General features: G+C 71.9%; 50 protein-coding genes and 2 tRNA genes (1 of these 52 running past the window's edge). 38 read left to right on the forward strand and 14 right to left on the reverse strand.

Going from position 1 to position 57,206, the window contains the following annotated elements; genetic code table 11:
* Together ACGFYY_RS34285 and ACGFYY_RS34290 are read right to left on the reverse strand one after the other, a co-directional pair.
* On the reverse strand, positions 1-1,695 hold a 1,695-nt coding region (locus ACGFYY_RS34285), incomplete at its 3' end, for a UvrD-helicase domain-containing protein (RefSeq protein ID WP_393715457.1).
* Positions 1,692-6,377: a DEAD/DEAH box helicase gene (locus ACGFYY_RS34290; protein ID WP_393715459.1), complete on the reverse strand. Its 4,686-nt coding sequence runs from the start codon at positions 6,375-6,377 to the stop codon at positions 1,692-1,694. The genes ACGFYY_RS34290 and ACGFYY_RS34285, both read right to left, overlap by 4 nt.
* Positions 6,378-6,770: 393 nt before the next feature.
* Between ACGFYY_RS34290 and ACGFYY_RS34295 the strand changes: the two genes are divergently transcribed.
* From ACGFYY_RS34295 to ACGFYY_RS34305, 3 genes are read left to right on the forward strand one after another with little or no spacing between them, the layout of a single operon-like run.
* On the forward strand, positions 6,771-8,852 hold the full coding sequence (locus ACGFYY_RS34295) for a helix-turn-helix domain-containing protein (RefSeq protein ID WP_393715461.1): 2,082 nt from the start codon (positions 6,771-6,773) through the stop codon (positions 8,850-8,852).
* On the forward strand, positions 8,849-9,832 hold the full coding sequence (locus ACGFYY_RS34300; protein ID WP_393715463.1) for a hypothetical protein: 984 nt from the start codon (positions 8,849-8,851) through the stop codon (positions 9,830-9,832). The genes ACGFYY_RS34295 and ACGFYY_RS34300 overlap by 4 nt, the downstream gene beginning before the upstream one ends.
* A complete protein-coding gene (locus tag ACGFYY_RS34305) occupies positions 9,829-10,758 on the forward strand; it encodes a DUF6339 family protein (RefSeq protein WP_393715465.1) in 930 nt (309 codons plus the stop codon). Before ACGFYY_RS34300 ends, ACGFYY_RS34305 begins: the two co-directional genes overlap by 4 nt.
* Here ACGFYY_RS34305 and ACGFYY_RS34310 read toward each other — a convergent pair.
* The 4 genes from ACGFYY_RS34310 to ACGFYY_RS34325 all read right to left on the reverse strand — a co-directional run bounded on the left by ACGFYY_RS34310 (position 10,749) and on the right by ACGFYY_RS34325 (position 14,712).
* Positions 10,749-12,098, reverse strand: coding sequence for a DNA cytosine methyltransferase (locus tag ACGFYY_RS34310; protein ID WP_393715467.1), 1,350 nt, complete (start codon positions 12,096-12,098; stop codon positions 10,749-10,751). The genes ACGFYY_RS34305 and ACGFYY_RS34310 overlap by 10 nt on opposite strands.
* The gene (locus ACGFYY_RS34315; RefSeq protein ID WP_393715469.1) at positions 12,095-13,132 is read right to left on the reverse strand and encodes a DNA cytosine methyltransferase; all 1,038 of its coding nucleotides are present in this window, start codon (positions 13,130-13,132) and stop codon (positions 12,095-12,097) included. The genes ACGFYY_RS34310 and ACGFYY_RS34315 overlap by 4 nt, the downstream gene beginning before the upstream one ends.
* A 51-nt stretch (positions 13,133-13,183) precedes the next feature.
* A complete protein-coding gene (locus tag ACGFYY_RS34320) occupies positions 13,184-13,606 on the reverse strand; it encodes a very short patch repair endonuclease (RefSeq protein WP_393715471.1) in 423 nt (140 codons plus the stop codon).
* A 101-nt stretch (positions 13,607-13,707) separates the two neighbouring features.
* Positions 13,708-14,712 carry an SEC-C metal-binding domain-containing protein gene (locus ACGFYY_RS34325; protein ID WP_365264440.1) on the reverse strand — a complete coding sequence of 335 codons (1,005 nt, stop codon included), beginning with the start codon at positions 14,710-14,712 and terminating at the stop codon, positions 13,708-13,710.
* Between the two features lie 56 nt (positions 14,713-14,768).
* Here ACGFYY_RS34325 and ACGFYY_RS34330 point away from each other — a divergent pair, with 56 nt between their 5' ends.
* The 4 genes from ACGFYY_RS34330 (at position 14,769) to ACGFYY_RS34345 (ending at position 17,956) form a co-directional block, all read left to right on the forward strand.
* Positions 14,769-15,617, forward strand: a complete 849-nt coding sequence (locus tag ACGFYY_RS34330) for a class E sortase (RefSeq protein ID WP_393715473.1) — start codon at positions 14,769-14,771, stop codon at positions 15,615-15,617.
* A gap of 82 nt (positions 15,618-15,699) precedes the next feature.
* The gene (locus ACGFYY_RS34335; RefSeq protein ID WP_393715475.1) at positions 15,700-16,050 is read left to right on the forward strand and encodes a DUF6412 domain-containing protein; all 351 of its coding nucleotides are present in this window, start codon (positions 15,700-15,702) and stop codon (positions 16,048-16,050) included.
* Positions 16,051-16,164: 114 nt separating this feature from the next.
* Positions 16,165-16,941 (forward strand): YidC/Oxa1 family membrane protein insertase, encoded by a 777-nt coding sequence (locus ACGFYY_RS34340; protein ID WP_393715477.1) that lies wholly within the window; start codon positions 16,165-16,167, stop codon positions 16,939-16,941.
* Between the two features lie 157 nt (positions 16,942-17,098).
* The gene (locus ACGFYY_RS34345; protein WP_365264431.1) at positions 17,099-17,956 is read left to right on the forward strand and encodes a fumarylacetoacetate hydrolase family protein; all 858 of its coding nucleotides are present in this window, start codon (positions 17,099-17,101) and stop codon (positions 17,954-17,956) included.
* Between the two features lie 103 nt (positions 17,957-18,059).
* On the opposite strand, the gene ACGFYY_RS34350 is transcribed toward ACGFYY_RS34345, so the two are convergent.
* The gene (locus ACGFYY_RS34350; protein WP_393715480.1) at positions 18,060-19,190 is read right to left on the reverse strand and encodes a Gfo/Idh/MocA family oxidoreductase; all 1,131 of its coding nucleotides are present in this window, start codon (positions 19,188-19,190) and stop codon (positions 18,060-18,062) included.
* Positions 19,191-19,245: 55 nt separating this feature from the next.
* Between ACGFYY_RS34350 and ACGFYY_RS34355 the strand changes: the two genes are divergently transcribed.
* The 13 genes from ACGFYY_RS34355 (at position 19,246) to ACGFYY_RS34415 (ending at position 32,117) form a co-directional block, all read left to right on the forward strand.
* Complete coding sequence (locus tag ACGFYY_RS34355) at positions 19,246-20,343, forward strand: ROK family protein (RefSeq protein ID WP_393715482.1); 1,098 nt, start codon at positions 19,246-19,248, stop codon at positions 20,341-20,343.
* Between the two features lie 256 nt (positions 20,344-20,599).
* Positions 20,600-21,343: a hypothetical protein gene (locus ACGFYY_RS34360; protein ID WP_365264427.1), complete on the forward strand. Its 744-nt coding sequence runs from the start codon at positions 20,600-20,602 to the stop codon at positions 21,341-21,343.
* 102 nt (positions 21,344-21,445) lie between these two features.
* Complete coding sequence (locus ACGFYY_RS34365; protein WP_393715484.1) at positions 21,446-22,210, forward strand: GntR family transcriptional regulator; 765 nt, start codon at positions 21,446-21,448, stop codon at positions 22,208-22,210.
* Positions 22,211-22,358: 148 nt separating this feature from the next.
* Positions 22,359-23,486: a TIGR03364 family FAD-dependent oxidoreductase gene (locus ACGFYY_RS34370; RefSeq protein WP_393715486.1), complete on the forward strand. Its 1,128-nt coding sequence runs from the start codon at positions 22,359-22,361 to the stop codon at positions 23,484-23,486.
* A 5-nt stretch (positions 23,487-23,491) separates the two neighbouring features.
* Positions 23,492-24,256, forward strand: coding sequence for a phosphonatase-like hydrolase (locus tag ACGFYY_RS34375; protein ID WP_393715488.1), 765 nt, complete (start codon positions 23,492-23,494; stop codon positions 24,254-24,256).
* Positions 24,253-25,302, forward strand: a complete 1,050-nt coding sequence (locus ACGFYY_RS34380) for an ABC transporter ATP-binding protein (protein ID WP_393715490.1) — start codon at positions 24,253-24,255, stop codon at positions 25,300-25,302. The genes ACGFYY_RS34375 and ACGFYY_RS34380 overlap by 4 nt, the downstream gene beginning before the upstream one ends.
* Before the next feature lie 91 nt (positions 25,303-25,393).
* Positions 25,394-26,188 (forward strand): 2-aminoethylphosphonate ABC transporter permease subunit, encoded by a 795-nt coding sequence (locus ACGFYY_RS34385; RefSeq protein WP_393715492.1) that lies wholly within the window; start codon positions 25,394-25,396, stop codon positions 26,186-26,188.
* On the forward strand, positions 26,175-26,972 hold the full coding sequence (locus tag ACGFYY_RS34390) for an ABC transporter permease (protein ID WP_393715494.1): 798 nt from the start codon (positions 26,175-26,177) through the stop codon (positions 26,970-26,972). Before ACGFYY_RS34385 ends, ACGFYY_RS34390 begins: the two co-directional genes overlap by 14 nt.
* A gap of 89 nt (positions 26,973-27,061) precedes the next feature.
* Complete coding sequence (locus tag ACGFYY_RS34395; protein WP_393715496.1) at positions 27,062-28,138, forward strand: 2-aminoethylphosphonate ABC transporter substrate-binding protein; 1,077 nt, start codon at positions 27,062-27,064, stop codon at positions 28,136-28,138.
* Positions 28,139-28,283: 145 nt separating this feature from the next.
* Entirely contained in the window at positions 28,284-29,798 is a 1,515-nt protein-coding gene (locus ACGFYY_RS34400; protein WP_393715498.1) for an alkaline phosphatase family protein, read from the forward strand.
* Between the two features lie 113 nt (positions 29,799-29,911).
* Positions 29,912-30,691, forward strand: a complete 780-nt coding sequence (locus ACGFYY_RS34405; RefSeq protein WP_328963245.1) for an HAD-IIA family hydrolase — start codon at positions 29,912-29,914, stop codon at positions 30,689-30,691.
* 136 nt (positions 30,692-30,827) lie between these two features.
* Entirely contained in the window at positions 30,828-31,433 is a 606-nt protein-coding gene (locus tag ACGFYY_RS34410) for a hypothetical protein (RefSeq protein ID WP_393715500.1), read from the forward strand.
* Positions 31,434-31,448: 15 nt separating this feature from the next.
* Positions 31,449-32,117 (forward strand): class F sortase, encoded by a 669-nt coding sequence (locus tag ACGFYY_RS34415; RefSeq protein ID WP_393715502.1) that lies wholly within the window; start codon positions 31,449-31,451, stop codon positions 32,115-32,117.
* Between the two features lie 54 nt (positions 32,118-32,171).
* Here ACGFYY_RS34415 and ACGFYY_RS34420 read toward each other — a convergent pair.
* Positions 32,172-32,245, reverse strand: a tRNA-Lys gene (locus tag ACGFYY_RS34420).
* Between the two features lie 238 nt (positions 32,246-32,483).
* On the opposite strand from ACGFYY_RS34420, the gene ACGFYY_RS34425 reads away from it, so the two are divergent.
* The 4 genes from ACGFYY_RS34425 to ACGFYY_RS34440 all read left to right on the forward strand — a co-directional run bounded on the left by ACGFYY_RS34425 (position 32,484) and on the right by ACGFYY_RS34440 (position 38,201).
* On the forward strand, positions 32,484-33,824 hold the full coding sequence (locus tag ACGFYY_RS34425) for a peptidoglycan-binding protein (RefSeq protein ID WP_393715560.1): 1,341 nt from the start codon (positions 32,484-32,486) through the stop codon (positions 33,822-33,824).
* A gap of 11 nt (positions 33,825-33,835) precedes the next feature.
* The gene (locus tag ACGFYY_RS34430; RefSeq protein ID WP_393715504.1) at positions 33,836-35,662 is read left to right on the forward strand and encodes an SPFH domain-containing protein; all 1,827 of its coding nucleotides are present in this window, start codon (positions 33,836-33,838) and stop codon (positions 35,660-35,662) included.
* 212 nt (positions 35,663-35,874) lie between these two features.
* Entirely contained in the window at positions 35,875-36,468 is a 594-nt protein-coding gene (locus ACGFYY_RS34435; protein ID WP_393715562.1) for a lytic polysaccharide monooxygenase, read from the forward strand.
* Between the two features lie 26 nt (positions 36,469-36,494).
* Positions 36,495-38,201 carry an AMP-binding protein gene (locus ACGFYY_RS34440; RefSeq protein ID WP_393715506.1) on the forward strand — a complete coding sequence of 569 codons (1,707 nt, stop codon included), beginning with the start codon at positions 36,495-36,497 and terminating at the stop codon, positions 38,199-38,201.
* Between the two features lie 152 nt (positions 38,202-38,353).
* On the opposite strand, the gene ACGFYY_RS34445 is transcribed toward ACGFYY_RS34440, so the two are convergent.
* Positions 38,354-39,220, reverse strand: coding sequence for a helix-turn-helix domain-containing protein (locus tag ACGFYY_RS34445; RefSeq protein WP_393715508.1), 867 nt, complete (start codon positions 39,218-39,220; stop codon positions 38,354-38,356).
* Between the two features lie 192 nt (positions 39,221-39,412).
* On the opposite strand from ACGFYY_RS34445, the gene ACGFYY_RS34450 reads away from it, so the two are divergent.
* The 3 genes from ACGFYY_RS34450 to ACGFYY_RS34460 all read left to right on the forward strand — a co-directional run bounded on the left by ACGFYY_RS34450 (position 39,413) and on the right by ACGFYY_RS34460 (position 41,474).
* Positions 39,413-40,717 carry a sensor histidine kinase gene (locus tag ACGFYY_RS34450; RefSeq protein WP_393715510.1) on the forward strand — a complete coding sequence of 435 codons (1,305 nt, stop codon included), beginning with the start codon at positions 39,413-39,415 and terminating at the stop codon, positions 40,715-40,717.
* Positions 40,681-41,355, forward strand: coding sequence for a response regulator (locus tag ACGFYY_RS34455; protein ID WP_393715512.1), 675 nt, complete (start codon positions 40,681-40,683; stop codon positions 41,353-41,355). Before ACGFYY_RS34450 ends, ACGFYY_RS34455 begins: the two co-directional genes overlap by 37 nt.
* A 45-nt stretch (positions 41,356-41,400) precedes the next feature.
* Positions 41,401-41,474, forward strand: a tRNA-Lys gene (locus ACGFYY_RS34460).
* A 91-nt stretch (positions 41,475-41,565) separates the two neighbouring features.
* Here the strand turns inward: ACGFYY_RS34460 and ACGFYY_RS34465 are convergent.
* Positions 41,566-42,324 (reverse strand): IclR family transcriptional regulator, encoded by a 759-nt coding sequence (locus tag ACGFYY_RS34465; protein WP_030012142.1) that lies wholly within the window; start codon positions 42,322-42,324, stop codon positions 41,566-41,568.
* 250 nt (positions 42,325-42,574) lie between these two features.
* Here ACGFYY_RS34465 and ACGFYY_RS34470 point away from each other — a divergent pair, with 250 nt between their 5' ends.
* Together ACGFYY_RS34470 and ACGFYY_RS34475 are read left to right on the forward strand one after the other, a co-directional pair.
* Positions 42,575-43,717, forward strand: coding sequence for an LLM class flavin-dependent oxidoreductase (locus tag ACGFYY_RS34470; protein ID WP_393715514.1), 1,143 nt, complete (start codon positions 42,575-42,577; stop codon positions 43,715-43,717).
* Positions 43,718-43,972: 255 nt separating this feature from the next.
* On the forward strand, positions 43,973-45,682 hold the full coding sequence (locus tag ACGFYY_RS34475) for a glycosyl hydrolase family 18 protein (RefSeq protein ID WP_393715516.1): 1,710 nt from the start codon (positions 43,973-43,975) through the stop codon (positions 45,680-45,682).
* Between the two features lie 72 nt (positions 45,683-45,754).
* Here ACGFYY_RS34475 and ACGFYY_RS34480 read toward each other — a convergent pair whose 3' ends face one another.
* Positions 45,755-46,207: a MarR family winged helix-turn-helix transcriptional regulator gene (locus tag ACGFYY_RS34480; RefSeq protein WP_393715518.1), complete on the reverse strand. Its 453-nt coding sequence runs from the start codon at positions 46,205-46,207 to the stop codon at positions 45,755-45,757.
* A 72-nt stretch (positions 46,208-46,279) separates the two neighbouring features.
* On the opposite strand from ACGFYY_RS34480, the gene ACGFYY_RS34485 reads away from it, so the two are divergent.
* From ACGFYY_RS34485 to ACGFYY_RS34500, 4 genes are all read left to right on the forward strand, one after another.
* Complete coding sequence (locus ACGFYY_RS34485) at positions 46,280-46,699, forward strand: DUF1398 domain-containing protein (protein ID WP_393715520.1); 420 nt, start codon at positions 46,280-46,282, stop codon at positions 46,697-46,699.
* 91 nt (positions 46,700-46,790) lie between these two features.
* Positions 46,791-47,639 (forward strand): helix-turn-helix transcriptional regulator, encoded by an 849-nt coding sequence (locus tag ACGFYY_RS34490; RefSeq protein ID WP_393715522.1) that lies wholly within the window; start codon positions 46,791-46,793, stop codon positions 47,637-47,639.
* On the forward strand, positions 47,599-47,859 hold the full coding sequence (locus ACGFYY_RS34495) for a DUF397 domain-containing protein (protein WP_393715524.1): 261 nt from the start codon (positions 47,599-47,601) through the stop codon (positions 47,857-47,859). Before ACGFYY_RS34490 ends, ACGFYY_RS34495 begins: the two co-directional genes overlap by 41 nt.
* Before the next feature lie 5 nt (positions 47,860-47,864).
* Entirely contained in the window at positions 47,865-48,635 is a 771-nt protein-coding gene (locus ACGFYY_RS34500) for an alpha/beta fold hydrolase (RefSeq protein ID WP_393715526.1), read from the forward strand.
* A 24-nt stretch (positions 48,636-48,659) separates the two neighbouring features.
* Here the strand turns inward: ACGFYY_RS34500 and ACGFYY_RS34505 are convergent, their stop codons facing one another.
* Positions 48,660-49,646, reverse strand: a complete 987-nt coding sequence (locus ACGFYY_RS34505; RefSeq protein WP_393715528.1) for a helix-turn-helix domain-containing protein — start codon at positions 49,644-49,646, stop codon at positions 48,660-48,662.
* A gap of 266 nt (positions 49,647-49,912) precedes the next feature.
* On the opposite strand from ACGFYY_RS34505, the gene ACGFYY_RS34510 reads away from it, so the two are divergent.
* The 4 genes from ACGFYY_RS34510 (at position 49,913) to ACGFYY_RS34525 (ending at position 53,006) form a co-directional block, all read left to right on the forward strand.
* Positions 49,913-50,095: a hypothetical protein gene (locus ACGFYY_RS34510; protein WP_393715530.1), complete on the forward strand. Its 183-nt coding sequence runs from the start codon at positions 49,913-49,915 to the stop codon at positions 50,093-50,095.
* Between the two features lie 5 nt (positions 50,096-50,100).
* Positions 50,101-50,376: a hypothetical protein gene (locus tag ACGFYY_RS34515; protein ID WP_030771259.1), complete on the forward strand. Its 276-nt coding sequence runs from the start codon at positions 50,101-50,103 to the stop codon at positions 50,374-50,376.
* 20 nt (positions 50,377-50,396) lie between these two features.
* On the forward strand, positions 50,397-51,602 hold the full coding sequence (locus ACGFYY_RS34520) for a peptidase S1 and S6 (protein ID WP_393715532.1): 1,206 nt from the start codon (positions 50,397-50,399) through the stop codon (positions 51,600-51,602).
* 90 nt (positions 51,603-51,692) lie between these two features.
* Positions 51,693-53,006 (forward strand): tachylectin-related carbohydrate-binding protein, encoded by a 1,314-nt coding sequence (locus tag ACGFYY_RS34525; RefSeq protein WP_393715534.1) that lies wholly within the window; start codon positions 51,693-51,695, stop codon positions 53,004-53,006.
* 60 nt (positions 53,007-53,066) lie between these two features.
* On the opposite strand, the gene ACGFYY_RS34530 is transcribed toward ACGFYY_RS34525, so the two are convergent.
* Together ACGFYY_RS34530 and ACGFYY_RS34535 are read right to left on the reverse strand one after the other, a co-directional pair.
* Entirely contained in the window at positions 53,067-53,651 is a 585-nt protein-coding gene (locus ACGFYY_RS34530; RefSeq protein ID WP_393715536.1) for an ALF repeat-containing protein, read from the reverse strand.
* 136 nt (positions 53,652-53,787) lie between these two features.
* A complete protein-coding gene (locus tag ACGFYY_RS34535) occupies positions 53,788-55,659 on the reverse strand; it encodes a putative bifunctional diguanylate cyclase/phosphodiesterase (protein ID WP_393715538.1) in 1,872 nt (623 codons plus the stop codon).
* Positions 55,660-56,005: 346 nt separating this feature from the next.
* Between ACGFYY_RS34535 and ACGFYY_RS34540 the strand changes: the two genes are divergently transcribed.
* Positions 56,006-57,206: the 5' portion of a M6 family metalloprotease domain-containing protein gene (locus ACGFYY_RS34540; RefSeq protein WP_393715540.1), read on the forward strand. Its footprint extends 35 nt past the window's final position; only the first 1,201 of its 1,236 coding nucleotides appear in the window; it begins with the start codon at positions 56,006-56,008; the stop codon falls past the right edge of the window.

Raw genomic sequence — 57,206 nt, forward strand, 5'->3', positions numbered from 1 at the left:
GTCCGGGTTTTGCCTCTGGGGCGGGGGGGCGCGCGGGGGGGGGGGGCCGGCGGGCGCCCGGGGGGGGGGGGGGCCCGGGGGGGGCCCGGGCGCGCGCCCCCCCCCCCCCCCCCCCTCGACGGGGTCGCCGGCGCGCACTTCGTGCGCGAGGTAGTGCTGCAGGTCGACGGCGTCGTTCTCCTGGGAGCCGTCCGCGCCGGCCGGGGCCTCGCGTGACACGTCGCCGCCGATGACTTCGATGCCGTACCGCTGCCCCCGCTTGGTGCCTGTTCCGCCGCGGTACCAGCGGCCGGTCGCGTACGGGCCGTCGCCGTCCTTGCGGAGGAACGGGTCCCTGGGCAGTGTCAGGTGGAACAGGTCGTGGCGTGGTCGGGTCATGGCCACGTAGAGGGCGCGGGCCGCCGCGGCCGGATCGCTGTCCTTGGTGTCCGGGCCCGCGACGGGTCCGGGGTCGATGACGACGACCCGGTCGAACTCCAGCCCCTTGGCGCGGTGCACGGTGGAGACGACGACCCGTACCGGGCCCTGGGTGGTGAGTTCGTCCGGTATCCGGCCACCGGCGAGCGCCGTCTTCACCCGGTTCAGATCGATCCCCGACCGGTGCCCACGGCCGTCCAGCCGGACCAGGGCGAGCCACAGGACGTCGCGGGCCTCGCCGTCCGGGAGCGCCAGCTCGTCGGCGATGGTGTCGAACCTCGTCCTGGCCAGGGTGGATCCCTCGCAGCGGCGGTAGAGCAGGCTCAACCAGGTGGGCAGTACACGGTCCTGGGCGGAGCGCTGCACCCTGTGGGGCACGCCGGACGTCCACAGGGAGCGGGAGACGGCCAGGGCCTGACCGTTGGTGGTGCAGAGGATGGCGTTCGTGCCGTCGTACGCCCGCAGTGCGGAGGCGGCGAGTTCGCTGTCGAGCGGAGCGAACGGAAGGTTCGACACCAGCGCGGCGTGCAGCCGCGTGTGGACAGAGCGGTGGCCCTCCGCGGTCAGGTCGTCCTGCTGGAGGTGGGGGCCCAGGTGCAGGGCGGTGCGGGCGGAGTCGGTCGTGGCACGGAAGTTGCGGGTGAGTCGCAGCTCGCGCAGATCGGCGGGGAAGCTGTTGCGCAGCCAGGGGAAGAAGCTGTTGACCTCCGCGGCCCGTTGCGCCACCGGTACCTGGAAGCCGTAGAGGGACTGGGCGGGATCGCCCACGACGGTGAAACCGGCGTCCCGGTACTCGTCGAGCAGCGCCTCGATCATGCGGCTCCGCTCACCGACGAGGTCCTGCACCTCGTCGACGACGACATGCGCGAGGTCCTCGGTGAGGAAGTCGTCGAGCCAGCCCTCCCCGATCGCTTCGGTGGCGTTGCGGATGCGTTCGTCGAAGGGGACGGTGTGCCACTCGCCGGTGGGAGCGATCTCGGACAGGAAGGCGGTGGCCCAGCTGTCGAAGGTCTGTACCCGGACCCGGTCGGCGGCGACGGCGTGGCGCTGGATGCGTTGGCGCAGCTCGCGCACGGCGGCGTTGGAGAAGCTCAGTACGAGGATCTCGCCGGGCAGTACGTCGTCCCGCTCGACCAGGGCGTCGAGGCGCCGTACGAGGGTGTGGGTCTTGCCCGCGCCCGCCCCTGCCACGACCAGGCATTTGGCGTCCCAGGGGAGTTCGACGACGGCGCGCTGCTCGTCCGTGAGCGCGGGGGGCGCTCCCGGGGTCTTCGTCACTTGCGCTCCCAGAGGTGCTCGAACTCGGTGAAGGCGAGCTTGTGACCGTAGTTCTCGATGTTGTCGTCGACGTTGAGGATGAGGCAGGTGTCCTTGCCTCCGTTCGCGGGTCCGCGGAGCCCGCGACCGATCATCTGCTGGTAGACGTTGGGGCTGTAGGTGGGTCGTGAGACGACCACCACGCGGGTGGCGGGTGCGTCGAAGCCCTGGGTGAGGACGCCGTAGTTGGCCAGGACCCGGATCCTGCCGGCCCGGAAGGCGTCGACCCGCTTGCGGCGTGTGTCGGTGGGCGTCGCCGAATCGATGGACTCGGCCGAGACCCCCACGTCGTTCAGCTTGGCCGCGATCACCTTGGCGTGGGCCACGGAGGTGGCGAACAGCAGGACGGGCCAATCGGCGGGCAGCGAGGCGATCTCGTCGACGAGCATGCGGTTGCGTTCGTGGTCGAACGCGAGGCGGTCCTCGACCGTGGCGGGCAGCGCGCCGAAGGTGTCGACCTTGCTCAGTTCCGACGCGCTCATGGTCACCGTCGCGCCGCGCAGGACCCGCTGCTCGACCCTGGCCAGCACCTTCATGTCCTGCAGCTGGGGGTACGGGTCCGGGTCGAGCACGCCCTTGTCCAGTCGCGACCTGCCGTAGCGCTGGACGAGGCGCTGGGTCTCGTCCTCGTTCGTGCTGCGGAACGGGGTCGCGGTCAGGCCGACCAGCGGCCGCTCGGTCCGGTTGTTGCGCGAGATCCCGAGGAGTTCGAAGAGCCTGGTGTAGCGGCGGGAGAGGGAGGTGTGCGCCTCGTCGACGATCACGGCCGAGGCCTCGCGCAGCCAGGCGTACGCCTCGGTGTCCAGGTGCCGTTCCAGTTTCGCGTCGACGGCGACCACGAGGTGGACGGTGGAGCGGATGTCGGTGGCGGAGTTGGCCCCCCAGAGCCGGCTGATGGACAGCGCCTCGCGTTCGGCGCCGACCTTGGACCAGACGAACTTCCAGCTCTGTACGGCCTGCTCGCACAGTTCCTCGCTCTGCGCGATCCACAGGATCGGCCCGGTCGGCCGGCGGTGCTTGATGGCCCGGATCACCGCTTCGGCCGCGACCCGCGTCTTGCCGGAGCCCGTGGGCATGCACAGCATGGCGCGCTTGGGGTCGGGGTCGGTCAGCAGGTAGAAGAGGTTCTGGGCGAGCCGCTCCTGGTAGTCGTGCAGGCGGGGGAAGTCCACGGGACCCGTCACCTGCTCCATCGCGGGCGGGCTGACGGGCCGGGCGCCGGCGAACGCCTCCGGGAAGCCGAGGCGGTTGACGAACTGGCGTGCGGCGGTGTCGCCCCCGTAGCTGTTCGGGGCCTCGGCCCAGCGGGAGGCGATGGCCTTGGCGTAGTGGCGGAGGACGCCGTCCTTCTCCGAGTTGTAGGCCAGTTCCGCGATCCGCCGGCCGTCGGGCTCCCGCCCGGACACGTGGAGCTCGTCCTCCCACAGGCCCGGCGGAAGTCCCGTACGCAGGGCTTCCTCGCCGATCAGCAGCAGGAGCTTCTCGGTGACGCTCTCCGCGTGGACGACGCGCTGGAGCTTCTCGTTGGCCCGCTGCTGTTCCTGGAGCGCGATGACCTGCCGGCACTCGGCGCGGGACAGTCGCCAGCCGAACACCTTGGACGACTCGTGGAGGATCTCCAGCTCGTCCTCGGGGTGGCTGATCAGCGCGACCCGACCGTCGAGCGCGCTCTTCAGGGGGACGGGACGGTAGCTGTGCTCGGTGCGGATGATCTCTTCGAGTCGGGTGCAGGACTGGAACCAGGCGTCGGCGGTCGCGAGATCGGTGCGCAGGCGCAGGGAGGGGAAGCGGTTCAGGAGCAGCTCGGGTTCGGCTTCGGAAGCGTGACCCAGCTCCTTGGTGATCTTGTCGCCGGGGCTGCACATGTCCCAACGGGTCCGCAGCAGTTCGGCGTCCTCCGGGGAGTCGACGAGGAGCGCCGGGACGGATTCGCGCACCAGCCCGTCGTACTCCTCGCGGACGGAGGTCACCGCGATGTCCGCGTCCGGCCGGTGTCCCCATTGCGTGCCGATGCGGCAGCGGGTCTCGACGCCTTCCGGGAAGCCGGCGTCGGCCCGGGTGAGCAGGGTGTAGGCGTTCCCGAGGAACGCGTCGTCCTCGCTCACGGCGATCCGCTCGTGCACCTTGTTCCACACCCGCTGCGGCACCTTGTCGAGGGTGCCGGGCATTTCGAGGGCGTCGGCCTGGGCCGTGGAGAGGTGGGCCACGGGGAGGACGGAGGCGTAGCGGGACAGCTGCGGTCCCACGCACTCCCGCAGCGGGAGCAGTTCCCGGTCGGTACGGGCGTACCCGTGCCGGGTCACCATCCAGCGCAGCGGGGACGGCGCGGTCTCCTGGGTCCGGGTCTGCTTGCCGACCTGCCGGGTCCAGCTGCGGACCATGCCCCGGTCGGGCAGGGCGGCGACGAAGGCGGCCCGGCCCTCTTCGCTCAGGCGCGTCAGGAATCCGAGGGGGCCGGCGGGGGAGGCGCCCTGCATCCGCATGGTCGCCAGGTTCGGTCGGGCCGAGCTGGCCGGGAGGGTGGCGCAGTACGCCTTGTGCATGGCCTCCGCGTAGGACTCGAACCAGGGCTCGCCGGTCGGGTCCTGCTCGGTCTCCGGACCGGAGCGCGCGCCGAGGTCACGCAGGACGATCAGGTCGTCCCGGTGGAAGCGGGGGTCGATGGCGAGGGTCGCGTCGCGTGAGCCGTCGGCGGGGACCACCGGTCCGGGAAGCAGGCACGACTCGATGCTGCTGAAGGCGCCGGCGAGGGTCCGTACCTTGAGGACGCCCGTCGGATCCGGGACCCGCTCGTTCAGGATGCGGATCGACTGTCCCGCCCCGGCCCGGCGGGACAGCTTCCAGAACTCCTCCCACGAGGATTCGCCGTACCGGGCGAATCCCTGGTCCACCACGGCCTCGAAGCGGCCCAGGGCGTCCGCCTCGTGGATCCCGATGGTGTCCAGGTCGGCGGAGAGCTCGCGCACCGTGGCGATCTCGGGGTGGACGTAGACCATCTCGTTGGGGAGGGAGTCGTCCAGGACCCGGCGGAACACCGTGTTCGGGCGCGGGGCCACGAGGCCGTGCGCCTCGGTGAGGAGGATGCGGGCCTGTCGGGCGTCCGCGACGTACGGGCTGTTGCCGCGGATCATGGCCGCGAGGATCCGCAGCGCGCATGCGGACGCCGCGGGCGTGCCGTCGGTGACCAGGGCTTCGAGCCACTCCTGGACGGTCGCGCGTTCGTGGTGCGCGGCCTCCAGGATGTGCCCGAGCTTGCCTCGCCGGTCCCGGTCGGTGTCCACCGACCGGTGCACCCAGGCGGTGGGCCGGGTCGGGTGGGAGGCCCACAGGTCGAGCCATTCGGGCCGCAGCTCCTCCGGGTGGACGCGCAGGGCGGAGGGCTTGCGCAGCTCCCCGTCCTGGTCGGGGAGGGAGGGTCTCGCGGCCGCCTCGCGCCACACCCCTTGGATCACGTGACCGTCGGCCCAGTTGCGGCGCTCCTTGTAGCGGCCGGGCAGGTGGGCGAGGTGGCGGGCGGGGTCTTCGGGGTCCGTCAGGGCGGGCAGGGACGAGGCCACCAGACCGGCGGCGGCCCCCAGCAGCTCGTCGTTGAGCGGGGTGCCGTCGACCAGGTGCTGGCGGTCCTCGTTGGTCTTCCAGGCGGCGTTGAGTATGCCGCGCAGGGTCATCGGGTAGTGGGTGGGGAAGTAGGCCCAGAAGGAGCCGAGTTCGCGGCGGCTCTCGGGTACGGCCCAGGAGATGTCGATGACGGGTCGGTCGTGGAGTTCCCCGGAGGCCTCGCGGGTCTTGGCGCTGGGGGAGTAGGACACGGTGAAGACGCGCCAGGTCTCCCGCTCCGGTGCTCCGCCGTCGTCCGAGACGAGAAGCGTGTGGACGGTCCCTGCCCGTGTTCCGCTCAGGGAGCGGCGGAACGTCGAGTTCTCGCGCCGGTCCTCCAGGTCGATCGTCCCGACGTGCGGGGAGAAGAGCGGGAACTCCCGCGGGAACGCGCGCAGGTCCCGGCCCAGGCGCGCCGCGGCTCCGGGTAGCAGCGGGAGCCGGACGACCGTGACGGCCCCGTGGGAGAACAGGTCGTTCAGTACGTGGTCCTCGCGGAGTTCGCGCGCGAGGTCGAGCGGCCGGGCCATGCGCAGGACGGGGGTTTCCTTCGCCTGCGGGTGGACCTCGTGGATGAGTCGCGCCGACCATTCACGGTCGAATCCGAAGCTGCCCGTGACACTGAAGAACTGCGGGGTGTCGGTGATCGACAGGACGGACTTCACGCCCACGCCGAAGCGGCCGATCTGTCCTCCGCGCTTCTTGGAGACGCTCATGCGCAGAATGGTCTCGGCGCCGTCGGCGGAGAGCGGGTTTCCCTCGTTGGCGCAGTACAGATGGTTCTGCGTGAGGACGACGGCTACGCGGCCCGGCGTATCGCGATCCCGCAGTTCGTCCGCGCCGTTCTGCACGAGTTCGTACAACTGGCGATCTCCGTAGCCCCCTTGTTGAATTCGCCGTTCGCCGTTCGCGTCCTCGAGGATCCGGCCGGGATCGTTGCGATAGGTGCTGAGGCTGCGATCCGACTGGTCGAGGACGACGCGCAGCACGTCGGGCAGGGGGTCTGACTGCGCGGGGGAAGGCTGGAAGGGCACGAAGAAGCTCACTCTCCGGATATCGCAAATGTCGGCGCGGCGAATTCAAGGCGTGGGCGCGAGAGGGTGGGCGCGGGGTGGCGCGGGGGCGCGAGGCAGCCTTGATGAGGGCATGGCAAATAGCCTGTAGGCGCGCACCCCCCGGTGGTTCTCGCGGAATCCTCACCCGGCGAGTGATCGAAAGGGTCGCACGGGTGAAGGAGGTGGCACAAGGGCTTCGGTGGGCACTTCCGTCGGTCGGGTTGCCGGGAAACGCGCCGATTCCTCGGGGGACCGGCCCCGGGTGGCGGCCGAATCCGCACGATGGTTCGATCGGTAAATTTTGACACATTCTCTGCTGTCAAATGGTCAGTTGTATGATGCGCGAGGTCGTTCCCGCACGATGACATGGAGTGCTGACGGATCGTGGTCGACAACTATGGAGCCTGGCTGGGGCGTCAGTTGCAGCGACAGGGGATGACCCAGACGGAGCTCGCGGCCCAGGTGAACGTCACCCGCGCCGCCGTGTCCACGTGGGTGAGCGGCCGGGTGACGCCCAGACCCGACACCGTGAAGCTCATAGAGGAAGCACTCGGGGTCGTCCCCGGTGCCTCCCTGTCGATGGACGAGACCGTCGGGCACGAGCGGCTCACCTGGTACCACCGCCCCGCACACGTCGACGGCGGGCGCGAGTACGGCAACGCCGCCGCGTTCGCCTTCGACGCCGACCTCTCGGTCCTGGCACGCGAAGCGACCCAGAACAGCCTCGACGAGATCCTCGACACCGCTCGACCGGTACGCATCCGGCACGTCCTCCACGAGATCTCCGGGGAACGCCTCGACGCCTTCCGGCGGGTGATGCGGTGGGACGCGCTGCGCGAGCACTACGAGTCGGCCGCGAGCGCGGGCAACAAGGCCTCCCGCGCCCTGGCGCGGGCCCTGCGCGACATCGAGGACCGCGGGAGCCTCGTCCTCCTGCGCGTGGACGACTACAACGCGAACGGGTTGACCGGCGACGACTACGACGACGGCCGGTTCGCCGCGGTCGTCAGGCGCCAACTGGACAGCGTGAAGTCCAACGCCAGCGCCGGTGGATCCTTCGGCCTCGGCAAGGCGACCCTCTGGTCGGCCAGCTCCCTGGGCATGGTCCTCATCAACAGCACCCTGAGCCGGCCGCACGACGGGCACCACGAGCGGCGCCTCATCGGCCGGATCGACCTCCCCTGGCACACCGTCGGGGACCAGGCCTACGCCGGCCCCGCCTGGTTGGGCGAGGCCGACCCCGACCGGGACGGCGCGGCCCGATCCTGGTGGGCGGACGAGGCCACGGTCGAGGCACTGCACCTGAAGCGCGACGGTGACGAGCCCGGGACCTCCTTCCTCGTCGTCGGCGCCCATCAGGGCGACGACGAGGACGCCGACCTGGAAGCCCTGCACGAGAAGCTGTCGGCCGGGCTGGGGCGGAACTTCTGGGCCTCGATGATCTCCGCCCCGGGGTCCCGGCCCCTGGTCGAGGCGTCGGTCGTGGCCCTGCGCGACGGCGTCGAGGTCGTCGCCGAGCGGCGCGTGGTCCCGGACGAGTACGAGCCGGCCCGATCGCGAGCGCTGCGCGCCTTCCTCGAAGGGGCGACGGTCGATCGACTGACCGCACCCGAGCAGGTCGTCGAACGACGCGTCCGGCTCGACGTACCCCCGCTGCGCTCCCCGCAGACCGAGGCGGACGGCAAGCCGGCCCGGCACGAGGCCGTCCTGCTCGTCACCGCCGCCGAACCGGACGACCCGCGCCCCAACCAACTCGTCTGCATGCGCGGCAACCGCATGGTGGTGATGACGCAGACCATCAACCCCCCGCTCGGCGGAAACGCCTACCAGGCCCTGCTCCTCGCGGGCACGGCCGCCGGGGACTCCTCCGACGGTGCACGGGCCGCGGAACGCTTCCTGCGTACGGCCGAGCCGCCCGAGCACGACACCTGGAAGCGCACCGAGGACCTCGTCGTCACCTACGCGCGCGGCGTCGTACGCAGCATCGGCGAGTTCCGGTCCGCGATGCGCGAGGGGGTCCTGGCCGTCGTCGCCACCCGCGACGACGCCCCCGCCGCGGACGAGGTCATCCCGTCCGTCCTGCGCGAGGTGCTGCGCATCGACGCCCCCAAGGGCCCGCCCCGCAACGCGCGCAGCCACCCCCAGGTCGACGACGTCGACGGCCACGTCGACGACACCGGTGCGTGGCAGGTACGGGTCGAGGTCAATCTGCCCCCACAGACGGATCCGTGGACACTCGTCCCCGTCCTGCGCTTCGTCACCCGCTCGGGTCCCAAGCCCGTCGTGAAGTGGGCCCGACTGGTCGCCGAGCGCAACTGCGAGGTCACCGCCGAAGGTTCCCTGCTGTTCAAGGCGGGCGCCCGCACGGCCGTCTTCTGCGGGGAGAGCGACGTGCAGGACCACCCCGTACCCGCTCGGCACGCCCGCGTCGAGGTCGACGTGCAGCGCGCGAAGGAGTCGATGTGAAGCAGCTCGTCCCCTACCCGACCCTGCGCCGATCCGACGGACTCACCACGATCGAGGTGCGGGAGGGACGCGTCGACGAGGACGCCCTGCCGCTGGAACTCGTGAACCGGCAGGAACGCAGGGTCGCCGTGCACGGAGTCGGCTACGCCGACTGGTCCACCGCGCGACTCGGCGTCCGGATGCGGGTCCCCGCGGTGGCCGACGCCGAGGGCCGGGGCTGGCGGGACGTGCGGGCGGCGGTCACGGTCGCCAACCGGACCTCCCACGTGCGCTCGGTGACCTCGCTGCGCCAGGACGCCTCCGGCGACTGGGTCGGTGAGGTACGCGTCGACCGCGACGAACACCTGGGACGACTGCAACTCACCGGCATCGTCACCGCGACGGTCGACGGCGTGCCCGGCCGGCTCATCGGCTCGGCCGAGGAGGCCTGGACCGTGGACGTGGACTCCCGGAGTGCCCACCGGGAGCAGGACATCCGCATGACGGAGGTCGACTTCGGCTCCGACGAACATCCCCATCTCCACGACTTCCGGCACAACGAATGGGCGATCGACGCGAACGGCGCCGTACCCACCGTCTACGTGAACACCGCCCTCGAAGGAGTCGCGCGGCTGCTCGGCGCACCCGCGCGAGGAATGTCCCCCGCGGAGAGCGCCCTGCAGAAGGCGCTAGCCGCCAAGCTCGGCACGGATCTGTGGGTGACCCTGTTCCACAGCGCCGCGGACGAGGTCTTCGCCGAGGACGGCGAACCCCAATGGCCGGGCGGCTGGCGGGACAACGTCCTCAAGCGGATGCTGCCCGACGTGTGCCCCGACCTCTCCCCGTCCGACGCGCTACGGGAACTGCTGTCCCGCCGGGTCGGCGGCGCGGGCCGGGACCTGCACATGCGCGTACTCCACGCGGCCGGGCGACAGTCCCGGTCGGCACGCTCGCTGGGCGAGGCATTGCGGGACATCACGAAGGGGAGCACGAAGCAGTGAGCTGGGAATCCGTCTACGAAGGGGCGGCCGCCGCACCCGAGCGGCTCGCACTCCTTCCCGATGCCGTGGCGCGGCGGGAACTCGACGACGAGGTTCTGGGCGGCCGCAGCGCACTGCCCCACGAGAAGCTGGACCGCAGCTCACGCGCGTTCGAGGACGAAAGCGACCGGTGGCGCGCCCGACCCGTACGCGAGCTGTTCGACGCCGCCATGCGCCGGTTCGTCGAGGCGCGCCCCGGAGCCAGTGACGCCTGGCTCGCCCCCCGCCTGCACGCGACGCTGCGACTGACCCGCAGGGAAGCCGGCGACTCGGAACTCTGGAACCACCTCGCGCTGCGCGTCGCACCGGACTACGTCCTGTGGCGCTGGCTCGGGAGCGAGAACGAGAACGGCGGCGGCAGCGGTGGCGGGGGCGAGGCGCGGGTCAACCCGCGGCGCTTCACCGGACCCTTCCACGTCCAGGCCATGGCCCGGCTCTGGTGGGCCGCCGAGATGTACCGCGACGGGCGCAACTACGCGACGGCGGAGGCGGCCTGCGCCAACCAGGAGATGTTCAACTCCGCCCTGCGGCAAGACGTGTTCCTGCACCGGCCCACGGCCCAGACCGTCATCCGGATGCTGCGCGACGGCACGGTGACCAGCACCCGGGCGGCGAACGCGCTCATCAAGGCGGTCAACACCGCAGGGAGCACGATCCAGTACGAACTGGTCGCCCCCGACGAGCCGTTGGACACGAAGGCCCGGCGCCTGTGGATAGCGGACCTCACCTACGCCCCACCCGTCCCGCACGATTCCCTGCCGGACGGACCGGACGACGGGGAGGTGGACTTCTCCTCGGTCGCCCGGCTGCTCCCCCTCTTCCAGGAGCTGTTCACCACCGCGCCGATCCGTGGCCAGGAGGAGCCGGTGGAGAATCCCTACGCCTGAGCCGTGCCCGACGTCAGGTCCTCGGCCTGGTGGTGCTCGTCGAGGCCCGCCCCGGCCCGCAGGGCCTGGTAGACGTGCGCGGCGAGGGCCCGCGCCAGCGGCACCGGTACCGCGTTGCCGATCTGGCGCGCGATCTGGGACTTGCTTCCGCACCAGCGGAAGTCCTTCGGGAACCCCTGGATGCGTGACGCCTCGTAGTGGGTGATCGGGCGGTGGTCGACCGGGTGCAGGTACCGCCCCTTCTCCGGCTTGAAGAATTCGGTGCGGATCGTCACGGAGGGCTTCTCCCAGACGAGCCTGCCCATGACGTCACCCGAGCCGCTGTTGTGGCGGTTCCAGCTCTCGGTCGAGAGCGGGACCAGCTTCCCCTCCACGAGCGCCGGGGGCGCGTTCCGCAGCGCGTGGCGGTTCTGACCCGGTTCGATGGCCCGGTAGCGGGCCAGGGAGAGGCCGGTCGGCCGGCGGCCGATGTGCAGCGATTCACTCCGGAACGGTCCGGGGATCTTCTCGCGGAGCCGCACGACGAACTCCTTGTCGAGGACGCCCGTCTCCGTGACCTTCCGGGAAATGGTGACGGACGGGACGTTCTCGTCGTTCAGTTCCGGGAGGTCGTGCTGATTCGTCCGGTAGGGGATCGGGTCCTTCGTGCCGTCCAGGCATTCCTTGAGGGTCTGCCAGGCCTTCGGACCCTCGGTCGCGAAGAGGCCGACCTGGCCGGCCTTGCCGGCGCCCGCGTGCGTGGGGGCGGGGTAGGAGATGTGCCGCTTCCCCCGCACACCGATCACGATCGTCCGCTTCCGGAGTTGCGCGGCGCCGTAGTCGGCCGCGTTGAGGACCTGCGGATCCTCCAGCGTGTATCCGAGATCGAGAAAGGCGCTCTTCAGATCGGCGAGTTGGGTGGACGAATTGAAGCGCTCGACGTTCTCGATGATGAAGATACGCGGCTGCACCAATTCGACGATCTTGAAATATTCTTCCCAGAGGCGGTTGCGCGGATCGTCCGGATCGCCTTTGCCGAGTCCGGAAAAGCCCTGACAGGGCGGACCTCCCAGGATCACATCGGCGTGCAGCCCCTTCTCCCTGACGACGTCCACCCAATCCGCGATGTCGCCCAGGAAGAAGTGGTGGTCGCTTCCGGTGGTGTCGTCCGCCCATTTCTCGAAATTCGTGAAATAGGTCAGAGCGGCCGCGGGATCGATCTCGACCCCGGCAATGGGGGCGAAGGAATGCAGCCCGTCCTTCATGGTGTCCCGGGAGAACTCGAAGAAGCCCCGGGTGAAGCCGCCGCAGCCCGCGAAGAGGTCGACGACTTTGTAGGGGGGCTCGTTCTCGGAGTTCATGGCGCGAGTCTAGCCGGCGTCGGGCCGTCCGCGGGCCGGAGGGCGATCTCGGGCCGGAGGGCGAGCGCGAGCGCGAGCGCGCGACCGACCGCGGCTGCCACGGCAGGCGGGCACGCGTTGCCGATCTGGCGGTAGGAGGACGTCTTGCGGCCGGCGAGCACCCAGTCGGCGGGGAAGCCCTGCAGACACGTCACTTGAGGGACGGTGAGCTTGGGGAGCAGGTCGTCGGGGGCCGAGGCGTCCGGTACGTCGTCCCCGATCCCGCCCCCGTTCACGCCGAGGCGTTCCCACGCGCGCTTCGAGCCGGTCGGGCCGAGGTCCGGGCCGCCGCGCTTGTCCGAGCCGCCGACGATCGTCGGGGCGGGTTCGCAGGCACGCCGGGCCCACGCGGTCGCCCCGGGCCAGCCCCTACGGGCCATCGACCCGTACAGGACCGTGCCGACGCTCCGCGTGGGCAGACCGGACGGCTCCGGCCACGCGAACCGGCCGAACTCGGGATCCCGTAGCGCGACCAGGAAACCGTGCGGACGCTGCTGCGGAACACCGAAGTCGCCCGCGTCGAGCACACCCCACGAGGAGCGGTAGCCGACCTCCCGCAGGTTCTCCTCCACCCACCGCCGGGTCGGCGCGTACGCGTCGGCGAGCGCGAGACCGGGGATGTTCTCCACCAGGACGGCGCGGGGCAGGGCGGCCTGCGCCAACCAGATCGTGGCCTTCAGCAGGTAACGCTCCTCGTCCGCGTCCTTCCGCATGGTCGAGGCCGCCGACGGCAGCCGGGGCAGACCGGCCGCCAGGAGATCGACGCGGGTGTCTTCGGCGAACAGATCCGGGCGGTCGGACGGCAGGAAGTCGCGGAGGTCCTGCTCCAGCACGGTCCAGTCGGGGCGGTTGCCCCGCAGGGTGGCGCAGGAGTCGGGCTTCGTGTCCAAGAGCGCGATCGGGTCGAACCCGGCCGCCTCCAGGCCCAGCGTCAGACCGCCCGCGCCGGCACACAGCTCCAGAGAGGTGAGCCGGTCCGGCCCCGAGAGCGTCATGTCGTCCTGTCCGCGCCGGTCGGACGCATGTCGATCGTCGAGGAGGGCCGGTCAGCCGGTCGTCGTGCCGCGGCGGGCATCGATGACACGGGCCGCCACGGACTCCGGCGTCTCGTGCTCCCAGAACCGCAGCACGGTCCAGCCCGCCGCGGCGAGCAGCTCGCTCGTCTCGCGATCCCGGGCCATGTTCTTGTCGAGCTTCTCGCGCCACCACTGTGCGTTGGACTTCGGCTGCGTGGCGTGCTCGGGGCATCCGTGCCAGAAACACCCGTCGAGGAAGACGGCGACCTTGGCCCCGGGGAAGGCGATGTCGATCGTGCGGCGCGGCATGCCGGGTACCTTCACCTGGAGCCGGTAGCGCAGGCCCGCCGCGTGCAGCAGTCGGCGCACGGCCAGTTCGGGAGTGGTGTTCCGGCGTGCCTGGCGACTCATCCGGGCCGACACGGAAGGGGAGGAAGGCACGGCCGCGATCATGACGCTCTCCCTCCTCCTCCACTTTCCGTCCGCTGAAGCCGATGGTACGTAATCACCGGACCGGCGACATCGTGTGCCCGGCAAGATCCGGAAGAGACGGTCTAGCCGCCGGACACCTCGTGGCACTCCGTGTACGGCTTGCCCGAGCCGCACCAGCAGGACGCGGTGGGGGTCGGGGGCCAGGGGGTGGCCTTGCCGCGGGCCGCCAGGGTCGTGGCGTATTCGACGAGGAGGGACGGGGAGGCCGGGGAGGTCTTCTCCGAAGCCGCGAAGGCCTCGTAGGAGGGGACGCTCGCCGTGACGATGCCCAGGTTCGTGGTGCCGGAGGCGGCCAGGGCGCGCAGCGAGCTCTCGATGTCCCGCAGGTGGGCCTCGTGCGAGGGGTACTCGGAGGCCAGGGTCGGGTAGCTGGTCAGCAGCTCCGACAGTTCGCGCTGCGGCCAGTGCAGGATCGCCACCGGGAAGGGCCGGGAGAGGGCCGCGCGACGGTCGCCCAGCTCGGCGCGCAGGCGGGCGATCTCGGCGCGCAGCTCGGCGGGGTCGTCGGAGCCCAGGGCCCAGATGCGCTTGGGGTCGTGGAGCTCGTCGAGGGGGATCGGGCCGATGTGGCGGGTGTCCGCGACCATGTCCCAGTCGTCGTGCGGGCGCCCGAGGAGGCGGCGTACGCGGTGGCGGCCCGTGAGCAGGGCGGTGGTGGCCGGGGTCAACGGGTCGTCCTCCGCGATGAGGAGGGTGGCCGCTTCGGTGAAGCAGTCGTGCGAGGCCTCCAACTCGTCGTGGGCCTCCAGGGCTTCCGCGATGACCTCCCACGGTGCCGGTTCCTTGGGCGAGGCGGCGCGGATGCCCGAGATGAGGGCGCGGGCCTCGGCCTCGTGACCGTACTCCCACAGGTTCGCCGCCTGGAGGGCCTTGATCAGGTGGGGGTCGGACGGTGAGGAGGAGAGGAGTTGGTCGTACAGGGCACTCGCCCGGTCGCGTGCGTCGGCCAGTTCGAGGTGGGCCGCGGCCTGGAGGAGCAAGGGCTCCTGGTCCTCGGGGTAGCGGGTCGCCGTGCGGATGAGGCGCTCGGCTTCGGCGATGTGCTCGGCAGGCGTGTCGGGGCGCATGGTTCACACCGTACTGCCGCTGGTCAGTTGACGGGGGAGGACTTAAGGTGCCGCCCGTGCGAGATCGCGTACCTGTGGTGGTGCAGGGGAGCGGCCGGCGGGGGCGCCGGGCCGGTCTCGCGGGGGCGCTGTGGGCGGGCGCCGAGCTGATCGTCACCGTGGGGGTGGTGGTCCTGTTGCTGGTGGTGCATCAGGTGTGGTGGACCAATCGGCAGGCCGCGGCCGCCGCGCGGGAGCGGGTCCAGGCCCTGGAGCGGGCCTGGGACGAGGGTCCCGCCGACGGCTCCGGGGAGCGGGCGGCGGGGGCAGAGGCGGATTCCGGGGCCGGTTCCGGGGCCGGTTCCGGTTCCGGTGGTGGTTCGACCGTCGGGCCGGAGCCGAGCGGGTCGGCGGATCCCGGCGCGGCGCCCGCGGCGACCCGGGCCGCGCGACCCGCCGCCGGGGCCCCCGTACGGGACCGGGCCTACGCCGTGCTGCGCGTCCCGCGCCTCGGGCTCGTCGTCCCCGTCGCGCAGGGGGTCGACAAGCGGGCCGTCCTGGACAAGGGCTACGCCGGGCAGTACCCGGGGACCGCCGGTCCGGGGGAGCGGGGGAACTTCGCGCTGGCCGGGCACCGGAACACGCACGGCGAGCCGTTCCGGTACGTCAACCGGCTGCGGGCGGGCGACGAGCTGATCGTCGACCTGCGGGGGCGCCGGTACACGTACGTGGTCGGGAAGGTCCTGGGCGAGACCACCGCACGGGACACCGGGGTGATCGCGCCCGTGCCCCGCAGCGTGGTGAAACCGGACCAGGGGTACAGCGAGCCCGGGGCCTACATCACGCTCACCACCTGCACGCCCGAGTACAGCTCGAAGTACCGGCTGGTGGTCTGGGGGACGCTCCGGTCGTCCGAGCCGTCCTGACCGACCGGGTTGTCGGCGGGCCCGGTTACCATCGTTGTCGTACGGGAGTTCGTGCGCGGGAGTGGAGAAGGGGGAGGTCCGTATGGCTCGGCAACGACGCGATGGCGACCTGCTGTCCTTCACCCTGTTCGCGCGGACCTCGCGGGCCCTTGCCGTACTGCTCCCGCTCCTGCTGCTCGGGGGACTCCTCGGGTTGTTCGCCGGGGAGGGCGGGCTGGGCGCCGTCGTGGTCGCCCTCGCGGCCACGGTCGCCGTGGGCACCGAGGCGCTCGCCGCCGCCGCGCGGCTCGTGCGGCCCGTGCCGCCGCACCGCATACGCACCGCGATCCGTGATCGCGAGCAGCGCACGGCCTTCCTGCCGCAGCGTGATCCCGATGCCTCGGGCCGGTCGCGGCCCCGGGCGCCCGGCCGTCTCCTCCCGACGGCCGCGTAGGGGCGCGCAGTACTTCTCGCCTTCTGCTGACTGATCACTGTTGTCGCCCCTCGCGGGTCGTCACGCCGAAATGCATCTCTTTCGACGTTCGACGAGACCCTTCGGAGGGCCCGCGTGTCCGTTTTCACCCATCTTGTTGCTGAGCTGGGCCGGCTTCTGGAGCCGGTACTGGCGCAGTCCGCGACCGCTGCCGCGATCGTGCTGTTCACCGTGCTCGTACGGCTCGCGCTGCACCCGCTGAGCCGGGCCGCCTTCCGCGGCGCGACGCCGGCGGCGGGGTGCCTGCCCTTGCTGCTGCAGCTGCCGGTGTTCTTCGTGATGTACCAGGCGTTCTCCTCCGCCGAGGTGGGCGGGAAGACGAACGAGCTGCTCGGGCACCGGCTCTTCGCCGCGCCGCTGGGCGCGCGGTGGACCGAGGCGATGGGCGAGGGCGGCCCCTTCGGGGCGCAGGGGCTGGTGTTCCTCGGACTGTTCGCGGCGATCGCGGTGGTGGCCGCGTGGAGTGCGGTGCGGGGACGGCGTTCGGCCGCCGCGGTCGCGGCGGCCGCTGCCGCCTCCACGGCCGGCCCGAAGAAGCCGGCCGGCCGTGGCGCGCCGCAGGGCAGGGCCGGGGTGAAGGGAGCCGGGGCCAAGGCGGGAGCCGGGGCCAAGGCGGGGGTCGGGGTCATGGCCGAGGTGAGCGCCGAGCAGCAGGAGGTCATGCGCAAGCTGGGCGGCGTACTGCCCCTGCTCTCGTTCGGGACGCTGATCACGGCCGCCGTGGTGCCACTGGCCGCCGGGCTCTACCTGCTGACCACCACCGCGTGGTCGGTGGCGGAGCGCGCCTGGCTCCAGTACCGCAAGGAGCGGGCGGAGCGGGCGGTGGAGGAGCGGCTGGAGCAGGCGGCGTAGCGGGCGGCCGATGGAGGCGGGCGTTCCAGTCCGTGAACAGGGTCTTGCGGATTGGATGGGCATCTTGGAGGATCGACCAATCCTCCGATGGCCGCAACCCATCGGCCGGCCCTGGGCGCGCCCTGGGCCGACCACCCACGACCACGGGAGAATGCCCATGAAGCTGCTGCGTGTCGGACCCGCGGGGTCGGAGCGCCCCGCGCTGCTCGATCGGGACGGGACCCTGCGTGACCTGTCCGGCCTGATCACGGATGTGGACGGCGGTCTGCTGGCCGACGACTCCGTACTGAGCCGGGTACAGGACGCGGCCGCGTCCGGCGAGCTTCCGGTCCTGGACGCCGAAGGTCTGCGCGTCGGCGCCCCGGTCGGCCGGATCGGCAAGGTCGTGGGCATCGGCCTGAACTACTTCGGCCACGCCGCCGAGATCGGCGCGGAGCCCCCGGCCGAGCCGATCCTGTTCCTGAAAGCCGCGGACACCGTGGTCGGCCCCGACGACACCGTGCTGATCCCGCGCGGCAGCGTGAAGACCGACTGGGAGGCGGAGCTCGGCGTCGTCATCGGCAGCACCGCCCGCTACCTGGACTCCGCCGTGCAGGGCCTCGCGCACGTCGGCGGCTACGTCCTGGTCAACGACGTGTCGGAGCGCGAGTTCCAGATCGAGCGCGGCGGCACCTGGGACAAGGGCAAGAACTGCGAGACCTTCACCCCGATCGGCCCCTGGCTGCTGACCGCCGACGAGGTCCCGAACCCGCAGGTCCTGGACGTCAAGCTGTGGGTCAACGGTGAGCTCAAGCAGGACGGCAACACCTCGGACCAGATCTTCCCGGTCGGCGAGGTCGTCCGGTACCTGAGCCACTTCATGACGCTGTACCCCGGTGACGTCATCGTCACCGGTACGCCCGCCGGTGTGGCCATGGGCCAACCGGAGCCGAAGCCGTACCTGCGGGCCGGCGACGTCGTCGAGGTGGAGATCGAGGGTCTCGGCCGGCAGCGCCAGGAGTTCAAGGGCGCGTAGCGGGACGTCCGGTCGGATCCGGGAGGGGCGGGGTCGCATCGGCGGCCCCGCCCCTTCGGCGTCCGCGCTCGACCCCGGTCCGCCGTCCCGTCGCCCGGCGGCTTCAGCCGGACGCGGACCCCGTGGCGGGAATCTCCACGACCACGCCCTCCTCGGACGATCGGCGGGCCGCCTCCAGCACGTCGAGGCACTGCGCGGCCTCCAGCGCCGTCACGGGCGCGGGCCCGCCCGTGCGCAGCGCGGCGGCCACCGCCGCGTAGTACGCCGGGTAGTCGCCCTGCTCGGTCGGGACCGGGATGCCGCCGCCGGTCAGCGGGGACTCGCCGGAGCCGAGCCGCCCCCACAGGTGCGGGGGCTCCTCGCCCCAGGGCAGGTCCCCGCCGGGCCGCAGTCCGTCCCGCAGGGCGCCCTCCTGCGGGTCGAGGCCGTACTTCACGTAGCCGGCCCGGGAGCCCAGGACGCGCAGCCGCGGTCCGAGCTGGGCGGTGGTCGCGCTGACGTAGAGGTGGGAGCGGACCCCGTTCGCGTGCGTGAGCGCGAGGAAGGTGTCGTCGTCGGTCTCGGCGCCCGGGCGGCGCACGTCGGTCTCGGCGTAGACCCGTACGGCCGGGCCGAACAGGACCAGCGCCTGGTCCACGACGTGGCTGCCGAGGTCGTAGAGCAGGCCGCCGATCTCCTCCGGGGCGCCCGACTCGCGCCAGCCACCCTTCAGCTGCGGGCGCCAGCGCTCGAACCGGGACTCGAAGCGCTGGACCTCGCCGAGCTCGCCGTCGGCGATGAGGCGGCGCAGGGTCAGGAAGTCGTTGTCCCAGCGGCGGTTCTGGAACACGGACAGGAAGGTGCCGCTGCGGTCCGCGAGGGCGGCGAGCGCGCGGGCCTCGGCGGCGGTGGCGGCGATCGGCTTGTCCACGACCACCGGGATGCCGGCTTCGAGGGCGGTGGTGGCGAGCGGGACGTGCGTCCGGTTGGGGGAGGCGATCACGACCAGGTCGAGGTCCCGGCCCCACAGCTCGGCGGCGGTGGCGGCGATGTGCACGTCGGGGAATTCCGTGCGGGCCTGGGCCTGCCGGGCCGGGTCGGAGGTGACGACGGTGTCGAGGGTGAGTCCGTCGGTGGCGGCCACGAGGGGGGCGTGGAAGACGGAACCGGCGAGTCCGTAGCCGATGACGCCGACGCGGAGCGGGGTGGGAGAGGTGGAAGGGGCGGGGGAGTCAGGGGTGGCGGGGGTGCTCATGGCTCCACTTTGGCAACAGTGTTGCCGAAGTGCAAGGAAGGTGGACAATGGGCATGTGAACAGCGGGAGCGGTGACGGGCGCGGCGGGGTGAACCTGCCGACGCTGCGCGGGTACAACGAGGCGCTGATGCTGGATCTGCTGCGCGGCGCAGGTCCGGAGGGCTTGGGCCGCGCCGAACTCGCGGCCCGTGCGGGGCTCACCCCACAGGCCGTCAGCAAGATCACGGCCCGGCTCGGTGCGGACGGGCTGATCGCGGAGGCCGGGCGTGCCGCGTCCACCGGCGGCAAGCCACGCACCCTGCTCCGGCTGGTGCCGGAGGCGAGGCACGCGGTCGGCGTGCACCTGGACCGCGACGAACTCCGGGCGGTACGGGTCGACCTGGCGGGCCACGTCGTCTCCGAGGACCGTGGCCCCCTGGACTTCGCGGTCGGCCCGGACGCCGTGCTGGACGCGGTCGTACGGGCGGTCGAGCGGGTCCGTGAACCGGCCGGGCCGCCGCTGCTGGGCGTGGGGGTGGCCGCGCCGGGGCCGCTCGACCACCGGTCCGGGGTGATGGGCCGGGTGACCGGGTTCCCCGAGTGGGAGGGCTTCCGGATGCGGGAGCTGCTGGAGGCGCGGCTGGGGGTGCCGGTGCTGGTGGACAAGGACACGAACGCGGGCGTCGCCGCCGAGGGGTCCGGGCGGTCCGGTGGCTCCGGGCCCGGGACCTCCGTGTACCTGCATGTGGCCACCGGGCTCGGTGCGGGGCTCTGGCTCGGCGGTGGGATCTACCGGGGTACCCGCTCGGCGGCGGGGGAGTTCGGGCACCAGGTGATCAGCCTGGACGGCCCGCCGTGTCCCTGCGGGGCGCGGGGATGTGCGGAGGTGCTGTGCCTGGGGGCCGTGGCCCGGGGTGATCTCGCCGAGGCGGCGCGGGTCCTGGGCGTGGGCGCGGCCAACCTGGTCGCGCTGCTGGACGTGGACCGGGTACTGCTGGGCGGGCGGGTGGTGGCGGCGGCCCCGGGGATCTTCCTGAGCGGGGTCCGGGAGGTGCTGGTGGAGCGGGCGGCGGTGCCGGCCGCCATGCCGGTGGTCGCTCTCGCGCGGGTGGGGGTGGCCGAGGGGGCGGCGGAGCTGGCCCTCGGGCCGACGTTCGGGCGACGGGCCGGGTGAACCGTCGCCGGGGGCGCTGCCCCCTCGGGCCCCCGGGCCCCCGCGCCTCGAGCGCCGTCGGCGGGGCTGACGGAGGCGCCGCAGGGCTGGAAGAGGGGGCGGGGTTGACCCCGTGTGTCATTCGGGCGTAAACCGGAACGACTCAGGCGTGGCTCCCGATGAGGGATCGCGCGGGGGTGGCAGGGTGCGGGCAGGCCGGGGTGATCGTCACCTCGTCCGATCATCGTCCCGTCCGGCGAGCACGCGAAGGTCTTCCATGCGACTACGCAAAGCCCTTGCCCTCACCGCCGCCCTCTCCGCCGCCCTGGTCGCCACCACCGCGTCCACCGCCGGAGCCGACATCGGTGCGGGCGGCGGACGCCCCGCACCCGCGCTTCCCTCGCGCGCGCAGGCCACCTGCGGCGACGGGAAGAGCACCGCCTTCCCCATCGGGGCGCGGATCCGCGGCGGCCCGGCCGTCTACCGCACCGGTGCCGGGCCGCAGACCTGGTACCTGGACCTGACCAACACCACCGACTCCGAGTGCACGGCCATCCATCCGATCGTCGTCTTCACGGACAAGGCCCACACCCTGCGCCCCGCCCACCTGCGCATGGAGTTCGACGCCCTGGGCAGCACCTTCCCCGTCAGCCTGGAGCACAGCGACCGCGACGAGATCATCGCCGTCTTCGACGGCGGCGACGCCTTCCCCGGCTTCACCGTCGGCCCCGGCGGCTCCATGACCGTCAAGGTGGGGCTCTCCTTCGCCCCCGACGCGCCCGTCGGTGAGGTCGTCGCCGACGCCGCGCTCGTCCAGCGCAAGGGCGACGACGGCGACTGGATCGGCGAGGCGGGCGGCTACCGGTTCTCCGTCGAGGGCCCGGAGGATCCCGTCGAGGCCGGCTCCCTCGCCCACACCGGCCCGCGCGAGTGGGTCTACGGCACGGGCGCCGTGGCCGCGCTCGCCACCGGTGGCGGACTGCTCCTGGGGGCCCGCCGCCTCCGCCGTTCCGCACGCTGAACCACGCCGTCCGACCTCGTGTACGGCGGCCGCGGACCGGTCGCGGACCCGCCCGTGCCCCCGTCGCCGCGCGCCGCCGACCGCCCCGCATAGAGTCCCACCGTGGAAGAAGAGATCCAGCGGCACCGCCCCGGCTCACCCGTGCGTTCCGGCATTCCGGAGCACGGCCGGATCCCCAAGTACTACGCCGTCAAGGCCCGGATCGCCGAGCTCCTCGACGTGCTCGGCGAGGGCGGCACCCTGCCCACCGAGCGCGATCTCGCCGAGCGGTACGAGGTGTCCCGCGAGACCGTGCGCCAGGCCCTGCGCGAGCTGCTGCTGGAAGGCCGGCTGCGCCGCTCCGGCCGCGGGACCGTCGTCGCCGGCCCCAAGCTGGAGCAGCCGCTCTCCCTCGCCAGCTACACCGAGGGCGTACGCCGCCAGGGCCGCCGTCCGGGCCGGCACCTCATCGGGCTGGAGCAGTTCCCCTGCCCGCCCGACCTCGCGCCCGGCATCGGCGCCGAGCCCGGCGAGCCCGTCTGGCATCTGGAGCGGGTCCTGCTCGCCGACGACGAGCGCGTCGGCCTGGAGAGCACGTACCTCCGCGTGGCCCGAGCCCCCCGCCTGAACAGCGATTTCCAGCCCGACTCCTCCTTCTACGGGTATCTCCGCGACAGCCTCGGCATCTCCTTCGGCGAGGCCGACGAGAAGCTGGAGACGGTCCTGGCTACCCCGCGCGAGGCCCTGCTGATCGGCACCCCGCCCGCGCTTCCGATGCTGCTGATCCACCGCTTCTCGCGGGACCAGGAGGGCAGGCCGCTGGAGCGGGTGCGTTCGCTCTATCGTGGGGATCGGTTCAGCTTCACGACCCGCCTGCACGCCGAATAGCTCGGGAGGAATCATCCGGTACAGGGAAAATCAGGACGCACTCGCATCACAAAAAGATAACGGGTCTAGTCCAAGTGTCGGGGGTTGTTCACCGGCCCGTCGCCGGACGGATCCTCCCGGGCCACGGACCCGACCCACCGTTGGCGGCGTGAAAGTCATAGTCGTCGGAGGCGGCGTGGTCGGCACCATGCACGCCTGGCAAGCAGTCGAACGCGGCCACGAGGTCGTCCAGATCGAGCGAGAAGCGGAGGCCCGTGGCGCGTCCCTGCGCAATTTCGGCCAGATCTGGGTCAGCGGACGGGCCGGGGGAGAGGAGCTCGACACCGCCCTACGGGCCCGCGAGCTCTGGGAGCGCATCGGCGCCGAGGTGCCCGGCCTGGGCTTCCGCGCCAACGGCTCCCTCACCCCCGTCCGCACCCGCCGCGAACTCGCGGTCGCCGAGGCGGCCCTGGCCCGCCCGGACGCCGCCGCCCGCGGCTACCAGCTGCTCACCGCGGCCGAGGCCCGGGAGATCAACCCGGCCCTGCGCGGCGCGTTCGAGGCCGCCCTGTGGTGCGAACGGGACGCCGCCGTCGAGCCGCGCACCGCGCAGCTCCACCTCCGCGAGGCCCTGCGCGCCCGCGCTGCCGGCCGCTACACCTTCCTCGCCGGCCGCGAGGTCCGCGAGGTCGTCGGTCACGGCGCCGTCCGCGACGACCACGGCGACGTCCACCGCGGCGACGCCGTCGTCCTCGCCACCGGTGCCTGGCTGTCCGGCCTGGTCCGCGAACTGGCCCCCGACCTGCCGGTGCGGCGCGTCCGTCTCCAGATGATGCAGACCGACCCGCTCGGCGAACCGCTGACCACCTCGGTCGCGGACGCCGACAGCTTCCGCTACTACCCGGCCTACCGGTCCCCCGCGCTCGACACCCTCAACGCCGAGCAGGAGCAGGCGCCGATCGCCGCCGAGCACAAGATGCAACTACTGATGGTCCAGCGCCGCGACGGCGGACTGACCATCGGCGACACCCACGAGTACGAGCACCCCTTCGCCTTCGACACCCTCGAAGACCCCTACGAGCACGTCACCGCCGTGGTCGAGTCCCTCCTCGGCCGCCCCCTGCCGAGGATCCGGCACCGCTGGGCGGGCGTGTACGCGCAGTGCACCGACACCACCCGCGTCGTCCACCGCCAACAGGTGGCCGACGGTGTCTGGCTGGTGACCGGACCCGGCGGGCGTGGCATGACCTGCTCGCCCGCCATAGCCGAAACCACCGCGAACGAACTGGGCTGGTAAGTCAGATGAGCAACGCCGACACGAACACCGACACGAACACCGACACGAACGCCGACACGAACGCCGACACCGACGTCACCGACCCCGGCCGCCACCAGCTGGTCGTCCTCGACATGGCCGGCACCACCGTCGCCGACGGCGGCCTCGTCGAGCGCGCCTTCGAGCAGGCCGCCGAGCGGCTCGGCGTCGAACCCGGCACCCCCGACCACGCCGAGAAGCTCCGGTACGTCCTCGACACCATGGGCGAGTCCAAGATCTCGGTCTTCCGCCACCTCTTCGGTACGGAGGAACTGGCCCACCGCGCCAACTCCGCCTTCGAAGAGGCATACGGCGCCCTCGTCGACGGCGGCCTCGTCACCCCGCTCCCCGGCGCCCGCGCCGCGATCGAGCGGCTCCGCGCCGACGGCCGCACCGTCGTCCTCACCACCGGATTCGCCCGGGTCACCCAGGACGCCATCCTCGACGCCCTCGGCTGGCAGGACCTCGCCGACCTCACCCTCTGCCCCGCCGACGCGGGCGGCCGCGGGCGCCCGTACCCGGACATGGTGCTGACCGCGTTCCTGCGCACCGGCGCCGTGGCCGACGTGGGCGACGTCGTGGTCGCGGGTGACACCGCCTACGACATGCTCAGCGGCCGCCGCGCCGGCGCCGGGATCGTGGCGGGCGTCCTCACCGGCGCCCACGACCGCACGGCACTCACCCGGCACGGCGCGACCCATGTCCTGGCCTCCGTCGCCGAACTCCCCGCCCTCCTCGGGGAGTCGCCGTGAGCGGTATCCGCTTCGACGCGGTCAGCGTCGCCTACGGCGGCAACACCGTCCTGGACTCCCTCGACCTGACCGTCGAACCGGGCGAGGTGATGGCCCTGCTCGGCCCCTCCGGCTCGGGCAAGACCACCGCCCTGCGCGCCGTCGCCGGCTTCGTACGGCCCCTCGCGGGCCGGGTACTGATCGGCGGTCGGGACGTCACCGCGCTCCCGCCGCACAAGCGCGGCATCGGCATGGTCGTCCAGCAGTACGCGCTCTTCCCGCACATGCGGGTCGCGGACAACGTCGCCTTCGGCCTCAAGGCCCAGAAGGCCCCGAAGGCCGAGATCCCGGGGCGGGTCACCGAGGCGCTGGAGATGACCGGCATGGCGGCGTACGCCGAGCGCTACCCGCGCGAGCTCTCCGGCGGCCAGCAGCAGCGCGTGGCCATCGCCCGCGCCCTCGCCATCCGCCCCGGGGTGCTCCTGCTCGACGAGCCGCTGTCGGCCCTCGACGCGCAGCTGCGCTCCGGAATGCTCGCCGAACTGGCCCGCCTGCACCGCGAACTGCCCGACGTATCGATTCTGTACGTCACCCACGACCAGGTGGAGGCGCTCACCCTGGCCGACCGGATCGCCGTCATGGACAAGGCCCGGCTGCGGGACTGCGGGACCCCGCAGGAGCTGTACCGGGCCCCGCGCACCGAGTTCACCGCGTCGTTCGTCGGCAACGCGAACCTGCTGCCGGTGACGGTGGCCGAGCGCGGCGCGGTCTTCGAGGGCCGGGCCCTGACCCTCGACCGCGGGCGGGCGGAGCCGGGCGCCACGGCCACGCTGTGCGTACGGCCGCACCTGCTCGGGCTCGGCGCCGGCCCCAACGCGCTGAGCGGCACCCTCGCCGAGGTCCAGTGGCGCGGCTCGACGCACCGGCTGTACGTGGACGTCGCCGGCCACCGCGTGAAGGCGGACCTCCCCGAGCTGCGGGAGACACCCGCGCCGGGGGACCGGGTCACGCTGCACTTCGAGCCGCGGGACGCCGTGCTGCTGGCCGCAGGTGTGACCCGTGCCTGACGTTTCGCGGCGGGCCGCGCCCCCGCGGGGCTCCGCCCCGGACCCCGCGCCTCGAACGCCGGCGGGGCTGAAGTGTGCGGGGGTGTGGGTGATGCCGCCCGTCGTCGTGCTCGGGCTCGTGTTCCTGTATCCGCTCGGGCTGGTCGTCCAGCAGTCGTTCAGCCCCGAGAACGGCGGCGGCGCCTTCGACGCGTACGCCTCCGTCTTCGCCTCGCAGAGCTTCCACGAGGCCCTCGGGACCACCGTCCGGCTGGCCGTCGGCGCGACCGTCGGTTGCCTCGTACTCGGCTTCGTGCTCGCGCTGATCATCGCCTTCGTGCCCTTCCCCGGGGCCCGCGCCGTCGCCAAGTTCATCGACGTCTTCCTCTCCTTCCCCTCCTTCCTCATCACCCTCGCCCTCCTCTTCGTCTACGGAACGGTCGGCATGGCCAACGGCCTCGTCACCGACCTCACCGGAGCCGCCGAGGGGCCCTTCCACTTCCTCACCACCCCCTGGGGCGTCCTGCTCGCGGAGATCACGTACTTCACGCCCTTCGTGATGCGTCCGCTGCTCGCGGCCTTCTCCCAGCTGGACACCGCCCAGCTGGAGGTCGCCGCCGGCCTCGGCGCCCGGCCCGCCCGGATCGTCCGGCGGGTGATCCTGCCCGAGGCCCTCCCGGCCCTCGCCGCCGGTGGCAGCCTCGTCCTCGTGATGTGCCTGAACGAGTTCGGGATCGTCCTGTTCACCGGCGCCAAGGACGTCACGACGCTCCCGATGCTCATCTACGGCAAGGCCGTCCTCGAATCCGACTACGCGGCCGCCTGCGTGGTCGCCGTCGTCAACATCGCGCTGTCCGTCGGCCTGTTCGGCCTCTACCGGACGGTGGGCAAGCGTGCTGGTGCATAGCAAGAGCGGTCGCTGGGCCGCCTGGGGCCTCTTCGGCCTCCTCTTCCTGCCGCTGTTCGCCCTGCCCCTGCTCGTCGTGGTCGCGGCCTCCTTCGCCACCCACTGGTCCGGGGCCTTCCCGTCCGGACCGACCACCGAGAACTACGCGGCCGCCGTGCGCGGCGAATCCCTCCAGGCCCTCACCACCAGCCTGATCACGGCCCTCGCCGCCAGCCTCCTCGCGCTCACCGTCGGGACCTGGGCCGCGCTGGCCGCGGCCGGCCTGCGCAAGCGGGCGAAGCGGCTCCTGGACGCGCTGTTCATGCTGCCCGTCGCCGTGCCGTCGGTGGTCGTCGGCCTCGCCGTGCTGGTCGCCTTCAGCCGGCCGCCGGTCCTGCTCAACGGCACCAGCTCGATCGTCGTCCTGGCGCACACGATCCTTGTCACGGCCTTCGCCCACCAGTCGGTCTCGGCGGCGATCGTACGGCTCGACCCCGCGTACGAGCAGGCGGCCGCCTCCCTGGGCGCCCGCCCCGCGTACGTGCTGTGGCGGGTCAGGCTCCCTCTCCTGCTGCCGTCCCTCACGGCCGCGGCCGGCCTCTGCTTCGCCCTGTCCATGGGCGAGTTGAGCGCCACGATGATGCTCTACCCGCCGGACTGGATGCCCCTGCCCGTACGCGTCTTCACCGCCACCGACCGCGGTTCGCTCTACAGCGGCTCCGCCGTCGCCGTGGTCCTGATGGCCACCACCCTGCTGGTCCTCCTGGCCGTCTCCCGCGTCCGCACCAGGGCCTCCTACCGCTGAACCCCGTAGGAACCTCGTAGGAACCCTGTAGCCCGTAGGGCCCCGCCCCTCCCACCCCCGTCGACTCCCTTTCCCCGTAAGGAAGTTCCATGACCGGCAAGAGACTCCTCCGCATCGCCACCGTCGTCACCGGCGGCCTCGCCCTCACCTCCTCCCTCACCGCCTGCGGTGGCGGCTCCTCCGCCGCCGACTCGAAGGCCGGCGAGAAGATCGTCACCGTCTACAGCGCCGACGGCCTCAAGAGCGAGAAGGGCGACGGCTGGTACGACAAGGTCTTCGCCGACTTCACGAAGAAGACCGGCATCGAGGTCAAGTTCGTCGAGGGCGGCTCCGGCGAGATGGTGCAGCGCGCCGTCCGTGAGAAGACCAACACCCAGGCCGACGTGCTGATCACCCTGCCGCCCTTCATCCAACAGGCCGACGGCAAGGGCCTGCTCCAGTCCTACCGGCCGCAGGGCTCCGACAAGGTCAACGGCGCGGACAAGGCCGCCGACGGCAAGTGGACCGCGGTCGTGAACAACTACTTCGGCTTCGTCTACAACAAGAAGGAGCTCACCGAGGCCCCCACGACCTGGGAGGAGCTGCTGGACGCCAAGTACAAGGGCAAGCTGCAGTACTCCACCCCGGGCGTCGCGGGCGACGGCACCGCCGTGCTCATCAAGGCGATGCACGACTTCGGCGGCAAGGAACCGGCGATGGAGTTCCTGAAGAAGCTCCAGGCCAACAACGTCGGCCCGTCCTCCTCCACCAGCAAGCTGGCGCCCAAGACCGACAAGGGCGAGCTGCTCGTCGCCAACGGTGACGTGCAGATGAACTTCGCGCAGTCCAAGTCCATGCCGAACCTGGGCATCTGGTTCCCGGCCAAGGAAGGCGGCAGGCCCACCAGCTTCGCCCTGCCCTACGCGGCCGGCCTGGTCGACAAGGCACCGCACACCGAGAACGGCCGGAAGTTGCTCGACTTCCTGCTCAGCGAGGAGGCCCAGCAGCAGGTCAGCGGGGTCGGCGGCGGCTTCCCGGCGCGCACCGACGTCAAGCCCACCGACGCCAACGCCGTCGAACTCACCCGGCTCATGACGGGCGTGGAGATCTTCGAGCCGAACTGGGCCGACATCGACAAGAACCTCACCGACCACGTCGACGCGTGGAAGTCGGCAACCGGAAGCTGACCGGTTACTCCCTGGCCACCCCCGACCGGCAGAGTGACCCTCGTATAACGGGTCTGGACCGAAGCCTGCACCTTCGGTCCGGACCCGGAACCCACCGAAACGCCCCCCGCTCCTTTCGCCGCTCACTTGCTCCCAGGAGGAGTACGTGTCCCCAGTCCTGCCCGGACGTCGTGCCGTCGTCGCGACCGCCATCACCTCCGCCCTGATCGCCGCCGCCCTCGCGGCCACCCCCGCCGCCGCGGCGGCCAACACCGACAAGGTCCTCGTCATCGGTATCGACGGCGCGGTCCTCGACCGCGTCAAGGTCGCCGACGCACCCCACCTGAACGGCCTGATGGCCCAGGGGCTGACCGCCCGCAGCACCCTCTACGCCGGCCCGATGGCAGCCACCTCCTCGGGCCCCGGTTGGTCCACCATCGCCACCGGGGTCTGGCCCGACAAGCACGGGGTGAAGGACAACTCCTTCATCGGCGAGAACTACGCCGCCCACCCCGACTTCCTGACCCGCATCGAGAACGCGAGGCCGGCGCTCAACACCTACGCGGCCGCCGACTGGGAGCCCATCACCTCCACCGACCAGAACGGCCCGATCTTCTCCTCGAAGGTCGACAAGCGACTCTCCCTCAAGGGCGACCGCGACGGCTACCGCACCGAGGACCCGAAGATCGCGGCGGCCGCCGCCGCCGAGCTGCAGGGCCAGAACCCGGACGCCGCCTTCGTCTACCTCGGCGAGATCGACGCGGCCGGCCACTCCTACGGGGCGGCCTCCCAGCAGTACCTCGACACCGTCGCCCGCGTCGACGCCCTGGTCGGCCGGCTCCTCACCGCCGTCAGGAACCGCCCGACGTACGCCCAGGAGAACTGGAAGATCCTGGTCACCACCGACCACGGCCACACCGACTCCGGCGGCCACGGCGGCTCGACCGTCCAGGAGCGCGGCACCTTCGTCATCGCCAAGGGCCCCGGCATCCCGGCCGGCTCCGTCCGCTCCGACGTCCGGCTGGTCGACGTCGCCGCCACCGCGCTCGCCCAGGTCGGCGTCAGCGGCGCCGGTCTCGACGGCGTCCCGCTGAACGCCCCGGACACCGACCCGTTCGACACCCTGCGCCCGAACCTCCAGGCCCGGGTGGACGAGACGGGCATCCCGGCCGGGGTGAAGGGCTTCACGCACACCCCGCCCGCCGGCTGGTCCGTCGACAACTCCAGGATGGGTGCGGGCGGTGTCACCGAGTGGGCCGGCTGGGCGTTCGCGACCGACGAGTTCTGGAGCCGGTCGCAGCGCGACCAGTGGCGCGAGCTGAACGTCCGCTCGCGTGACGTCTTCGCCGTCGCCGACTCCGACGAGTGGGACGACAAGACCCACACCGGCACCTTCGACTCCACCCTCGTCACCCCCAAGTGGGCGGTCAGCGGCGGCAGTACGCGGAATCTGACCTTCCAGACGCACTACCGGCACGAGGCCGGCCAGACCGCCCAGGTCCTGGTCTCCTACAACGGCGCCGCCCCGACCGTGGTGAAGACCTACACCGCCGACGCCGTCGCCAAGGCCGAGTCCCTCGCCCTCCAGGTCCCGTCCGGCGCCACCGACGTCCAGGTCCGCTTCCGCTACAGCGGCACCAACAACTGGTTCTGGACCGTCGACGACGTCCGCCTGAACTGACCGCTTCCCGCGCTCCGGGTCCGGGCCGTGGACGCCAGGGACGTCCACGGCCCGGCCCCGATAGGGTGGTACAGACCAGAGGTCGCAGGTCACCGAGAGCGGAGAACAGTCCAGTGGCAGAGCGCAAGCCGATCGAATCCTGGCTCACCGACATGGACGGGGTCCTCATCCACGAGGGCACCCCGATCCCCGGCGCCGATGCCTTCATCAAGCGGCTGCGCGAGTCCGGCAAGCCCTTCCTGGTGCTCACCAACAACTCGATCTACACCCCGCGCGACCTCCAGGCCCGCCTGAGCCGCATGGGGCTGCAGGTCCCCGTCGAGAACATCTGGACCTCGGCGCTGGCCACCGCGAAGTTCCTCGACGACCAGCGTCCGGGCGGCACGGCCTACGTCATCGGCGAGGCGGGCCTGACCACCGCCCTCCACGACATCGGCTACATCCTGACCGACCACGAGCCCGACTACGTGGTCCTGGGCGAGACCCGGACGTACAGCTTCGAGGCGATGACCAAGGCGGTCCGCCTGATCAACGCGGGCGCGCGCTTCATCTGCACCAACCCCGACGAGACCGGCCCCTCCACCGAGGGCCCGCTCCCGGCCACCGGCGCCGTCGCCGCGCTGATCACCAAGGCGACCGGCAAGAAGCCGTACTTCGCCGGCAAGCCGAACCCGCTGATGATGCGTACCGGCCTGAACGCGATCGGCGCCCACTCGGAGACCAGCGCGATGATCGGCGACCGGATGGACACCGACGTGCTGGCCGGCCTGGAGGCGGGTATGCAGACCTTCCTCGTCCTCACCGGCCTGACCACCGAGCAGGACACCGAGAAGTTCCCCTTCCGCCCGACCAGGACGGTCGCCTCGATCGCGGACCTGGTCGACCTGATCTGAGTCGATCCCGGGTACGGCCTACGGCGTACGGCCGAACGGCCTTACCGCGTTCGGGGCGTACGGCTGACACGTACGGCGCCGCTCCGGATGCGCGACGGCGCGCCGCGCGTGAATCTCCTTGTCGAGGAGGTTCACCATGCGCAGTGTTCCGATCGCTGTCCGCGCCACCGCGATGGCCGTCACTCTGGCGGCGTTCTCGGTGGTGACCGCGCCGATCGCCCTCGCGGGCGAAGAGGACCGCGGTGACCGCGGCGACCGCGGCGACCGCGGCAGCGTCACGGTCGACCCGAATCCGGCTCACCCCGGAGCGCAGGTCAAGCTGCGCGTCCAGGGCTGTGACGGGAACCGCGGAGCGGCCAAGTCCGCCGCCTTCGTGTCGGACGTCGACCTCTACGGCCGGGACGGTGGCCGCAGCCCGCTCTACGGCGACGCGATGGTCAGCTCGCACGTCTCGCCCGGCTGGCACTCCGTCCGGGTGATGTGCGACGGCCACGAGAAGTTCAGCGGCTCGATCCAGATCTCCCAGTACCGCCCGTCCCACCACCCCAGTCCCGTCTGGCCGGTCCACGCGGGCGGCGGCGGCATGGCGGCCGAGCTCGCGGCGCAGCCGGTCAAGAAGGCTCACGGCGCCGACGGCCCGGGGCTGCCGCACACGGTGATCGGCGCCGTCCTCGCCGCGGTCGCCACCCTGGCCGTCGCGGGCCGGGCGCTGGCCCTGCGCCGCCGCCGTAGTGGTGAGTGAGGCCGGTGCGGGCCGGTGAGTGAGGACAAGGCCTCGACGGGCGGCCGGCTGCTGACCTTCGCCGCTTGGGCGGTGCTGGTGCTGGGCCTGTGGCTGTGGGGCCGCCAGCTCACCGTGGCGCCGGCCGCGCCCGCCGGCCAGGCCGGCGGGACGGTGGGTCCGGGGCTGCCGGCCGCGCACGCGCCGCTCGCCGCGGCCCCGCCCCAGCGCGTCGACGTGCCCTCCATAGGCATCCAGGCCCCGGTGATCTCCCGGGACCTGGACAAGGACGGGGCGATCGAGCCGCCCCCGTACGAGCAGCCGGGCACGGTGGGCTGGTGGGGGCGCGGGACCCAGCCGGGGGCGGCCGGGACGGCGCTGATGGTGGGGCACGTGGACACCCGCTCCAAGCCCGCGGTCTTCTACGGGCTGAGCTCCGCACAGCCGGGCGACAAGGTGCGGGTGGTGCGGACGGACGGTTCGGTCGCCGAGTTCACGGTCGAGGACGTACGGGTCTACGAGCGCGAGGCCTTCGACGCGCACAAGGCCTACGGTCAGCGGGTCCGGGGCCGCGCGGAGCTGAGGCTGGTGACCTGCGGGGGCACGTACGACAAGGTGGCCAAGGAGTACACGGCCAACGTGGTGGTCTCCGCCTACCTGACGGGCGTCGGAGCCCGCCCGGGCGCACCGGGCACCGCGGCCTGAGCGGAAACGAGGAAGCCCCTCGCAGCTTTCGCTGCGAGGGGCTTCCTCCGTCTGTGCGCCGCCAGGGACTCGAACCCCGGACCCGCTGATTAAGAGTCAGCTGCTCTAACCAACTGAGCTAGCGGCGCTTGCTGACAGGGAAAACTCTACCCCACCCTCAGGGGTGCCCGTGACCAGCCACGCCCGCCTTGTCCGATTAACCCATGTTTGACGGGTTTATCGTGCACCATATGTCTGCGCGTGCCGTATCTGATGCTTTATCAGGTGCGGCTCCGGTCTGCCAGTGGACGAGTGGACCGGTGGACAGTGGACGAGCAGGGGAGTGGACGGAACCGCATGAGGATGCAGCCTCCGACGCATGTGCAGATGAAGATGCCCGGTTTCGAGGAGTACGAGCCCGCGGGCGACTGTGTGTGCCGGGGCTGCGCCCAGCGCCGCCGCGCCCTCGCCCGCGCGCGGGCCATACCGCTCCGGGACGGGGGGCACCCGGCCGCACGCGGCGCCCGCCGGGCGCTGGTGCTGGCCACCGCCGCGGGAGTGGTCCTGGGTGGCGGCGGCGTCACCGCGGCGGCCGTGACCAGCCCGCCGCCGGGGCCGGCGGCCTGGGACGATCCGAGTTCCCCGCAGGGCGCACGGACCCCGCTGCACGGCCCCAAGGGCGGGCCGGTGGGCAAGCCCGGCGCTCCGGCCCAGCCCGGCGCGGTGCGGCGGATCGACCGCGCGACGATCATCAACCGGGCGAAGCTGTGGCTGGACGCACAGGTCCCGTACAGCATGTCCGAGTACTGGACCGACGGGTACCGGCAGGACTGCTCGGGCTACGTCTCCATGGTCTGGAACCTGGGGTCGAACGAATGGACCGGCAGCCTCGACAAGTTCGCCACCAAGATCACCAAGGATGAGCTGCTGCCGGGCGACATGCTCCTCTTCCACAACCCGGCGGACCCCAACAACGGCTCGCACGTGGTCATCTTCGGCGGTTGGGTCGACTCGACGCGCACGCACTACGTCGCCTACGAGCAGACGCGCCCGAACACGCGGAAGCTGGCCACGCCCTACGGGTACTGGGCCAACGCGACGAAGTACGTCCCGTACCGGTTCAACGGCGTGCCGGGCGGCATCCTCCCGGAAACCCCCGGCGCCCAGCCGCCCGCGGGCTCCAAGCCGGGGGACGCGACGGTGTTCCCGGGCGCGGACAAGTTCGGCCCCGGCGCCACCAACGATCACGTGGCCCAGCTCGGCCGGATGCTGATCGAGCGCGGCGCGTACCGGTTCTACCCCAAGGGGGTGGCCGACCGGACGTGGAGCGACCACGACAAGCTCGCCACCGCCGCCTTCCAGCGCGCACAGGGCTGGACGGGCGCGGACGCCGACGGCATCCCCGGCACGCACACCTGGAAGCTGCTCGTCGAGAAGCAGGGCAAGAACATCCCGCCGACGGTGGCGGGCGCGCCCGGACCGGGCGGGGTACGGGCCTACCCGGGCGCCGCGGTGTTCCGCCCGGGCCGGTCGCACGAGGCCATCAGGGCCCTCGGCCGTCAGCTGGTGAAGAAGGGCTTCGGCACGTACTACACGACCGGTCCGGGCCCGCTCTGGAGCGAGGCCGACCGCCGCAACGTCGAGGCCTTCCAGCGCGCGCAGGGCTGGACCGGCGCTTCGGCCAACGGCTACCCGGGCCCGGAAACCTGGCGCCGGCTGTTCGCATGACGGAGGTAACGATGTTCCCCACGCGCACCACCTCGACGACGGGCACCCTCCGCGTGCCGCCGGCCACCCCGGTGGCGGTCCGGGCGGCGGATCTTGCCCCCGCGCCCGCCCCCGCGCCCGCCCCCGCAGTCCTGCCGGTCGCTCACCCCGGGTGGGCCGCGGAGTCGACGCCCGTTCCGGAGCCCGCGCCGGAGCCCGCGTACGCGGCCGTGGCCGCGGCCGTCGCCGCGCCCCGTGAGGCCGCCGCCCCGGAACACGCCGTCGCCGCCGAGACCTCCTTCGGCTGGGCCGCGGCGCAGGCCGCCCGCCCGACGCCCGAGCCGCCGCACGGCTGGGAGGTGCCGGCGGCCCGGGCGCACCCGTACGACGAGGGGGACCGGAGCCCCGCCGCCCCGTCGGCCGTCGCGGGCCTGGACATCCCGCACCCGCAGGAGGCGGAGGCCCCCGCCGGGGTGGCCACCCTGCGCCTGCGGACCGCCGAGGTCGAAACCGGGCCCGAGGCCGAGCCCGGGCCCGAGGCCGAGCCCGGGCCCGAGCCCGAGGCCGAGCCCGAGGCGGTGGTCGAGGCGCCGGTCGAGCCCGAAGCCGAACTCGATCCCGAGCCGGATTTCGCACCCGAAGCCGAACCCGAACCCGAGCACGAGTTCGAGCCCGACCCCGGGTACGCTCCCGAACCCGCGGACGCGCCGCAGCACTCCGGCATCCCCGGCCCCGGACCGGTCGAGATCGTCGCCCGGGCGGTGGCCCGCGGCCTGGACGAGGGGGGCGCCGCGCCGGACCTCCCGTACCCCGGAGCCCACCGGGGCACCTCCGTCACCGAGGTGCCGGTGCACCTCCCGTTCCGCGGTACGCGGCAGCTGCCGGTGACACCCGCACCCGTACCGGCGGTCGCCGCGCCCGCCGCCCGCGCCCCGCGCCCCGCCCCCGGTCGCCGGGTCCCGCGCGGCGACGACCGGCTCCGCGAGCACCGCGGCCCGGTGCTGCCCGGCTGGGTCGGCGTGGCCGTCGGCGGGCTCGCCCTCGCCGGCTGCGCGGCCGTGCTCTGGCGCGCCGGGGTCGTCCCCGCCCCCTTCGTGGCCGCCTTCGGCGCGGCCCCCCGTGCCTACCACGGCCTGCGCGCCACCCACTGGCCGCCGCTCGCCTTCCTCGGCATCGTCGCCCTCGTGTCGCTCGGCGGACTCGGCCGGGCCCGCGCCGGCCACGCCTGGGTGCTCACCCTCTTCGGCCGCTACCGCGGCACGGTCCGGCGTACCGGCCTGACCTGGGTGAGTCCGCTGCTCCTGCGCCGCAGGGTCGACGTACGCCTGCGCCACTGGCGCAGCGACCCGATGCCCGCCGTGGACTCGGGCGGCCTCGCCCTCCAGGTCGTCGTCCAGGTCGTCTGGCAGGTCAGGGACACCGCACGGGCCACCCTGGCCGTCGAGGACCACACGGAGTACCTCGCCGAGCAGGTCGAGTCGGCGATGGCCCGCGTGCTGTCGCAATTGCCCGCCGACGCCTTCCACGAGGACGCCCCGACCCTGCGCGACGCCGAGGCCGTCGGTGACGCGCTGACCCGGATGCTGGCGGCCGAGACCGAGGCCGTCGGGATCGAGGTGTTCTCGGCCCAGCCGACCCGGATCGAGTACGCGCCCGAGGTGGCCGAAGCCATGCGCCGCCGCCGGGTCGCGGCGATCGACGCCAAGCACCGGGACACCGTGCTGACGTCGGTCGTGGACGCCGTCGACGACACCGTCCACCGGCTGACCTCGCGCGGTCTGGTCGAGCTCGACGACTACGAGCGCAAGGCGCTGGTGAAGGACCTCACGGTCGCCTTCTACACGGGTCGCTCCGAGTAGGGCGGTGGCGTAGGGGGGTCCGGCGGGGCCGGGAGCGCGCGGGAGAACGGGTGGCCGGAAGGTGACGGACCACCCGTTCTCCCATTGGTATGGACATGGCCAACTCTCGTCAATAATCTGGGACTTGGTCTAGACCTGATCCCCGCGCGCGCGCTCTCACCGAACTCCCCCCACGTTCAAGGAGCATCATGCGTCCCATCCGCATGCCCGAAATCCCCAGGCGGGCCGGCGTCGCCGCGCTCGGCCTCGGCCTCGTCGCAGGCATCACCCTCGCCACCGCCCCGGCCGCCAGCAGCCACGGCTACACCGACACCCCGATCAGCCGCCAGAAGCTCTGCGCCAACAGGGCCGTCTCCGACTGCGGCGCGATCCAGTGGGAGCCGCAGAGCGTCGAGGGCTTCAAGGGGTTCCCGGCCGCCGGCCCCGCCGACGGCAAGATATGTTCCGGCGGACTCTCGCAGTTCTCCGAGCTCGACAACCCGCGCGGCGGCGCCTGGCCCACCACCAAGGTGACCAGCGGGCAGAGCTACTCCTTCCGGTGGCAGTTCACCGCCAACCACTCCACCACCGACTTCAAGTACTACGTCACCAAGAACGGCTGGACCGGCACCAAGGCCCTCACTCGCGCCGACCTCGAACCCCAGCCTTTCCTCGCCGTCGCCTACAACGGCGCCCGCCCCTCCATGACCACCGTCCACCAGGGCGCCATGCCGAGCGGAAAGACCGGCCGGCACCTGATCCTGGCCGTCTGGACCGTCAACGACACCCCGATGGCCTTCTACGCCTGCTCCGACGTTCAGTTCTGACGGAACGTCAGCTACCCTCCGGCGGCATGCGGACGACGACAGCACCCGACACCGTCGCGGAGCTCATGGCGCGCCGATGGGGCGACCACCGGCCCGGGCTGATGTACGAGGACGAGGCCGGACGGCACGTCCTCACCCACCACCGGACCGCCCAGGAGGCCGCCGCACGCGCCGCGCTGCTCGTCGACCTCATGCCCTCGGGGGCCGAGCCGCACCTCGGCATCCTGCTCGACAACACCCCCGAGTTCCCGTTCTGGCTCGGCGCGGCGGCCCTCGCCGGGGCCGCCGTCGCCGGGATCAACCCCACCCGACGCGGCCCCGAACTGGCCCGCGACATCCTGCACACCGACTGCCGGATCCTGATCACCGAGCGCGCCCACCTGCCGCTGCTGCGCGGCCTCGACCTGCCCGGCGTCCGCGTCCTGGTCACCGGCACCGAGGAGTACGAGGCCCTGCTCGCCCCCTACACCACCGCCGAACCCGGCGAAGCCCACCTACGGCCCCCCGCACCCGACTCCCGCCTCCTCCTCTACTTCACCTCCGGCTCCACCGGCGCCCCCAAGGCCGCCATCTGCACCCAGGGCCGGCTCGCGGCCGCCGGAGCCGCGCTGGCCCACCGGTTCACCGTCACCCCGGACGACGTCCACTACATCTGCATGCCGCTCTTCCACGGCAACGCCGTCATCGCCGACTGGCTGCCGGCGCTGGTCGGCGGAGCTCCGGTGGCGCTGCGCCGCCGCTTCTCGGCCTCCGCGTTCCTGGACGACGTACGGGCGTACGGGGCCACGTACTTCACCTACGTCGGGCGGGCGATCCAGTACCTCCTGGCCACCGGACCCCGCCCCGACGACCGCGCCCACACCCTGCGGCTCGGCTTCGGCACCGAGGCCGGGGCGGTGGACGCGGCCCGCTTCGCCGAACGCTTCGGGGTCCGGCTGGTGGAGGGCTACGGCGCCACCGAGGGCGGCGCCTCCGTCCAGCGCACCCCGGACACCCCGCCGGGCGCCCTGGGCCGGGCCGGCGCGGGCGACGAGCTGGCCGTGATCGACCCGGCGACGGGCACGGAATGCCCGCCCGCGGTCCTCGACCCGGACGGCCGCCTGCTCAACGGCTCGGCGGCGATCGGTGAACTGGTCAACCGCGGCCGCAGCCTCTTCGAGGGCTACTGGCGCAACCCGGAGGCGGAGGCCGACCGCACCCGCGACGGCTGGTACTGGACGGGGGACCTCTTCTTCCGCGACGCGGCGGGCTTCCTCTACTTCGCCGGCCGCACCGACGACCGGCTCCGCGTCGACAGCGAGAACCTCGCCGCGGCGGTGATCGAGAACATCCTGGCCCGCTGGACGGACGCGGCTGCGGTCGCCGTCTACGCCGTCCCGGACGAGGTCGCCGGCGACCAGGTCATGGCGGCCCTCGCCCTCCGGGACGGCGCGCCCTTCGACCCGGACGCCTTCGCCGCCTTCCTCTCCCGCCAACCGGACCTGGGCACGAAGATGGCCCCGCGCTACGTCCGCGTCGTCGCGGCCATGCCGACCACGGCGACGAACAAGATCCACCGGGTCTCCCTCCGCCAGGAGGGCTTCCACTGCCCGGACCCGGTCTGGCACCGCTCCCCGACCGGGGCCGGGGACTACCGCCGCCTGGACGAGGCCGCCCTGACCGCCCTCCTCGCGGACTACGAGGCCCAGGGCCGCTCCGACCTGCTGCGCCGGCCGGGCACACCGCACCCGTGAGCGGGCCCTGACCCCGTCGGGGGCCAAGCCGTCTCTTCCGGATCGTGCCGGGCCTACGACGCCCGGCACCGCGCCTCGCCGCGTCGTCGGGCCCGGCACCGGACGCCGCGGGCCCGACCGGCAAGAACGGAAGGGCGGACTCGGTCGGGAGCTCAGTCGCCGGCCCGCACCACCGGGATCCACAGCTCCGCGTCCGCGTGCGTGCCGTCCGGCGACACCCGCGTCCGCGAGAGCGACGGACCCGGGCGGCTCCGGTACGGGTTCGACGGGAACCACTGCGTGTACACGTCCCGCCACAGGTGCTGGACCGCCGACGGGAACTCACCCGAGGACTCGAACACCGCCCACGTCCCCGGCTCGACGTCGAGGCTCTCCGAAGCCCCCGGTACGTCCTCGTCGCTCAGCACCCCGTGGAAGTAGTCCAGTTCGGTGCCTTCCGCGTCCTGCGCGGCGTGGTTGCCGACCACGGCCAGCACACCGCCCGGCTCCCCGGACCCGGCAGCCTCCCACCGCCCCAGCGTCTCCTTGCCGATGCCTTTGACGAACTCGACGATGGCCGGGTTCATCCCCTCGTAGACCAGCGGGACCCGCGTCCCCCTGCCCACGAGCCTGAACCCGTCCTTCTCCACCACCCGATAGCGCATGCTGCTCCTCCCTTCGACGATCAACCGGAAGGACATCCGGGGCTGGGAGCGCAGCGCCGCACCCGTCCGCCGCGCCTCGCCGGGGCCTACCCCGTGCACGGCGCGAAAAGCCCGCGCGAACGCCTCGCCCGAGCCGTACCCGTACCGCACCGCGACATCGAGCAGCGTCCGCCGCCCGTCGAGCACCTCGGCCCCGGCGAGCGTCAGCCGCCTACGGCGGACGTACTCCGAGAGCGGGATGCCCGCCAGCGCGGAGAACATCCGCCGGAAGTGGTACTCCGACGTCATGGCGATACGCGCCGGCTCAGCCACGTCGACGGGCTCGTCGAGGTGCTCCTCGATGTGGTCCATGGCCTGGTTCAGCCGCTCCAGCACGTGTGTCCGTCCTTCCCTTACCGATCTCCACGCTAGGGAGGTCCCACTGTGCCGGACCCGACTTCCTGTGCCCGGTGCGGTCGGGTCGCCCCGCACCTCCCCGCACGTCCCCGCGGGGGTAGGGCCAGGGCTACCCCCGGGACGCCCGCAGGAGGTATCCCGCCGCGTCGGGCCCCCGGATAGCTTGCCCGTATGGACGATCAGCCCCGCACCCCCTGGCACGCCCTGGCCCGCGGCCGGTACCTGCGGTCCGCATGGCCCTGGCGGGCCGCCGGGTACCTCGCCGCAAGCGCCCTCACCGGGATTCCCGTCCTGCTGGCCGTCGTCCTCCTCGCCGGAGCCGGCGCCGTGCTCGGCCCCGTCCTCGTCGGCCTGCCGCTGCTCGCCCTGCTCTGCCTGGTCGGCGTACCGACCGGCGCCGTCGAGCGCCGCCGGCTGCGCCTCGTCGACCGCGCACCCGCCCGCACCCCCCACCGCACGCCCACCGAGCCCGGCCTCCTCGCCTGGGCCCGGCTGCGCTGCCGCGAGCAGGCCACCTGGCGCGAGCTCGGCTACGCCGTCCTCCACGGGCTCCTGCTCTGGTGGGTCGACCTCGCCGCCGTCGTCGCCCTCCTCGGCCTGCCACTGCTGCTGCTCACCACCCCGCTCCAGCTCGCCCTCGCCGTCGACGGCGAGGTCAAGGTGATCAAGCTCTGGCTGGTCACCTCCTACCCGGCCGCCTTCGTCTTCGCCGCCGCCGGAGTCGTGCTGCTCCCCGCCCTCCTCCATCCGCTCGGCGCGCTCGCCGGGGCCCGCGCCGCCCTCACCCGTGCCCTGCTCGCTCCCCGCGAGCGAGAACTCCAAGGGCAGCTCGCCGAGGTCACCCGCTCCCGGGCCCGGCTCGTCGACGCCTTCGAGGCCGAGCGGCGCCGGATCGAGCGCGACCTCCACGACGGCGCCCAGCAGCGGCTCGTCGCCCTCACCATGACCCTCGGCCTCGCCCGCCTCGACGCACCCCCGGGCCCGCTCGCCGACCGGCTCGCCACCGCCCACGACGAGGCCGGCAAGGTCCTCGCGGAACTGCGCGAGCTGATCCACGGCATCCACCCGCAGGTCCTCTCCGACTACGGCCTCACCGGCGCCCTCGCCGACGTCGCCGAGCGTTCCGCCGTCCCCGTGGACACCGACCTGAGCACCGCCCTGCCCCGCCTGCCGGAGTCCGTCGAGGCCGCCGCCTACTTCGGGGTGTGCGAGGCCCTCACCAACGTCGGCCGGCACAGCGGCGCGGCCCGCGCCGCCCTCACGGCCCGGCACACCGGCGACGCCCTGCTCATCGACGTCACCGACGACGGCCGCGGTGGCGCCGATCCGGCCGCCGGCTCCGGGTTGACCGGATTGGCCGACCGGATCGCCGTCCTCGATGGCACACTGACGATCACCAGCCCGCCCGGCGGTCCGACCGTCCTGAGCCTGGAGATCCCGTGCCCGGTGACCAGCAGCCCCACGACGTGTCCCTGAGGATCGTCCTCGCCGAGGACGGGGTGCTGCTGCGCGAAGGACTCGTAGGCCTGCTGACGCGTTTCGGCCACCGGGTGGTGGCCGCCGTCGGGAACGCGGACGAGCTCCGCACCGCCGTGGCCGCCCACGAACCGGACATCGTCGTGACCGACGTACGGATGCCCCCGGGCCTGGCCGACGACGGGCTGCGCGCCGCCGTGGAGCTGCGGGCCTCCCGCCCGGACCTGCCGGTGCTGGTGCTCAGCCAGTACGTGCAGCGCTCGTACGCCGCCGACCTGCTGGATTCCGGGGACGGCAGCGGTGTGGGTTACCTGCTGAAGGACCGGGTCGGGCAGGTGGAGCAGTTCCTCGACGCGGTGGTCACGGTGGCGGGCGGCGGCACGGTGGTGGACCCGGAGGTCGTACGCCGGCTCCTGCTGCGGCGGCGCGATCCGCTGGCCGCGCTGACCCCGCGGGAGCGGGAGGTGCTGGGGCTGGTGGCGGAAGGCAGGTCGAACGGGGCCATAGCCCGTGAGCTGGTGGTGTCCGAGGCGGCCGTCGGCAAACACATCGGGAACATCCTGGGGAAGCTCGACCTGCCGCCCGCCGAGGACACCCACCGCCGGGTCCTGGCGGTCCTCGCGTACCTCCGCGGGTAATGGTTTTGAGCACCCCTGAGGACCAGGTAGTATTTTCTCTGTCAGGCGCCGCTAGCTCAGTTGGTTAGAGCAGCTGACTCTTAATCAGCGGGTCCGGGGTTCGAGTCCCTGGCGGCGCACCTGTACTTCGGGCGGTTTCCGGTCTCACCGGGAACCGCCCGAAGTGTTTTCCGGGCCTTGCGAAGGCCGGGCCACCGGGCCTCTCGGCACCTAGAGCGTGAGCGACAGCAGCAGCGGTGCGGCCTTCCGGTTCAGGGTGTCCGCGGCGGCCCGCAGCCGGTGCGCGTGCTCGACCGGCATCGACAGGGCCAGGCAGCCCACCGAGGCCCCGGCCGTGATCGGCACCGCCGCGCAGACGGTACCCACGGCGTACTCCTGCAGGTCCAGCATCGGCACGGTGGCGGGCTGGGCGTCCAGCTTGGAGAACAGGATCCGCTCGTTCACGATCGTCTTCGACGTGAGCCGGGCGATCTTGTGCCGGGACAGGTGGTCGCGCCGCCCGTTCAGGTCCAGCTGCGTCAGCAGACACTTGCCGACCGCGCTGGCGTGCGCGGCGGAGCGGAAGTCGACCCACTCGTGCACCTTCGGGGTGCGGGGACTGTCCGCGAACTGCGTGATCCTGACCTCACCGTCCACGTACCGGCTGATGTAGACGGCCGCGCCGACCGAATCGCGCAGCCGGTCCAGGGTCTCCTGCAGCTTGTCGGTGAGCGCCTGCTGCCGGTCGATCCCGGAGCCGAGCAGGACGAGCGAATCCCCTATGGCGTAAGCACCGTCGGACACCTGCAGGACGTATCCCTCCCGGCGCAGCATGAGCAGCATCGGAGCGAGATGGGCTGCGGGCAGGCCGGTCTCACGCGCGATCTGCACGTCCGTCACACCACCGGTGTGACGTGCGATCGTTTCGAGTACGCGTAGTGCGTACTGCACCGAGTGGAACGGCGCGGTCGGCTCGGGCTTCAGCGCCACGGTTTCCCCCTAGCAGGTTGTTACCGCTTGCCCTACCACGATAGCCATCAAGAGGCCCATGTGGAGCGCCTGTTGAAGAGATTGATGGCTCAATCGGATCTATCTGCCTGGATCTACTCCTCTGGCATATGCCAAGGTCATGCGCGACATCGCTCAGCGCCGGGAATGCCCGGCGGCCGTCCACGGTTCGAGTTCTTCGTACGGTGTCGCACTGATGTCGTACGGACCGCGGAGCGAAACGGGAGCGACGATGAGTGACGCAGGGGACGACGTACAGGGCGACGCGCGCGGAGGCGGCGAGGCGAACCGGAACGCGAACAACGGGATCCGTGCCACCGCACCGGGCCGGGCGACCGTACCGCTCTCCGTCCTGGACCTCGTCACGGTCGGCGCGGGCAGCACCGCCCACGACTCCCTCCGCACGAGTGTCCGGATCGCCCGCCTCGCCGAGTCGCGCGGCTACCACCGCCACTGGGTCGCCGAGCACCACTCCATGCCCGGCGTCGCCAGCTCCTCGCCCGCCGTGATCCTGGCCCACCTCGCCGCGCACACCTCCCGCATCCGGCTCGGTTCCGGCGGGGTCATGCTGCCCAACCACGCCCCGCTCGCCGTCGCCGAGCAGTTCGGCACCCTGGAGGCGCTCGCCCCGGGCCGGATCGACCTCGGGCTCGGCCGCGCCCCGGGCACCGACGGTCGCACCGCCGCCGCCCTGCGCGGCCCCGGGCGCCTGGACGAGGCCGCCGACGAGTTCCCCCGGAGCCTCGCCGAGCTCACCCGCTTCCTCGACGACGACTTCCCCGACGGGCATCCGTACGCCCGCGTGCACGCCGTACCGGGCCCCGTCCAGGGAGCCGCCGGCCGGCCGCCGATCTGGCTGCTCGGCTCCTCCGGCTTCAGCGCCCGCCTCGCCGGCGAGCTCGGCCTGCCCTTCGCCTACGCCCACCACTTCTCGGCCGCCGGCACCCTGCCCGCGCTCGACCTCTACCGCCAGAGCTTCCGCCCCTCCGCCGTCCTCGACGCCCCCTACGCCGTCATCGGCGTCTCGGCGCTCGCCGCCGACACCGACGCGCAGGCCCACGCCCAGGTGCGTACAGGAGCGCTGTCGATGCTGCGCCTGCGCACCGGCCGCCCCGGCCTGATCCCGACGCCCGAGGAGGCGGCGGCGTACCCGTACTCCTCGCTGGAGCGGGAGTTCGTCGACAGCTGGCTCGCGAACGTCGTCCACGGCACCCCGGACGAGGTGCGCACCGGGCTGGACGACCTGGCGAAGCGGACGGGCGCGGACGAGCTGATGCTGACCACCAACGCCCACAGCGGGGACGCCCGGTTGCGCTCGTACGAGCTCATCGCGGATGTGTACGGGATGCCCGTGGAGGCGCCCGCCGCCGATTGACGGCGTACGAACGGCGTTTTGCTGGTTCGTTGCCGAAACCTTGCGCGGAGCTGCCTGAAGGCAGCCTTAAACCGCTCGTCACCCGGGGTGGCGAGCGGTTTTTGATGTGCTCTCAAGTCTCTGACTTGGGGAAATGGCGCGGGAGTGGTCTAGTCCTTCTTTGGTCCGAACCATTGACGTGGGGGTGGCGTGATCGCTATCACTTCTCTCACCCGAACCGCTTGAACTCCCCTCCCACCCCCACGGAGACAGCTCATGCACATCCGTAAACCACTCCTCGCTGCCGCCGCCACGGCCGCGCTGGCCGCCGGAGCGCTGGCCTCCTTCGCGGGACTCGGCACCGCCCAGGCCGCCGACGCCTCGGCCGGCGCCGCGGCGGGCGGCGTCCGTATCGCCTACTACGACCAGTGGAGCGTGTACGGCAACGCCTTCTACCCCAAGCACCTCGACACCCGTGGCATAGCGGGCAAGTTGGATGTCATCAACTACTCGTTCGGCAACATCCACCCCACCAACCTCACCTGTTTCGAGGCGAACAAGGCGGCGGGCGACGACAACAACCCCAACGCCGGTGACGGCGCGGGCGACTCGTACGCCGACTACCAGAAGTCCTTCAGCGCCGCCGACAGCGTCAGCGGGGTCGCCGACAAGTGGGACCAGCCGATCGTCGGCGTCTTCAACCAGTTCAAGCAGCTGAAGGCCAAGTACCCCCACCTGAAGATCAACATCTCGCTCGGTGGTTGGACCTACTCCAAGTACTTCAGCGACGCGGCCAAGACCGACGCCTCCCGCAAGAAGCTGGTCTCCTCCTGCATCGACCAGTACATCAAGGGCAACCTCCCGGTCGAGGGCGGGTACGGCGGCCAGGGCGTCGCGGCCGGCATCTTCGACGGCATCGACATCGACTGGGAGTACCCGGGCTCCTCCGGCGGCCACCTCGGCAACCACTACGCCCCCGAGGACAAGCAGAACTTCACGCTCCTGCTCAAGGAGTTCCGCGAGCAGCTCGACGCCTACGGCCAGGCCAACGGCGGCAAGAAGTACATGCTGACCTCGGCGCTCCCGGCCGGCCAGGACAAGATCAAGTACATCGAGACGGACAAGATCGGCGCGTACCTCGACTACGCGAACATCATGACGTACGACATGCACGGCGCCTGGGACGGCGACGGCCCGACCTACCACCAGTCCCCGCTGTACTCCCCGGCGACCGACCCGACCGACCCGATCGCGCCGGGCACCCAGAAGTACAGCATCGACAACGCCATCGACTCCTGGATCGACGGCAACCCGGCCTACGGCATCACCGGCGGCTTCCCCGCCAACAAGCTGACGCTGGGCTACGAGTTCTACTACCGCGGCTGGAAGGGCGTCCCCGCCGGGGCGAACAACGGCCTCGCCCAGTCCGCGACCGGCGCCTCCGGTGCCCGGCCCACGAGCCAGCAGGCCGGTATCGCCAACTACAAGGAGCTCGGCGGCCTCGTCGACAACGCGGCGACCACCTTCTGGGACGACCAGGCCAAGGCCTCGTACTTCTACAAGGACGGCGAGTTCTTCACCGGCCTGAACCAGAAGTCCATCCAGGCCCGGGTCGACTACGGCAAGCAGCGCGGCCTGGCCGGCGCGATGATGTACTCCCTGCTCGGCCTGGACAACAACACCACGCTGCTGAACCAGATCTCGGACGCCCTCGGTGGCACCACGGTCCCGCCGACCACGCCTCCGACCACTCCGCCCACCACTCCGCCCACCACCCCGCCGACCACGCCGCCCACGACGCCTCCGACCACCCCGCCGACCACGGGCTGCGGCTCGACCCCGGCGTACGTCGCGGGCACGATCTACACGGCCGGTAACGAGGTCGCGCACAACGGCCGCAAGTACAAGGCCCAGTGGTGGACGCAGAACGAGACCCCGGGCACCACGGGTGAGTGGGGTGTCTGGAAGGACCTCGGCGCCTGCTGATCTCCCCCCACCCCGCGCCGAGCGACGCCTCCGCCCCGCCCCCACTCTCCCGGGGGCGGGGCGGAGGTGTTCCTACCCGGGCTGGGACCGTCCGTCGGCCTCGTGGCGGTGCACCTGCTCGATGACGCGGTGCAGCAGAGCGCGTGCCCGGGCGATCTCCTCGCCGGGGATGTCGGCGGTCAGCTCGCGGTGCACATCGGCGGCGCGCACCGTGATCCTCTCCAGGACGAGGTGCCCGTGGGGCGTGAGGGCCAGGAGTGGCGAGCCGCGGTGGTCGGGGTTGGGTCGGAAGGCGGCCAGGTCCTCGTGGACGAGATCGTTGGCGACGCGCTGCACCCCTTGGCGCGCGATCCCCAGGCGGCGGGCGGCCTGGGCCACGGTCAGCGGCTCCTCGGAGACCACGCTCAGCAGCTGCCACCGGGCCTGCGTCTGCCCCTCGGTCGCGGCGATCGCCTCGCCGGACCTGCGCAGCAGTCCCGCCGCCTCGAACACGTCCGCGACCAGCAGTGCCATCTCGTCGGGCATGCCGCCCCACCTCCTTCAATTGACAGCATGATGTCAGTGCGTAAACCTGTTGTCAGTATACGAGGAGAAACCATGAGCATCGCGATCACCACCCTGCAAGCCGCCCTGGAGCGCGCGGCGACCGTCCGTCCCCAGGTCGGCGGCTTCCCCTACCTCGCCGAGGCCCTGCGCCAGGCCGGCGTCACCCGCTGCCGGATGGCCGTGCCGTCGAACGCCATGCTGTACCTCACCGACGCCGGCCCGGTCGCCGTCCAGGGCGAGCCGCTGGTCACCGGCATGATCGACGTCGCGCCGTTCGACCGCGAGGCGCTCGTCGCGGCGCTGCGGGCCGACCAGGCGGGGGAGACCTCGTTCCCCGAGTTCGTGCGGGGCTGCTGGAAGGCCGGCGTCGCCTGGTACGAGGTCGACCTGAGTGCGCGGACCTGCACCTACTACGGCGCCGACGGCGACAACTACGTCGAGGCCTACCCGGCGGTCGAGATCGGGATCTGACGATTCCGACCCCGGAGCGTAAGGAAGTCGTTACGTTCGGCCGCAGGCCGAATCCGGCCCCGACCCGCGCTTGCATGGGGGTGACCGTCCCTTGGTCCAGGCCCGCGACATCGATCCCAGCGCCTCGCCGCTGGACTACTACAGCTACGAGCTGCGCCGGTTGAGGGAGGAAGCGGGCCTGAAGCAGGCGCAGCTGGGCGCGATCATCTTCTGCACGGGCTCCCTGATCGGCATGATCGAGAACGGCAAACGGGTCCCGACGCGGGACTTCTCGGAGCGGGTGGACGCGGCGCTGGGCACGGGTGGCGTGTTCTCCCGCCTGGTGGGGCTGGTCCTCCGGAGCGTGTTGCCGACGTGGTTCCAGCCGTTCGCGGCAATGGAGGCTCGCGCCTCCTACATCTCCACGTATCAAGCGCAGTTGGTCTACGGGCTGTTGCAGACGGCCGACTACGCCCGCGCAGTGCTCGCTACTGGGTTGCCGGACGGGTTGGACGACATGCTGGCCGCACGGCTGGACCGTCAGAGGATCTTGGGCCGGGAGGACCCGCCCATGGTGTGGGTGGTACTCGACGAGGCCGCGTTGTATCGACCGATCGGCGGCGTGGATGTCATGCGCGACCAGCTGGCCCACCTCTTGGCCTTTCGCGAGAAGCGCTGGGTGAGGATCCAGGTGCTGCCGTTTGCGGCCGGTGAACACGCCAGTCTCATTGGCTCGTTCACCGCGATGAGGTTCGACGATGACCCGGACATGGTCTATTCGGAGGACCTCATCTCCGGACACATGACGGCCAGCCCTGACACGGTCAAGGAAGCCACGCTTCGTTACGCTCACGTGCAAGCCGCTGCTCTCTCCGTGGAGGCTTCGGCGGCATTGATTGTCCGCGTAATGGAGGAACGTTATGGGCATCAACCAGAACCTGGCCAACGCGCGGTGGCGTAAGTCGAGCTACAGCGGAAACACCGGAGGCGAGTGCGTCGAGTGCGTCCCGCTCGGCACCGCCGCCTGGCGCAAGGCTTCGTACAGCGGAACCACCGGCGGCGAGTGCGTCGAGGTGGCCGCACAGCCCTGTGGGGTGGCCGTCCGGGACTCCAAGAACCCCGGCGGGCCGGTCTTCACGGTCACGGCAACGGCCTTCGGCGCGTTCGTCCGGAGCCTCTGAACCGTATGCGGGGCTTCTTCACGGTCGGCGGGCGGAGGTTGTCGTACCTGGACTTCGGTGGTCCGGGTACGCCGCTTCTGGCTCTTCACGGGCACTACAACGAGGCGTCGGCGTTCGCACCCTTGGCCGAGGCGCTGGCGCCGCGCTGGAGGGTGATCGCGCTCGATCAGCGCGGGCACGGCGAGTCCGATCGTGCCGAGGGCTACGAGCGGGACGACTACGTCGCGGATGTCGCCGCCTTCCACCGGCACCTGGACATCGGCCCGGTGCCGGTGCTGGGCCACTCGCTGGGCGGGGTGAACGCCTACCAGTACGCCGCCCGGCAGCCGGATCGGGTCAGTGCGCTGATCGTCGAGGACATCGGTGCGGTGGTGGACTGCGACTGGTCGTTCACCCTGGGCCTGCCCCGCCCGGTGCCGTCGCGCCAGGATCTGGTGGCCGCACTGGGTTCGGCCGCCGCCTATCTGGAGTGTTCCTTCCGTCGCACGGGGGGCGGTTGGGGGTTCTCGTTCGACGTCGACGACACCGTGGCGTCCCAGAAGGCGCTGGGCGGCGACCACTGGCAGGACTGGACGGCGGTGGCGTGCCCCACCCTGCTGATCCGTGGAACGCGCAGCGATGAGCTGGCCGCCGCCCACGCCAGGGAGATGATCACCCGTCGTGCCGGCGGCCGGGCGCGTCTCGTGGAGCTGCCCGCCGGACATGTCGTGCACCACGATGCCCCGGCCCGGTTCGCCGCCGCCGTCGAGGAATTCCTGTCCGCTCCGGGCAGCTGACCGAACGGGGCGCGAGCCGTCCTCTCAGAGCCAGCCCTGCTGCGCCGCCTTCAGGCCTGCCTCGAAGCGGCTCGTCGCGTGGAGGCGTTCCATCAGGGCGGCCATCTGGCGCCGGACGGTGCGCAACGACACCCCGAGCCGCTTGGCCGCCGCCTCGTCGGTCATCCCCGACGCCAGCAGCTTGAGCAGTTCCAACTCGGTCGCCGTCGGCCGGGAGTCGCTGGGGCGCGGGCGGTCGGCTCCGAGCGGGACGGCGGAGTCCCACGTCTGCTCGAACAGGGTGACCAGCGAAGCCACGATGCCCGGCGCGCTCGTGCACAGGGCGCCCAGGCGGGAATGGGCGGGGTCGATCGGGACCACCGCCACCGCCCGGTCGAAGATCAGCAGGCGCGGCGGCAGGAGCGGGCTGGTCCGCACCTGGCCGCCCTCCTCCGTCAGCCACCGGGCGTAGGCCAGCGTCGTCGGATCGTTGCGCGCGCTGTCCTGGTACACCGAGCGCATCTCGATGCCGCGAGCCAGTGCCCGTCGGTCCAGCGGTCGGGAGGACTCCAGGCTCGCCTCCGACAGCGCGCCGCCCGGCAGGATCGCCAGACACTCCCGGGTCAGCCCGTGGGCGAGCTGCTCCAACCGGCTCTGGATGGCGTCCATCCCCACCAGCCGCTCCGCGCCGTCGACCTCGGTGTTCGGGCTGAGCTCCGCGAACTCGGAGACCACCTGTGCCGCTGCCGCCTTGCTGCGGGCCAGCTCCTGCTGCTGCCGGGCCAGTTCCTCCTCCTGACGGCGCAGCAGCAGTTCCAGACCCAGCTCGGGCCGTACCGCCCGCAGCGCGCCGGGGCAGTCCCGGGACGGTCTGAGCAGGTCGAGATCGACGAGCCGGTCCAGACCCGCGCGGACCTGGGTCTCGGTGATGCCGAGGCGGGCGCCGAGTTCGGCGACGCCTCCCGACGGGTCGGCCAGCATGCCCCGGTACACGGCTTCCACGTCGGCCCCGAGCCCCAAAGCTTGCAGCATCTCCCAGCCCCCCGGCGGTAGTTGGGCCGCGATCGGCGAGTGCGGCCATCGCGATCGTAGGCGAAGTCTGTCACCAAGGTGCCAGGCCTGTTGGTGCCGGCCGGAACCTCTTCTTCGCGGGGTCCGGGGGCAGCAGCATGGTGACCACCGGGACGGCGGGGACGAAGGTCCCCGACTCAGGCCAGAGCCGCAAGGACGATCCGGATCAGCGCGCAGCACACCGCACCGAACGCATCGCCCGATGCCCCGTGACCCTGGGAGAAGCCATGTCCCGCACCGCCCGCCTTGCCGCTGCCGCCGCCGTCCTCGCCGCCCTCTGCGCCGCTACGGTCGCCACCGTCCCGGTGGTCTCCTCCGCAGGCAGCCACCACGTCAGCGCCTCCGCCGAGGACAGCATCAACGGGGACACGGCGCCCGCGTCCGTCGAGGACAGCATCAACTGGGACTAGCCGGCGTGCGCGTCATCCGGGCCTCCCTCGCAGGGCCTCGTACCGATCCGGACCAGGAGGGCGTGCTCGCGCTCGTCTCCGATCTGATCTGGGCCCACACGCCCGCGGCCCACGGACTGGAGCACCTGCGGACCAGAGCCGCCGCCGACGGCGTCCACGTCTACCTCTTTCTGCGGGCCGCCTCCGAAGCCGCGGCCCTCGCCCAGGCCCGCGCCATCCTCGACGGCGCCCGCGCCCCGCTGCGGGCGCACGGCTACCGCACCGCCGGGCCGCTCCCGTGACCGTTCCTCAGGAGAACGCAGTGACCACCACCCTCCGTCAGGCTGCCCGCACGAGCGCGGTCGCCGCCCTCTCCACCGTCCTCGGCGCCGGACTGCTCACCCTCGCGTCCGTCGCCACCGCCCCGGCCGCACAGGCCGCGACCACGTGCGGCGGGACGGCCTCGATCTACGGTGTCCTCCCCGACGGCCGGCTCACCTTCAGCACCATCACCCCGGCCACCGGGGCGCTGAAGAAGGTGCGGGTCGGCGCGGACCTGGGGTTCGAGCCCAAGGCGATGGCCACCCTCAACTTCAACACGATCCTGGTGACCTCGACGTCCGGGGCGCTCTACCGCCTCGACGTCCTCACCAACAACGAGTCCCTCGTCCTGGAACGCCCGCCCGTCAAGCTCTTCGACAGCGGCTGGACCCACGACAAGCTCACCTACGACGGCCACGGCCACCTGTACGGCACGGCGGGCGGGATCCTGCTCCAGTACCTGGTCTCCCAACCCAAGCCGACCGGCGCGGCGCACATCGGGCAGCGCAAGGAGATAGGGGCCGGCTTCGTCCTGAAGACCCTCACGGCCGCCGGGGACGACCGCCTCCTCGCCACCACCTCGGCGGGCGCGCTCTACTCCTACAAGATCAACAGTGACGGCAGCTGGGACCGCGACGACCTCAAGACCTCCGGCTGGTCCGGCTTCGACCAGGTCGTGTCGCCCGGTGGGGGTCTCTACTACGGCCGGATCGAGACCACGGGCGCCATGTACTGGTACAAGGACGCCGACCCGGCCGACGGCACCGGCGCCGACATCGCGTACCACAACGACACACCCGTCAACACCGGCGGTTGGACGCAGCAGCTCCTCTCCGCCCAGCCGGCGACCTTCAGCTGCACCACCACCGCGGACCCGCTCGACGGCAGGGACATCCCCGCCGTGAAGGCGGCCGGCCGCGACCTGATGAACAAGCACGACGGCGGCGTCTGGAACAGCACCACCCAGTGGAACTGCCTGGAGCAGCTCTGGGACAAGGAGAGCGGCTGGCGCTACTGGGCCGACAACCCGAACTCGACGGCCTACGGCATCCCCCAGGCCCTGCCCGGTTCCAAGATGGACGCCTTCGGCGACGACTGGCGCACCAACCCGGTCACCCAGATCAAGTGGGGCCTGTCCTACATCGACGGCCGGTACGACACGCCCTGCGGCGCCTGGAACCACTTCCTGAACAACAACTGGTACTGAGCGGCCCCCGAGTCACGCCCGCTCGCCTTCCCCCTCACCTTCCCGGCCCGACGCGCGTACGTCAGGGCTGCCCAGAATCCGGAGACACCCATGTCCTCGTCGTCCCGCAAGCGCCGCTTCGCCGCCACCCTGGCCGTCGCCGCCACCACCCTCGGCATGGTCACCCTCAGCTCGACGGCCCCGGCCCAGGCCGCCGCGATCTGCGGGGGCAACGTGTCGATCTACGGAATCCTCCCGGACGGACGCCTCACCTACACGGCGATAGCCCCCAACACCGGCGACCGCGTCAAGACCCTGATCGGCGCGAACCTCGGCTTCACGCCCAAGGCGATGGCCACCCTCAACTTCAACACCGTCCTCGTGACGTCGACGGCCGGCGAGCTGTACCGGGTCGACATCCAGACCAACGACAGCGCCCTGGCGCTGGCCGGGGTCACCAAGATCTGGGACAGCGGCTGGACCTTCGACAAGCTGACCTACGACGGCGCCGGCCACCTCTACGGCACGGTCGCCGGCGAGCTCCACCGCTACAACGTCTCCCAGGCCAAGCCCAGCGGCCCCGCCCACATCGCCAAGCACGCGGTCATCGACACGGGCTTCGTCCTCAAGACGCTCGCCGCGGCCGGCGACGACGTCCTCGTCGCGAGCACCGCCGACGGCCGACTGCTCTCGTACCAGATCAACGGCGTCGGGGACTGGGAGAGTTCGCAGCTCAAGAGTTCCGGCTGGTCGGCGGTCGACAACCTGGTATCGCCCGGCGGCGGCCTCTACTACGGCCGCACGAACGGCGGGATGTACTGGTACCACGACGCCGACCCCACCGACGGCAAGGGCGACGACATCGCCTACCACCCCACCGACCCGGTCGACGCGAGCGGCTGGACCCAGAGCCTGCTCTCCGCCTTCGCCAACGACTGCACCTACCAGCCGCCGGCTCCGCCCACCCCCACCCCCTCGACCAAGGGCGGGCAGATCGCGCGCAGCGAGATCATGAGCCGCGCCGTGAACTGGCTGAACCGCGACATCCCGTACAGCCAGAGCGCCTACGCCTCCGACCCGGACGGCGACCACACCTACCGCACCGACTGCTCCGGCTTCGTGTCCATGGCCTGGCACGCCGGTACCAGCTACACGACGCAGAGCCTGCCGGGCGTCGCCGCCACCATCTCCAAGTCCGACCTGCAGCCCGGTGACGCGCTGAACACCCTGGACGGGCACGTGGTGCTCTTCGAGAAGTGGATCGACAAGGGCGCGGGCAAGTTCTCGTACATCCACGAGGCCAACACGAACGACGACATGATGCGCGGCCAGGACTACCTGAGCGGCGGCACCGACGGCCGCATCGCCGGCCACGCCGCCTCGGGCTACGTCGCCCTGCGGTACGACAAGGTCGTGAACGGCTAGGGCGTGACGTTCGGATCAGGCCGGACCGCCGACGGGCGGTCCGGCCTCCTGGTGTCGGAACTAGAACTGGTACTGGCCCACCGCGACGAAGTACCGGAGCTCCTCCGGAGTACCGCCGTCCAGCAGCCGCGCGATCTCCGCGTACATCGCGTCGCTGATGCCGGGGCGGCCCAGGATGCGGGCGATGGCGACGCGGTCGTCCTCGGCCTGGGCGCGACGCAGGCCGGTGGCCAGGAAAGCGGCGCGGTCGGCGGCCGTGCCGTCGAGGGCCTTGTTGATCGCGCGGGTGACGGCCTTGCCGGGGTTGGTGCCCAGGACCTTGGCGATGGCGAACCGGTTGTCCGAGTCCTGAGCGTTGGCGTAGCCCGTCTTCAGGAAGTTGCGCAGGTCCTCGACGGTGCCGTCGAGCGCCTTGTTCGCCCCAGCCGTCACCGCCTTGCCCGGGTTGGTGCCCAGGATGCGGGCGACGGCGACGCGCAGGTCGTGCTCCGACATGGTGTCGTACGGCGACTCTCCGGCGGTGACCGCAGTCGCCTTGGCGGGCGCGGCGCCGGCCTGGCCGGCTGCCAGGGCCGGGGTGGCGAGCAGCAGGGCCGGGGCCAGGGCGCCGACGGTCAGGGCCAGTGCGGTACGGGTGAGCTTCATGGTTGGTGTCCCCCACGGATCGCTGATCACGGAACTCGGTCAAGAACCGCTTGTCCGAAGATCCTCACAACGGAGGCAGGGCCTGTCCAACGCTGAAAGGGGCCCTGGACAGGTGGAGAACAGCCAAGTGGAAGGGCTAGCGGGGGTGCTCCGCGCCCGGTCGGGTGCCGATCATCTCGGCGATCCGCTCCGGGGCCACCGCCCGCGAGTAGAGCCAGCCCTGACCCGTGTCGCAGCCCACGCGCCGCAGCCGTGCCGCCTGGCCGGCGGTCTCCACGCACTCCGCGGTCACCGTCAGACCGAGCCGGTGCGCGAGCTGCACCAGGGCCTCCACGATGGTCTCGTCGGCCGGGTTCGGGTGCGTGCCCTCCTCGTAGCGGAATCCACGGACGAAGGAACCGTCCAGTTTCAGAACTGATACAGGGAGCCTGCTGAGGTAGGCGAGGTTCGAGTAGCCGGTGCCGAAGTCGTCGATCGCGATCCGTACGCCCATGTCGCTCAGCGCCTGGAGGGCCTGCAAGGGACGTCCGGCGGAGCCCATCACCGCGGACTCGGTCAGCTCCAGTTGCAGCAGCTGCGGGGCGAGGCCCGTCTCGGCCAGGATCTCGGCGACATCGCCGACGAGGTCGGAGTCCCAGACCTGGCGGACGGCGACGTTGACGGACACGAAGACGGGGGCGTCGCTGGGCTGTTCGATCTGCCAGCGCCGGGCCTGCCGGCAGGCGGTCCGCAGGACCCACTGTCCCAACTGGACGATGGACCCGTCCTCCTCGGCGATCCCGATGAACCGATTCGGCGTAAGCGTCCCGAATTGCGGGTGGTTCCAGCGCACCAGGGCCTCGACCCCCCGCACGGATCCGCTCTCCAGGTCCACCAGCGGCTGGTACTCCAGCTCGAACTCCCCGCGCTCCACGGCCGGTCGGAGCGTCGAGGAGAGGGCCTGGCGGGTCATGCGGTGGGCGTTGCGTTCCGGGTCGAAGAGCGTCCAGCGGGCCTTGCCGTCCGCCTTGGCCCAGTACAGGGTCGTGTCGGCGGCCTGCATCAGCCCGGTCGCCGAGGTGCCGGCCGTCGCCCGCTCCACGACCCCGATCGAGGCGGAGACCGACAGGCGCTGCCCGGCCAGGTCGAAAGGTTCCTGTACGGCGGTCAGTACGCTCCGCGCCAGGTCGGCGAGTTGTTCGGTGCCGGTGGAGTCCTCGACGAGCAGGGCGAACTCGTCGCCGCCGAGCCGCGCGACCAGGTGCCCACCGGTGCGGCCGTAACCGGACTGGTCGGCGCACTGCGTCAGGCGGGCGGCGACGGCGGTCAGCAGCCGGTCGCCGACCCGGTGGCCGAGGGTGTCGTTGACCGCCTTGAACCCGTCGAGGTCCAGGTAGCACAGCCCGATCCGGCCGGTGCCGCCGCCGTGTTCGTACGAGGAGGCCTCCAGGGCGGCGGAGAGCCGCTCGAAGAACAGCGCGCGGTTGGGCAGGCGGGTGACCGGGTCGTGCATCTGCAGGTGGCGCAGCCGGGCCTGGAGGTCGCGGCGGTCGCTGATGTCGGTCACCGACAGCAGGACGTCCCCGGTGCCGGGGACGGGTCCGAGCGTGACCTCGGTCCAGAGCGAGTGCCCGTCGGGATGCTTGAGGCGGCGGGTGCAGCGCAGTCGGGCCTGCCGGCCGCGCAGCACCTCCTGGTAGGCGGCCCAGGTGCGGGCTTCGGCGGCCAGGTCCACCAGGTCGGCGGCGGACCGGTGCACGAGGGCGTGCGGTTCGCTGCCGAGCAGCCCGGCGAAGGCCTGGTTGGCGGCGACCACGTAGCCCTCGCGGTCGACGACGGCCATGGCGAGGTGGGCCGCGTTGAACGCGGCCCGGTAGTCGCGCAGGTCGGAGTCGGCGCGGTACGACGACGCCGGCGTGGCCGGGGTGGCCGATGCCGACGGCACTGCCGGCACTGTCGTGTGACGCTCCGTAATGGCCGATCGGATGCTGTCGGCCGCCGAACCGGTTCCTTCTGAGGTTCCGCTCACCGTTGGCTCCCGCAGTGTTCGTGAGTGTCCGCGCAGGAAAGTGTGCCGATCATAGAGGCTGCCGGGAGGCCCTATCCAGCGGCGCCACCGGTTGAGACGGTTCGGTTCGGCGTGATGACGGATCGCTGACGCGAGACCGGTCGATCGTTTCTGCGCGGCTGTGAGCATGCGGGGGCTTCTGCTGATCTCAGGTGATCGGTCGTGACGTTCTGTAGGCAGAGGCGTGAAGTTGGGGGGTCACCGACTTGCCGTATTGCTCACTCGTGCGGGGCAGCGGAACAGGGCATTAGTAAGACAATCGCCTCAAAGTGGATGGACAGGTACGAATCCACCACCGGAGGTCGATGTGGCGCGACAGCAGACACCCGGGGGAGTGGAACGTTCCCGCCTCCGAAGTACCGCCGCGGCGCTCACCTCCCTGACGGCACTCGCCGCCATGTCGCTCGTCGCCGGCCCCGCGGTGGCCGACTCCGGAGCCGGACCCTGTGCGCTGACCCGCACCTCGGCGCACCACTCCCTCGGCCTGGACACCTGGAACGGCGCCTACCCCAAGCCGGAGCGCACCCTCGACGCGGTGATGGTCTTCCTCTCCTTCCCCGACCACCGCAGCGCCCTGAGGACCGAGGAGATCGTCTCCGACTACTTCCCCGCCACCAGCGACTTCTTCGAGCAGGCCTCGTACGGGCGGTTCCGGCTGGCCCCGCACCCGCAGAAGCAGTGGATCCAGATGCCCAAGCCGTCGACCGCGTACGGGATAAAGCGGGACTGGGCCGCCGCGGACCGGGCGTCCTACCTGCGGGACGCGGTCGCCACCGCCGACGCCCAGGTGGACTTCCGCAAGTACGACGTCGTCTACTTCGTCGCCGACCCGGACGCGCCCGGCGTGGACTCCGACGCCACGAAGGTCGTCAACTTCGAGCACCCGATCGTCGCGGACGGCACGGAACTGCGCCGGATCGTCACCGTCTTCGAGCGCCACCCGCCGGACCGCAACGTCCTGGCCCACGAGACCGGGCACGTCTTCGACCTGCCCGACCTCTACCACCGGCCCACGGACGGCAAGGGCGACTGGGACACGTACGTCGGGGACTGGGACGTCATGGGCAGCCAGTTCGGCATGGCCCCGGACCTCTTCGCCTGGCACAAGTGGAAGCTGGGCTGGCTGGACCCCTCGCAGGTGGACTGCGTGCAGACGGGCTCCTCGATGCACACCCTGCAGCCGTTGGCCCAGGCCCCGCCGGGCGGCGGTACGGGCGGTACCCGGCTCGCGGTGATCCGTACGGGCCCGGGCAGCGCGATCGCCGTCGAGGCGCGGGGCTCCGCCGGCAACGACGGGGACATCTGCACGGAGGGCGTCCTGGTCTACCGGGTGCGCAACGAGGCCTCGTCGGGCGGCGGCCCCATCGAGGTGCTGGACGCGCACCCGTCGACGGAGGCCTGTTGGGACCGCTCGGTGTACCCGCCGCTGGCGGACGCGCCGCTGGAGGTGGGTGAGACGTACACCGTGCCGGGGGAGCGGATCACCATCGAGGTGGCGGACCGTACCC

This window comes from Streptomyces sp. NPDC048331, assembly GCF_043201215.1.
Lineage (GTDB): Bacteria > Actinomycetota > Actinomycetes > Streptomycetales > Streptomycetaceae > Streptomyces.

Coding starts and splice junctions, on each gene's coding strand:
- ACGFYY_RS34310 (WP_393715467.1), bottom strand. CDS start 12,098: ATGAACTCCGAGAACGAGCCCCCCTACAAAGTCGTCGACCTCTTCGCG.
- ACGFYY_RS34315 (WP_393715469.1), bottom strand. CDS start 13,132: ATGACGCTCTCGGGGCCGGACCGGCTCACCTCTCTGGAGCTGTGTGCC.
- ACGFYY_RS34320 (WP_393715471.1), bottom strand. CDS start 13,606: ATGATCGCGGCCGTGCCTTCCTCCCCTTCCGTGTCGGCCCGGATGAGT.
- ACGFYY_RS34325 (WP_365264440.1), bottom strand. CDS start 14,712: ATGCGCCCCGACACGCCTGCCGAGCACATCGCCGAAGCCGAGCGCCTC.
- ACGFYY_RS34335 (WP_393715475.1), top strand. CDS start 15,700: ATGGCTCGGCAACGACGCGATGGCGACCTGCTGTCCTTCACCCTGTTC.
- ACGFYY_RS34345 (WP_365264431.1), top strand. CDS start 17,099: ATGAAGCTGCTGCGTGTCGGACCCGCGGGGTCGGAGCGCCCCGCGCTG.
- ACGFYY_RS34350 (WP_393715480.1), bottom strand. CDS start 19,190: ATGAGCACCCCCGCCACCCCTGACTCCCCCGCCCCTTCCACCTCTCCC.
- ACGFYY_RS34360 (WP_365264427.1), top strand. CDS start 20,600: ATGCGACTACGCAAAGCCCTTGCCCTCACCGCCGCCCTCTCCGCCGCC.
- ACGFYY_RS34375 (WP_393715488.1), top strand. CDS start 23,492: ATGAGCAACGCCGACACGAACACCGACACGAACACCGACACGAACGCC.
- ACGFYY_RS34385 (WP_393715492.1), top strand. CDS start 25,394: ATGCCGCCCGTCGTCGTGCTCGGGCTCGTGTTCCTGTATCCGCTCGGG.
- ACGFYY_RS34395 (WP_393715496.1), top strand. CDS start 27,062: ATGACCGGCAAGAGACTCCTCCGCATCGCCACCGTCGTCACCGGCGGC.
- ACGFYY_RS34410 (WP_393715500.1), top strand. CDS start 30,828: ATGCGCAGTGTTCCGATCGCTGTCCGCGCCACCGCGATGGCCGTCACT.
- ACGFYY_RS34425 (WP_393715560.1), top strand. CDS start 32,484: ATGAAGATGCCCGGTTTCGAGGAGTACGAGCCCGCGGGCGACTGTGTG.
- ACGFYY_RS34430 (WP_393715504.1), top strand. CDS start 33,836: ATGTTCCCCACGCGCACCACCTCGACGACGGGCACCCTCCGCGTGCCG.
- ACGFYY_RS34440 (WP_393715506.1), top strand. CDS start 36,495: ATGCGGACGACGACAGCACCCGACACCGTCGCGGAGCTCATGGCGCGC.
- ACGFYY_RS34450 (WP_393715510.1), top strand. CDS start 39,413: ATGGACGATCAGCCCCGCACCCCCTGGCACGCCCTGGCCCGCGGCCGG.
- ACGFYY_RS34470 (WP_393715514.1), top strand. CDS start 42,575: ATGAGTGACGCAGGGGACGACGTACAGGGCGACGCGCGCGGAGGCGGC.
- ACGFYY_RS34475 (WP_393715516.1), top strand. CDS start 43,973: ATGCACATCCGTAAACCACTCCTCGCTGCCGCCGCCACGGCCGCGCTG.
- ACGFYY_RS34480 (WP_393715518.1), bottom strand. CDS start 46,207: ATGCCCGACGAGATGGCACTGCTGGTCGCGGACGTGTTCGAGGCGGCG.
- ACGFYY_RS34485 (WP_393715520.1), top strand. CDS start 46,280: ATGAGCATCGCGATCACCACCCTGCAAGCCGCCCTGGAGCGCGCGGCG.
- ACGFYY_RS34495 (WP_393715524.1), top strand. CDS start 47,599: ATGGGCATCAACCAGAACCTGGCCAACGCGCGGTGGCGTAAGTCGAGC.
- ACGFYY_RS34500 (WP_393715526.1), top strand. CDS start 47,865: ATGCGGGGCTTCTTCACGGTCGGCGGGCGGAGGTTGTCGTACCTGGAC.
- ACGFYY_RS34505 (WP_393715528.1), bottom strand. CDS start 49,646: ATGCTGCAAGCTTTGGGGCTCGGGGCCGACGTGGAAGCCGTGTACCGG.
- ACGFYY_RS34510 (WP_393715530.1), top strand. CDS start 49,913: ATGTCCCGCACCGCCCGCCTTGCCGCTGCCGCCGCCGTCCTCGCCGCC.
- ACGFYY_RS34525 (WP_393715534.1), top strand. CDS start 51,693: ATGTCCTCGTCGTCCCGCAAGCGCCGCTTCGCCGCCACCCTGGCCGTC.
- ACGFYY_RS34530 (WP_393715536.1), bottom strand. CDS start 53,651: ATGAAGCTCACCCGTACCGCACTGGCCCTGACCGTCGGCGCCCTGGCC.